The 51,524-nt window shown below is 28.0% G+C and carries 61 protein-coding genes and 8 tRNA genes; 27 read left to right on the top strand and 42 right to left on the bottom strand.

The genetic code is table 11. The annotated features are described in order from the left end of the window. Window positions 1-100: 100 nt before the first annotated feature. Complete coding sequence (locus tag CLV39_RS08075; protein ID WP_121923728.1) at window positions 101-460, bottom strand: hypothetical protein; 360 nt, start codon at window positions 458-460, stop codon at window positions 101-103. A 138-nt stretch (window positions 461-598) separates the two neighbouring features. Here CLV39_RS08075 and CLV39_RS08070 point away from each other — a divergent pair. The 9 genes from CLV39_RS08070 to CLV39_RS08030 all read left to right on the top strand — a co-directional run bounded on the left by CLV39_RS08070 (window position 599) and on the right by CLV39_RS08030 (window position 5,877). Beyond that, window positions 599-672 (top strand) — tRNA-Val (locus CLV39_RS08070). 7 nt (window positions 673-679) lie between these two features. After that, window positions 680-757: transfer RNA gene (locus tag CLV39_RS08065), tRNA-Asp, on the top strand. A 20-nt stretch (window positions 758-777) separates the two neighbouring features. Next, the gene (locus CLV39_RS08060; RefSeq protein ID WP_121923727.1) at window positions 778-1,572 is read left to right on the top strand and encodes an IclR family transcriptional regulator; all 795 of its coding nucleotides are present in this window, start codon (window positions 778-780) and stop codon (window positions 1,570-1,572) included. Continuing rightward, the gene (gene dapE, locus CLV39_RS08055) at window positions 1,554-2,621 is read left to right on the top strand and encodes a succinyl-diaminopimelate desuccinylase (RefSeq protein ID WP_121923726.1); all 1,068 of its coding nucleotides are present in this window, start codon (window positions 1,554-1,556) and stop codon (window positions 2,619-2,621) included. Before CLV39_RS08060 ends, dapE begins: the two co-directional genes overlap by 19 nt. Before the next feature lie 108 nt (window positions 2,622-2,729). Further along, on the top strand, window positions 2,730-3,146 hold the full coding sequence (gcvH, locus tag CLV39_RS08050) for a glycine cleavage system protein GcvH (protein WP_121923725.1): 417 nt from the start codon (window positions 2,730-2,732) through the stop codon (window positions 3,144-3,146). A 1-nt stretch (window position 3,147) separates the two neighbouring features. Next, window positions 3,148-3,678, top strand: coding sequence for a glycine cleavage system protein R (locus tag CLV39_RS08045; protein WP_121923724.1), 531 nt, complete (start codon window positions 3,148-3,150; stop codon window positions 3,676-3,678). Next, window positions 3,675-4,190, top strand: a complete 516-nt coding sequence (gene def, locus CLV39_RS08040) for a peptide deformylase (RefSeq protein WP_121923723.1) — start codon at window positions 3,675-3,677, stop codon at window positions 4,188-4,190. The genes CLV39_RS08045 and def overlap by 4 nt, the downstream gene beginning before the upstream one ends. Further along, on the top strand, window positions 4,191-5,000 hold the full coding sequence (locus CLV39_RS08035; RefSeq protein ID WP_121923722.1) for a TlyA family RNA methyltransferase: 810 nt from the start codon (window positions 4,191-4,193) through the stop codon (window positions 4,998-5,000). After that, entirely contained in the window at window positions 4,987-5,877 is an 891-nt protein-coding gene (locus CLV39_RS08030; RefSeq protein ID WP_121923721.1) for a LysR family transcriptional regulator, read from the top strand. Before CLV39_RS08035 ends, CLV39_RS08030 begins: the two co-directional genes overlap by 14 nt. On the opposite strand, the gene CLV39_RS08025 is transcribed toward CLV39_RS08030, so the two are convergent. The 11 genes from CLV39_RS08025 to CLV39_RS08780 form a co-directional block, all read right to left on the bottom strand. Next, window positions 5,857-6,816 carry a KpsF/GutQ family sugar-phosphate isomerase gene (locus tag CLV39_RS08025; RefSeq protein ID WP_121923720.1) on the bottom strand — a complete coding sequence of 320 codons (960 nt, stop codon included), beginning with the start codon at window positions 6,814-6,816 and terminating at the stop codon, window positions 5,857-5,859. The two genes, CLV39_RS08030 and CLV39_RS08025, sit on opposite strands and share 21 nt — an antisense overlap. Beyond that, a complete protein-coding gene (locus CLV39_RS08020) occupies window positions 6,809-7,675 on the bottom strand; it encodes a PSP1 domain-containing protein (protein ID WP_121923719.1) in 867 nt (288 codons plus the stop codon). Before CLV39_RS08020 ends, CLV39_RS08025 begins: the two co-directional genes overlap by 8 nt. 2 nt (window positions 7,676-7,677) lie before the next feature. Next, the gene (locus CLV39_RS08015) at window positions 7,678-8,619 is read right to left on the bottom strand and encodes a DNA polymerase III subunit (protein ID WP_121923718.1); all 942 of its coding nucleotides are present in this window, start codon (window positions 8,617-8,619) and stop codon (window positions 7,678-7,680) included. After that, window positions 8,612-10,183, bottom strand: coding sequence for a cytochrome c biogenesis protein ResB (gene resB / locus CLV39_RS08010; RefSeq protein WP_245960359.1), 1,572 nt, complete (start codon window positions 10,181-10,183; stop codon window positions 8,612-8,614). The genes CLV39_RS08015 and resB overlap by 8 nt, the downstream gene beginning before the upstream one ends. Next, window positions 10,183-10,470, bottom strand: a complete 288-nt coding sequence (locus CLV39_RS08005) for a septation protein SpoVG family protein (RefSeq protein ID WP_121923717.1) — start codon at window positions 10,468-10,470, stop codon at window positions 10,183-10,185. Before CLV39_RS08005 ends, resB begins: the two co-directional genes overlap by 1 nt. A 29-nt stretch (window positions 10,471-10,499) precedes the next feature. After that, window positions 10,500-11,477 (bottom strand): ATP-dependent 6-phosphofructokinase, encoded by a 978-nt coding sequence (locus tag CLV39_RS08000; RefSeq protein ID WP_121923716.1) that lies wholly within the window; start codon window positions 11,475-11,477, stop codon window positions 10,500-10,502. Next, entirely contained in the window at window positions 11,477-11,770 is a 294-nt protein-coding gene (locus CLV39_RS07995) for a hypothetical protein (RefSeq protein WP_121923715.1), read from the bottom strand. The genes CLV39_RS08000 and CLV39_RS07995 overlap by 1 nt, the downstream gene beginning before the upstream one ends. A gap of 30 nt (window positions 11,771-11,800) precedes the next feature. Then, the gene (locus CLV39_RS07990) at window positions 11,801-12,547 is read right to left on the bottom strand and encodes an MlaE family ABC transporter permease (RefSeq protein ID WP_121923714.1); all 747 of its coding nucleotides are present in this window, start codon (window positions 12,545-12,547) and stop codon (window positions 11,801-11,803) included. Between the two features lies 1 nt (window position 12,548). After that, on the bottom strand, window positions 12,549-14,024 hold the full coding sequence (gene dnaB, locus CLV39_RS07985; protein ID WP_121923713.1) for a replicative DNA helicase: 1,476 nt from the start codon (window positions 14,022-14,024) through the stop codon (window positions 12,549-12,551). Window positions 14,025-14,135: 111 nt separating this feature from the next. Next, complete coding sequence (locus CLV39_RS07980) at window positions 14,136-14,462, bottom strand: IS1 family transposase (RefSeq protein WP_121923712.1); 327 nt, start codon at window positions 14,460-14,462, stop codon at window positions 14,136-14,138. A 5-nt stretch (window positions 14,463-14,467) separates the two neighbouring features. After that, window positions 14,468-14,785 (bottom strand): IS1/IS1595 family N-terminal zinc-binding domain-containing protein, encoded by a 318-nt coding sequence (locus CLV39_RS08780; RefSeq protein ID WP_121923730.1) that lies wholly within the window; start codon window positions 14,783-14,785, stop codon window positions 14,468-14,470. A gap of 117 nt (window positions 14,786-14,902) precedes the next feature. On the opposite strand from CLV39_RS08780, the gene CLV39_RS07970 reads away from it, so the two are divergent. From CLV39_RS07970 to CLV39_RS07945, 6 genes are all read left to right on the top strand, one after another. Beyond that, window positions 14,903-14,978 (top strand) — tRNA-Asn (locus CLV39_RS07970). A gap of 31 nt (window positions 14,979-15,009) precedes the next feature. Then, window positions 15,010-15,540: an inorganic diphosphatase gene (ppa, locus tag CLV39_RS07965; RefSeq protein WP_121923711.1), complete on the top strand. Its 531-nt coding sequence runs from the start codon at window positions 15,010-15,012 to the stop codon at window positions 15,538-15,540. A gap of 41 nt (window positions 15,541-15,581) precedes the next feature. Then, window positions 15,582-15,654 (top strand) — tRNA-Pro (locus tag CLV39_RS07960). An 11-nt stretch (window positions 15,655-15,665) separates the two neighbouring features. Beyond that, a tRNA-Arg gene (locus CLV39_RS07955) sits at window positions 15,666-15,742 on the top strand. Window positions 15,743-15,758: 16 nt separating this feature from the next. Next, a tRNA-Met gene (locus CLV39_RS07950) sits at window positions 15,759-15,835 on the top strand. A gap of 175 nt (window positions 15,836-16,010) precedes the next feature. Continuing rightward, window positions 16,011-17,072, top strand: coding sequence for a tetratricopeptide repeat protein (locus tag CLV39_RS07945; RefSeq protein ID WP_121923710.1), 1,062 nt, complete (start codon window positions 16,011-16,013; stop codon window positions 17,070-17,072). On the opposite strand, the gene CLV39_RS07940 is transcribed toward CLV39_RS07945, so the two are convergent. The 5 genes from CLV39_RS07940 to CLV39_RS07920 all read right to left on the bottom strand — a co-directional run bounded on the left by CLV39_RS07940 (window position 17,069) and on the right by CLV39_RS07920 (window position 21,858). Next, entirely contained in the window at window positions 17,069-17,371 is a 303-nt protein-coding gene (locus CLV39_RS07940; protein ID WP_121923709.1) for an Lrp/AsnC ligand binding domain-containing protein, read from the bottom strand. The two genes, CLV39_RS07945 and CLV39_RS07940, sit on opposite strands and share 4 nt — an antisense overlap. 20 nt (window positions 17,372-17,391) lie before the next feature. After that, on the bottom strand, window positions 17,392-18,732 hold the full coding sequence (gene hslU, locus CLV39_RS07935) for an ATP-dependent protease ATPase subunit HslU (protein ID WP_121923708.1): 1,341 nt from the start codon (window positions 18,730-18,732) through the stop codon (window positions 17,392-17,394). A gap of 39 nt (window positions 18,733-18,771) precedes the next feature. Next, on the bottom strand, window positions 18,772-20,388 hold the full coding sequence (locus CLV39_RS07930) for a CTP synthase (RefSeq protein WP_121923707.1): 1,617 nt from the start codon (window positions 20,386-20,388) through the stop codon (window positions 18,772-18,774). Window positions 20,389-20,500: 112 nt separating this feature from the next. Further along, complete coding sequence (locus CLV39_RS07925) at window positions 20,501-21,649, bottom strand: metallophosphoesterase family protein (RefSeq protein WP_170145627.1); 1,149 nt, start codon at window positions 21,647-21,649, stop codon at window positions 20,501-20,503. Then, window positions 21,646-21,858 (bottom strand): YgaP family membrane protein, encoded by a 213-nt coding sequence (locus tag CLV39_RS07920; protein WP_121923705.1) that lies wholly within the window; start codon window positions 21,856-21,858, stop codon window positions 21,646-21,648. Before CLV39_RS07920 ends, CLV39_RS07925 begins: the two co-directional genes overlap by 4 nt. Window positions 21,859-21,983: 125 nt before the next feature. Here CLV39_RS07920 and CLV39_RS07915 point away from each other — a divergent pair, with 125 nt between their 5' ends. Beyond that, a complete protein-coding gene (locus CLV39_RS07915) occupies window positions 21,984-22,628 on the top strand; it encodes a hypothetical protein (RefSeq protein WP_121923704.1) in 645 nt (214 codons plus the stop codon). Between the two features lie 18 nt (window positions 22,629-22,646). On the opposite strand, the gene dapC is transcribed toward CLV39_RS07915, so the two are convergent. The 13 genes from dapC to accC form a co-directional block, all read right to left on the bottom strand. Further along, on the bottom strand, window positions 22,647-23,828 hold the full coding sequence (gene dapC / locus CLV39_RS07910) for a succinyldiaminopimelate transaminase (protein ID WP_121923703.1): 1,182 nt from the start codon (window positions 23,826-23,828) through the stop codon (window positions 22,647-22,649). A gap of 3 nt (window positions 23,829-23,831) precedes the next feature. Next, a complete protein-coding gene (thiS, locus tag CLV39_RS07905) occupies window positions 23,832-24,035 on the bottom strand; it encodes a sulfur carrier protein ThiS (protein WP_121923702.1) in 204 nt (67 codons plus the stop codon). 10 nt (window positions 24,036-24,045) lie between these two features. After that, entirely contained in the window at window positions 24,046-24,942 is an 897-nt protein-coding gene (gene argB, locus CLV39_RS07900) for an acetylglutamate kinase (protein WP_121923701.1), read from the bottom strand. After that, window positions 24,943-25,272 (bottom strand): hypothetical protein, encoded by a 330-nt coding sequence (locus tag CLV39_RS07895; RefSeq protein WP_121923700.1) that lies wholly within the window; start codon window positions 25,270-25,272, stop codon window positions 24,943-24,945. Further along, on the bottom strand, window positions 25,269-25,691 hold the full coding sequence (locus tag CLV39_RS07890; RefSeq protein WP_121923699.1) for a hypothetical protein: 423 nt from the start codon (window positions 25,689-25,691) through the stop codon (window positions 25,269-25,271). The genes CLV39_RS07895 and CLV39_RS07890 overlap by 4 nt, the downstream gene beginning before the upstream one ends. Next, the gene (ispG, locus tag CLV39_RS07885) at window positions 25,691-26,746 is read right to left on the bottom strand and encodes a flavodoxin-dependent (E)-4-hydroxy-3-methylbut-2-enyl-diphosphate synthase (protein WP_121923698.1); all 1,056 of its coding nucleotides are present in this window, start codon (window positions 26,744-26,746) and stop codon (window positions 25,691-25,693) included. The genes CLV39_RS07890 and ispG overlap by 1 nt, the downstream gene beginning before the upstream one ends. Continuing rightward, window positions 26,747-27,802 carry a lytic transglycosylase domain-containing protein gene (locus CLV39_RS07880; protein ID WP_121923697.1) on the bottom strand — a complete coding sequence of 352 codons (1,056 nt, stop codon included), beginning with the start codon at window positions 27,800-27,802 and terminating at the stop codon, window positions 26,747-26,749. It lies immediately after the preceding gene. A 4-nt stretch (window positions 27,803-27,806) separates the two neighbouring features. After that, a complete protein-coding gene (panD, locus tag CLV39_RS07875; RefSeq protein ID WP_121923696.1) occupies window positions 27,807-28,202 on the bottom strand; it encodes an aspartate 1-decarboxylase in 396 nt (131 codons plus the stop codon). Continuing rightward, the gene (locus CLV39_RS07870; RefSeq protein ID WP_170145626.1) at window positions 28,202-29,164 is read right to left on the bottom strand and encodes a polyprenyl synthetase family protein; all 963 of its coding nucleotides are present in this window, start codon (window positions 29,162-29,164) and stop codon (window positions 28,202-28,204) included. Before CLV39_RS07870 ends, panD begins: the two co-directional genes overlap by 1 nt. A gap of 16 nt (window positions 29,165-29,180) precedes the next feature. Further along, window positions 29,181-29,255 (bottom strand) — tRNA-Arg (locus CLV39_RS07865). Further along, complete coding sequence (locus tag CLV39_RS07860; protein WP_121923694.1) at window positions 29,232-30,092, bottom strand: deoxyribonuclease IV; 861 nt, start codon at window positions 30,090-30,092, stop codon at window positions 29,232-29,234. Before CLV39_RS07860 ends, CLV39_RS07865 begins: the two co-directional genes overlap by 24 nt. Further along, window positions 30,086-30,727 carry an MBL fold metallo-hydrolase gene (locus CLV39_RS07855; protein ID WP_121923693.1) on the bottom strand — a complete coding sequence of 214 codons (642 nt, stop codon included), beginning with the start codon at window positions 30,725-30,727 and terminating at the stop codon, window positions 30,086-30,088. Before CLV39_RS07855 ends, CLV39_RS07860 begins: the two co-directional genes overlap by 7 nt. 5 nt (window positions 30,728-30,732) lie before the next feature. After that, the gene (gene accC, locus CLV39_RS07850; RefSeq protein ID WP_121923692.1) at window positions 30,733-32,082 is read right to left on the bottom strand and encodes an acetyl-CoA carboxylase biotin carboxylase subunit; all 1,350 of its coding nucleotides are present in this window, start codon (window positions 32,080-32,082) and stop codon (window positions 30,733-30,735) included. A 189-nt stretch (window positions 32,083-32,271) separates the two neighbouring features. Here accC and hemE point away from each other — a divergent pair, with 189 nt between their 5' ends. Genes hemE through CLV39_RS07830 form a run of 4 tightly spaced genes read left to right on the top strand, consistent with a single transcriptional unit; the run spans window position 32,272 to window position 35,263 of the window. Beyond that, complete coding sequence (gene hemE / locus CLV39_RS07845) at window positions 32,272-33,315, top strand: uroporphyrinogen decarboxylase (RefSeq protein ID WP_121923691.1); 1,044 nt, start codon at window positions 32,272-32,274, stop codon at window positions 33,313-33,315. Beyond that, a complete protein-coding gene (locus tag CLV39_RS07840; RefSeq protein WP_121923690.1) occupies window positions 33,312-33,944 on the top strand; it encodes an endonuclease III domain-containing protein in 633 nt (210 codons plus the stop codon). Before hemE ends, CLV39_RS07840 begins: the two co-directional genes overlap by 4 nt. Beyond that, window positions 33,916-34,557, top strand: a complete 642-nt coding sequence (locus CLV39_RS07835; RefSeq protein WP_245960358.1) for a lysophospholipid acyltransferase family protein — start codon at window positions 33,916-33,918, stop codon at window positions 34,555-34,557. The genes CLV39_RS07840 and CLV39_RS07835 overlap by 29 nt, the downstream gene beginning before the upstream one ends. Window positions 34,558-34,567: 10 nt before the next feature. Further along, window positions 34,568-35,263, top strand: a complete 696-nt coding sequence (locus CLV39_RS07830; protein WP_121923689.1) for an SDR family NAD(P)-dependent oxidoreductase — start codon at window positions 34,568-34,570, stop codon at window positions 35,261-35,263. Here the strand turns inward: CLV39_RS07830 and CLV39_RS07825 are convergent. From CLV39_RS07825 to CLV39_RS07815, 3 genes are read right to left on the bottom strand one after another with little or no spacing between them, the layout of a single operon-like run. Next, window positions 35,260-36,210, bottom strand: coding sequence for a biotin--[acetyl-CoA-carboxylase] ligase (locus CLV39_RS07825; RefSeq protein WP_121923688.1), 951 nt, complete (start codon window positions 36,208-36,210; stop codon window positions 35,260-35,262). The genes CLV39_RS07830 and CLV39_RS07825 overlap by 4 nt on opposite strands. Continuing rightward, entirely contained in the window at window positions 36,210-38,012 is a 1,803-nt protein-coding gene (gene lepA, locus CLV39_RS07820) for a translation elongation factor 4 (RefSeq protein WP_121923687.1), read from the bottom strand. Before lepA ends, CLV39_RS07825 begins: the two co-directional genes overlap by 1 nt. A gap of 43 nt (window positions 38,013-38,055) precedes the next feature. Continuing rightward, window positions 38,056-38,670, bottom strand: a complete 615-nt coding sequence (locus tag CLV39_RS07815) for an LPP20 family lipoprotein (RefSeq protein WP_121923686.1) — start codon at window positions 38,668-38,670, stop codon at window positions 38,056-38,058. Between the two features lie 56 nt (window positions 38,671-38,726). On the opposite strand from CLV39_RS07815, the gene CLV39_RS07810 reads away from it, so the two are divergent. Genes CLV39_RS07810 through CLV39_RS07800 form a run of 3 tightly spaced genes read left to right on the top strand, consistent with a single transcriptional unit; the run spans window position 38,727 to window position 41,461 of the window. After that, window positions 38,727-39,713: a hypothetical protein gene (locus CLV39_RS07810; RefSeq protein WP_121923685.1), complete on the top strand. Its 987-nt coding sequence runs from the start codon at window positions 38,727-38,729 to the stop codon at window positions 39,711-39,713. Beyond that, window positions 39,710-40,828, top strand: a complete 1,119-nt coding sequence (locus CLV39_RS07805) for a hypothetical protein (RefSeq protein ID WP_121923684.1) — start codon at window positions 39,710-39,712, stop codon at window positions 40,826-40,828. The genes CLV39_RS07810 and CLV39_RS07805 overlap by 4 nt, the downstream gene beginning before the upstream one ends. Window positions 40,829-40,858: 30 nt before the next feature. After that, window positions 40,859-41,461 carry an LPP20 family lipoprotein gene (locus tag CLV39_RS07800; RefSeq protein ID WP_121923683.1) on the top strand — a complete coding sequence of 201 codons (603 nt, stop codon included), beginning with the start codon at window positions 40,859-40,861 and terminating at the stop codon, window positions 41,459-41,461. A 9-nt stretch (window positions 41,462-41,470) separates the two neighbouring features. On the opposite strand, the gene CLV39_RS07795 is transcribed toward CLV39_RS07800, so the two are convergent. Genes CLV39_RS07795 through CLV39_RS07770 form a run of 6 tightly spaced genes read right to left on the bottom strand, consistent with a single transcriptional unit; the run spans window position 41,471 to window position 45,025 of the window. Further along, entirely contained in the window at window positions 41,471-41,950 is a 480-nt protein-coding gene (locus CLV39_RS07795; protein WP_121923682.1) for a TlpA family protein disulfide reductase, read from the bottom strand. Then, entirely contained in the window at window positions 41,947-42,351 is a 405-nt protein-coding gene (locus tag CLV39_RS07790) for a hypothetical protein (RefSeq protein ID WP_121923681.1), read from the bottom strand. The genes CLV39_RS07795 and CLV39_RS07790 overlap by 4 nt, the downstream gene beginning before the upstream one ends. Next, window positions 42,314-42,568: a replication initiation protein gene (locus CLV39_RS07785; RefSeq protein WP_121923680.1), complete on the bottom strand. Its 255-nt coding sequence runs from the start codon at window positions 42,566-42,568 to the stop codon at window positions 42,314-42,316. Before CLV39_RS07785 ends, CLV39_RS07790 begins: the two co-directional genes overlap by 38 nt. 57 nt (window positions 42,569-42,625) lie before the next feature. Beyond that, the gene (gene moaA / locus CLV39_RS07780; RefSeq protein ID WP_121923679.1) at window positions 42,626-43,654 is read right to left on the bottom strand and encodes a GTP 3',8-cyclase MoaA; all 1,029 of its coding nucleotides are present in this window, start codon (window positions 43,652-43,654) and stop codon (window positions 42,626-42,628) included. A 52-nt stretch (window positions 43,655-43,706) separates the two neighbouring features. Beyond that, window positions 43,707-44,471, bottom strand: coding sequence for a restriction endonuclease (locus CLV39_RS07775; protein WP_121923678.1), 765 nt, complete (start codon window positions 44,469-44,471; stop codon window positions 43,707-43,709). Then, entirely contained in the window at window positions 44,471-45,025 is a 555-nt protein-coding gene (locus tag CLV39_RS07770; protein ID WP_121923677.1) for an O-acetyl-ADP-ribose deacetylase, read from the bottom strand. Before CLV39_RS07770 ends, CLV39_RS07775 begins: the two co-directional genes overlap by 1 nt. A gap of 79 nt (window positions 45,026-45,104) precedes the next feature. Here CLV39_RS07770 and CLV39_RS07765 point away from each other — a divergent pair, with 79 nt between their 5' ends. Next, the gene (locus CLV39_RS07765) at window positions 45,105-46,181 is read left to right on the top strand and encodes a bis-aminopropyl spermidine synthase family protein (protein WP_121923676.1); all 1,077 of its coding nucleotides are present in this window, start codon (window positions 45,105-45,107) and stop codon (window positions 46,179-46,181) included. A gap of 35 nt (window positions 46,182-46,216) precedes the next feature. On the opposite strand, the gene tgt is transcribed toward CLV39_RS07765, so the two are convergent. Then, complete coding sequence (gene tgt, locus CLV39_RS07760) at window positions 46,217-47,356, bottom strand: tRNA guanosine(34) transglycosylase Tgt (RefSeq protein ID WP_170145628.1); 1,140 nt, start codon at window positions 47,354-47,356, stop codon at window positions 46,217-46,219. Between the two features lie 107 nt (window positions 47,357-47,463). On the opposite strand from tgt, the gene secD reads away from it, so the two are divergent. Next, window positions 47,464-49,011, top strand: a complete 1,548-nt coding sequence (secD, locus tag CLV39_RS07755) for a protein translocase subunit SecD (protein ID WP_121923674.1) — start codon at window positions 47,464-47,466, stop codon at window positions 49,009-49,011. Window positions 49,012-49,020: 9 nt separating this feature from the next. Next, window positions 49,021-49,944 carry a protein translocase subunit SecF gene (gene secF / locus CLV39_RS07750; protein WP_121923673.1) on the top strand — a complete coding sequence of 308 codons (924 nt, stop codon included), beginning with the start codon at window positions 49,021-49,023 and terminating at the stop codon, window positions 49,942-49,944. On the opposite strand, the gene CLV39_RS07745 is transcribed toward secF, so the two are convergent. Next, window positions 49,941-50,645, bottom strand: a complete 705-nt coding sequence (locus tag CLV39_RS07745) for a zinc ribbon domain-containing protein (RefSeq protein WP_121923672.1) — start codon at window positions 50,643-50,645, stop codon at window positions 49,941-49,943. The genes secF and CLV39_RS07745 overlap by 4 nt on opposite strands. Window positions 50,646-50,662: 17 nt before the next feature. Then, window positions 50,663-50,739: transfer RNA gene (locus tag CLV39_RS07740), tRNA-Ile, on the bottom strand. Window positions 50,740-50,888: 149 nt separating this feature from the next. Between CLV39_RS07740 and CLV39_RS07735 the strand changes: the two genes are divergently transcribed. After that, a partial coding sequence (locus CLV39_RS07735; protein WP_121923671.1) for an IS5/IS1182 family transposase occupies window positions 50,889-51,524 on the top strand: 636 nt, incomplete at its 3' end.

Below are 51,524 nucleotides of genomic sequence, written 5' to 3'. Positions count from 1 at the left end.
TGTTTCTTTTACTCTAATATCTAATTCTACTCCTGATTTTGCTATATCTTCCATTATTTTAATACTATCAAATCCTTTGTCTGCTATAAAGGAATAAACTTTAATTAGGGTATATATCATCAAAACTAAATCCTGTTCCATCTGCTATAAGATAAGAAACTTTTTTCTTTATCTTTTTTATTATGATTATTGCTGTTTTGTGTATTATTTTTTGTAATAAACTTTTTGGCAAAGTCTTTACCCTATAATGATATACAGATAATGATGGTAATTTCTGTATTATATCTTTTGTTTCTTCTAATACTTCTCTATATGAATATCCTTTTAGAATTTGGTATAGAAATAATGATATAATTAAATAGTCTGGATATTCTTTTGGTCTTCCTTTCCCTTTTTTCTCTTTTTTGCTTTTTTCTCTTAGTATTGATTTAGTTATTTTGATTATTTTTTTGAATTTCAATCTAGTTCTTCTTATTTTTATTCCCCCCCCTACTTTTAGTTTTTACCTTATTTTACATCTGACTCTATATTTTTAGAACACTTTTAAAAATAACTTGACAAATAAAAATGAATGTAATAATATATTTATCCTGCTGTTGGGCGGTTAGCTCAGTTGGCCAGAGCACCTCCCTTACAAGGAGGGGGTCAGAGGTTCGAATCCTCTACCGCCCATTAAAATGGAGCCGTAGTTCAGCTGGCCCAGAACGCTGGCCTGTCACGCCAGAGGTCGCGGGTTCGAATCCCGTCGGCTCCGCCATTAATTTATAGGTTAACTTTATGGGAAAAAGAATAAAGAAAGAATATATAGTTCATAATGTAGAAGTTGCTTTTCAAATTTTATTCTTCTTATCTAAGCATTCTAAATCAACTTTTGAAGAAATACAAAAAGGTATAAATATATCAACTTATCAACTTCAAAAAATCATAAACATTCTTTTAAATAGAGGTTATATAGATTTTAACAAAGAAGAAAAAGTATATTCCTTAGGTATCAAAAATTTTGAAGTTGGTTATTCTTATTTATCTAATGTTGAAATTAGAAAATTAGCTAAACCTTATTTACAATACTTAGGTGAAACAATAAAAGAAAATGTATATCTTGCTGTTAGAAGTGGATGGGAAATTGTTTATATAGATGCTTACGAAGTAGATAGACCAGTCATTGTTAAATCAAGGGTCGGTAGACTTTTACCAATGTATGCTTCAGCATCTGGAAAAGTACATCTTGCATATATGGAACAGCATGAGCTGGAAGAATTTTTTAACAATATCAAACTTTTACCATATACTGATAAAACAATAACAGATAAAGAAAAATTACTGGAACATGTAAAGCTTGTTAGACAACAAGGATTTGCAATTGATGATGAAGAATGGGAAAAAGAAGTTAGGTGCTTATCTGTACCTGTTTTTGATTATAAAAAAGAAGTTGCCGCAGCTATAACATTATCTGGACCATCTTTTAGAATAACTAATGATAATTTAATGAATATTAAAAATCTGTTTATAGAAAAATCTAAAGAACTTTCAGAGAGATTAGGATATACAGAAGAATGGGAAGTAATATTATAAATTACCTTATAGACCTTGTAAAAATACCTTCAGTAATAGGCAATGAAAAAGATATTGCCGATTATACTGAAAAATTTTTAGAAAATTATTATCCAGCTGATAATATTATCAGATATAACAATTCTCTAATAGCTTTTGACAATATTGATTCTTCAAAAAAAACTATTGCTTTAATTGGACATCTTGATACAGTACCTGGAATTAATGAATATACAGGTCAGATAAAAGATGGAAGGTTATATGGTCTTGGTGCCAGTGATATGAAAGGTGGCCTTGCTGTAATGATGGGTCTTATAGAAGAGTTTCATAATAAAGAAAAGAAATATAATACAATTTATGTTTTTTATGAAAAAGAAGAAGGTCCTTATGAGGAAAATGGACTTCAACCTCTTTTAGATAATTATGATATTATCCAAAAAGCAGATTTAGCTTTTGCTTTAGAACCTACAGATAACAAAATCCAAGTTGGATGTCTTGGGACTATACATGCTTCTATTATTTTTGAAGGGAAAAGAGCCCATTCAGCTCGCCCTTGGCAAGGTGAAAATGCAATTCATAAAGCTGCAAATTTTCTAAAAAGACTAGCAGATTTTGGATATAAAGAATATAAGATAGACGGTTTAAAGTATATAGAGGTAATGAATGCAACTATGGTTGATTTCTCAGGAGGAAGAAATATTATTCCAGATAAATTTATAATAAATGTTAATTATAGATTTTCTCCTACTAAAACCATAGAAGACGCTAAAAAGGATATTTTAAACATAGTAAATAATGAAGCTAAAGTAGAATTTACTGATTTATCACCTTCCGGTAAGGTTTGTTTAAATAACCCTATACTTTCAGAAATGATTTCTAAAAATAATCTTGAAGTAGAAGCAAAGCAAGCTTGGACAGATGTAGCAAGACTTTCTTTATATAATATAGATGCTGTTAATTTTGGCCCTGGTAATACAGATCAGGCTCATAAAAAAAATGAATATATAGAGCTTAAAAACTTAGAAAAAAATTTCCAAATATTTAAAGATTTTTTAACTGTTAAACAGTAAAGTTAAATAAGTCTTTTAAGTTTTAAAAAAGCTTTATTCTGATTGACTTTTAGTCTGTATTCTTCTAATATTAATTTAGTGATAATATAGAATAGGGAGGAATTTTTTATGGCTTTTGAAGATTATCAGATAAAAGAAGGATTATACTATACAAAGGATCATTTATGGGTAAAAATTGAAGGATCAGATGATGCTACAGTTGGGATTACAGACTATGGACAACATCAACTTGGAGATGTTGTTTATGTAGAACTACCAGAGATAAATAAAGAAGTAGAGGCAGGAGAAAAGGTTGCTTCTGTAGAATCTGTAAAAGCAGCAGTAGATATTTTTTCTCCTTTGACAGGACAGATTATATCTATAAATGAAGATTTAAAAGATGAACCTGATTTAATAAATACTGATCCCTATGGTGATGGTTGGGTTTTTGAAATAAAAATGAGCGACCCATCTGAAGTAGAAGATTTAATGACAGCTACAGATTATAAAGTTTATTTACAAGAAATAGAGGAAGAAGAGGAATAAATTGAAATACTTTTTAATAAATGCTTATGGAAAAGATAAAGTAGGAATTGTTGCTTCTGTATCTAAGATTTTATACGAACTTGGATTTAATCTTGAAGATTCTACTATGTCAAGACTTGGTGGGGAATTTACTATAATGCTTCTTGTGGAAACAGATAAAAACTATACAGAAGAAGATATAAAGAAAGCTTTTGAAAATATAGAAAAAGATTTAGGGCTAAATATATATGTAAAAGAGATATTACCTGAAGATTATAAAAAAGAAAAATCTGAAAATGAAGTTTATAGAATAATAGTTTATGGTGCAGATAAACCTGGAATTGTTTATAAAGTAGCTAAGCTATTAGCAGATAAAGGTATTAATATAATAGATATGACTACTGAAAAAAGTGGTGATCTTTATGTTTTAATAACTGAAGTTGAACTACCAGAAAATCTATCATTTGAAGAGTTTCAGAAGGATATAGAAAATCTAAAAGAAGATATCAATGTAGATGTTTCTTGTGAAAAAATAGAGGTTATAGAACTTTGAAAGGAAAAAAGCTTGAAATATTAAGATATCCAGATGAAAGATTAAAAAAAATTTCTAAACCTGTTGAAGATTTTGGAAAAGATTTTAAAGAGTTTATAGATGATCTACTATATACAATGTATAACTCTCCTTCCAGTGTTGGGATTGCTGCACCTCAAGTCAATAAACATATAAGAACAGTTATTATAGATGCTTCAAATTATAAACATAAAAAAAATAAGTTAAATCATGGGCTTATGATTTTATCAAATCCAAGAATAATAGCCCATGATGGAGAATTAATAATAAGAGAAGGATGTTTAAGCGTTCCAGATTATACAGGAAATGTAAAAAGATATAACTGGATAAAAGTAGAAGCAGAAGATATTAATGGAAATACAATAGAGTTTGACACGGAAGGTTTTGAAGCTGTTGTAATTCAGCATGAAATGGATCATTTAGATGGAAAACTTTTTATAGATAGAATATTATCACCAAAAGATTTATTTAAAAGAAAAGTTTATAAAAAATAATTGAAAGAAAGATTAGATAAATTTTTACAGAAAAATAAATTAACTGAAAGTAGAGAAAAGGCTTTAGAGCTTATAAAAGCTGGTTTTGTAGAAGTAAATGGAAAAATTATAAAAAAACCTTCTTTTAAAGTATCAAATGAAGATAAAATTCTACTAAAAAAGAAATTCCCTTATGTATCACGAGCAGGGTTAAAACTTGAAAGGGCTATTAATTCTTTTAATTTAGATGTAAAAGACAAAGTTTGCTTAGATATTGGGGCATCTACAGGAGGATTTACAGACTGTCTTTTAAAACATGGAGCAAAAAAAGTTTATGCAGTAGACGTTGGTAAAGATCAACTTCATAAAAGTTTAAAAGAAAATCCTATGGTTATATCTTATGAAAAATTAGATGCAAGGAATATTACAGATAAACATATTCCTGAAAAAGTAGATATTTTAGTAAGTGATGTTTCTTTTATTTCTATATTGAAAATCATACCTCACATAAAAAAATTTTTAAAAGAAGATTTTGAAGGTGTTATTTTAATAAAACCACAATTTGAGCTTTCACCAAAAGAAGTTAAAAATGGCATTGTAAAGGATAAAAACTTGCATATTAAAGCTATTGAAAATATAATATCTTCTCTTAATAAAGAAGGTATTGTTGTGAAAGATTTAGAATATTCATATCCATTTGGAACAGATGGTAATATTGAGTTCTTAGCTTTTATAAGCTATCAAAATAATTCCATTAATCAAGAAAAAATTTATGAGATTGTAGAAAAAGCACACAAAAAATATAAAGAGGAAAAAAATGGAAGTACTTGATTATAATAAATTAAAAATTTTCAAAGCAGTAGCAGATTTAAAAAGTTTTTCAAAAGCAGCTGAATTTCTATTTTTAAGTCAACCTACTGTTACTCTTCAGATAAAAAAGATAGAAAATCATTTAAATGTAACTTTATTTGAAAGAACAAAAGAAGGTATTAAATTAACACCTGAAGGAAAGATTCTATATAAGCATGCTACAAAAATATTAGAAGATTACTCGGTATTAGAAGAAGATATTTATTCCTTAGGAAAAAAACTTGATACAAGTCTTATAATAGGAGCAAGTACAACTGTAGGAGAATATTTCCTACCACCTTTAATGGCAAAATTTTTAAAAAATAAAGAAAACTTAAATATAAATCTTTTCATAGGTAACTCAAAAGAAGTAGAAGAAGGTATTTTATCTAAAAGATTTTATATAGCTTTTGTTGAAGATGAGATAATATCTAACAAGCTTAATACTATAGATATTTATGAAGATGAGATTATATTTTTAGCTTCAGAAAAGGCTGATATACCAGCTTATATAGATAAAAAAGATGTTAAATATTATAAATTTGTTTTTAGGGAAAAAGGCTCAGGAACAAGAAATATTGTAGAAAAACATCTAAGAAATAAAAATATTAAGATATATCCAGAAATAGAAATGGGAAGTAGTAAAGCAATTGTAAATTTTGTTGCAAATTCAGATTACATAGGCTTTGCTTCTAAATTGATTGCAAAAGATTATCTAAAAAATAAAGTTTTAAGAAAAATACAGATTGATAATATAAATATTCATAGAAAATTTACATGTATTACACAAAAAAATATAAGACTTCCTTCTGCTGAAAGAGAGTTTTTAAATTTTGTTTTAAATAACTCCACTCTTTAATATATCATGTAAATGGACTATTCCAATTGGTTTATTATTTTCAACTACTGGCATTACTGTAATATTGTATTTTTCCATTTCTTCTAAAACTTCAAGTACATATTTGTCTTTTTCTACCTTTTTCGGATTTTTAGTCATTGCTTCTTCTGTTAGGCTGTTATCAATACTTCCACCTTTTTTAATAAATCTTCTTAAATCTCCATCTGTAATTATTCCTGTTAAATTTTTATTTTTATCTACAATTATAGCTGCTCCAAATCCCTTTTCTGACATTACTACAACAGTTTCTTTTAAAGGAGTTTCCGGATTTACAATAGGAAGTTCATCTTCTTTATGCATTATTTCTTGAACCTTCATAAGTTTTTTGCCAAGGGAACCACCAGGATGAAACTTTGCAAAATCTTCTTTTGTAAACCCTTTTAAGGTTAAAAGAGTTACTGCTATTGCATCTCCTAAAGCAAGGGTTGCTGTTGAAGATGAAGTTGGAGCAAGATTTAAAGGACAAGCTTCTTTCCCTACATTTAAAAAAAGATGAATATCTGCCTCTTTTGCTAATGTAGAAGATTTATTATTTGTAATTGCTATTACTTTATTTCCCCATCTTTTTATAGTTGGTATAATTGCAAGAAGTTCTGGTGTTTCTCCACTATTTGATATAGCAATTACTATATCCTCTTTTGAAATCATTCCTAAATCACCATGAATAGCCTCTGCTGGATGTAGGAAAAAAGATGGAGTTCCTGTAGATGCTAAAGTAGCTGCTATCTTCTTTCCTACAAGTCCAGATTTTCCCATTCCTGTAATTATAACTTTTCCTTTTGTATTTAGAATCAGTTTTATAGCTTTTTCAAAATCTTCATTTATACTTGTAGCTAATGATTTTAAAGCTTTTGTTTCTTCTTTTATAACTTGTAATGCTATATTTTTTATTTTATCCATTTACTTCCTCAAGCATCTCATTTTTTATACTACAACCATTACAACCACCACAAGCAGATTTTTTTCCTATTCCTAATTTATCAAGTTCATCAAAAGAATAACTTTCTTCAATTCCTGTTTCATTTTCAAAATATATCTTTTCTTTTATAAAATCATAATTTTTGACTGTATATTTTTTTCCATTTATCTCAACAATACTTCCAATTTCTGGTAAATCTTTTCTTATTGAATAGTTTTCTTTTTCAAAAGCTAAACAGCACATTAATCTTCCGCAAACTCCAGTAAACTTAGTAGGTGTAGGTGGTAAATTTTGTTCTTCTAACATCTCAACATTTACTGTTTGAAATTTGTCCATAAATAAGCTACAACAACATTCATTCCCACATATCCCTATAGCACCACCTATCTGAACACCATCTCTTACACCTACTTGTCTCATTTCTATTCTTCTTTTTAATCTTTTTGCAAGTTGTTTAACAAGTTCTCTAAAATCAACTCTTCCATCTGACGTGTAATAAAAAATAATTTTATTTTTATCTAAGGGAATATATGCTTTCAATAAATTCATTTTTAAACCAAGTTCTGATGCTAATTCTTTACATATTTCTAAAGCTTTTTCTGCTTCTTCTTCATTTTTATCAAAAGTTATTACATCTTCTGTAGTAGCTTTTCTTAAAAATTTATAATTAGAAGATTCTTCAGATGGTATACTATTTCCAAGTACTAAAACAAGTTCTTGGCCTTTTTCAGTCTCTAATGTGATAAATTCTCCTTTTTTAACATTTAAAGGTACATTATCTACTTCACTAAATTTATGGGTATCCAAAAATCTTATTCTAACTGTTTTTATATTATCCATTATTACGCTCCTGTTTTAAGATTAAAATAAAAAGCCTCAAATGCTAAATTTTTCTTTACACCTTTTTCTACTGCTTTTCTTAATTTATTTAATTCTTTTATAAAGTTATCATAAAAGGAAACAGTTATTTCTCCTTTTAACATAGATTTATGTACAAATATACTTAATAATTCTAATATATTATATATGTTTTCTATTTCTAATTTTTCTATATTTTCTACTAATGTTATTATCCCTTCTGGATGTATCTGTTTTATTTTTACAATTAAGTTGTATAAATCTACTGCATATTTATAAATATATTCATTATTAATTATTGAATTGGCTATGCATAGATTTCCATCTGATATTAAGGCTATTTTTTTAGCTTTTTCTTCTTCCATTCCTTTTAAAACTAATATATCAAAAATCTCTTTCTTAGAAAGAGTTTTAAATCTTACTTTTAAAGTTCTTGATATTATTGTAGGTAAAAGGTTATTTTGATTTTCAGCTATTAATATTATCATTGTATTATCAGGCGGTTCTTCAAGAGTTTTCAATAAAGCATTCATTGCCTGTATGTTCATTTTGTCAGCATCATCTATTATTACTACTTTACCTTTTTCAGATTTTAGTTTAAAAAATTCTGAAATCTGTCTAACCTGGTCTATTTTTATCTCTTTTGAATTTTCTGGGATAATTATTTTTAAATCAGGATGGGATGGTAAGTCTTTATTCTCGTAAATATTTTGAATTGTATTATTTACAAGCTTACAGCTTTTACATTCATTACAGCCAAAACCATAACCTTTTTCACATAAAAAAGTTCTTGCAGTTTGTAAAGCTATTAGTTTTTTCCCTATACATTTTTTCCCTTCAAATAAAAGGGAATAAGACTTATAACCTTTATCTAAAATTCTTCTTATTAATCTTTTCTCTTCTTCATGTCCTATTACTTTAACCATTTCTCTTTATCTGATTTACTAAATCTTCAAATTTATCTTTAACAGTAGCTTTAAAACTTTCAAGGAATTTTTGAGAATAAACTACAACATAAACCTTAGTACTATTATTATCTACACTTTCAAGTTTAACCCATATTCTTCTATGAACTGTATAAAATGCTAATATTATCCCTAAAACAACTATAGCTGTTCCAAGCCATATAAGATTTACACCAGGCATTTTTGTTATCTGAAGTCCTGAAAAATATCTTGGTTTAAACTCTTCTATCATTAAAAGATATTTATATCCATTTTTATATCCAAACTGATTAAATGCGGGAATTGCAATATCTGGATTAGCTAATATTGGTAAATTAAATTTTTTTCCATTTCTTTCTACTTGAACAACTATTACAGGGTCATAAATATCTTGATTTATAAGCATTGGATTTTTATAGTTTAATGTTTGATTTATTACTTTTAGTTTTTCTCCATTTACTTCTATATAAGGTTTTCCATAAAAATATTCAATTCTTTTAGCTGATGAAAATAATACAACTGATTTTGCTTCTAAATCTTTCATAATTTTTTGAAGTTTTTCTTTTTCTTTATCTGTTTTTGCATTTTGAAGAGCTTTATCTGTTTCATTTATAGCTTTCATAAGATTAAGCATTTTTTCATAATCTATTACTATTATCTTTGCATACTTAATATCTCCTGTTTTTCCATAAGATGCTTGGAATATTCTGTATCCTCCATAATCTGTAGGATTATTAACTTGAGTAATAGCTTCCTTTTTTAATTTACCATCTTGGAATATCTGAATTTTACTATTAAAAGATTTTATTGAATTTTTAAATTTTTTACTATCATAATAATCAAGCCAAAACTCTTTTACTTTTATAGTAAATGGTAGCTGTACTACTTCATTTCCTGCTTGTAAAGAACCTGGTCTAAATTTGAAAAAAAAGTCTGCAGACTCACCTTCAGGAATTTCTATCTGTCCTCTTATCCCATATTGAGCTCCCATAAATGCCCCAACAAGGAAAACAATAATTCCTATATGGGTAATAAGCATTCCTAATCTTGAAAATCTTCCTTTTTCTGCAAATAAGTAAATCTCTCTTTTATTTCCTTCTTTTTTATCTTCTACTTTTTCTATTTTTTTGAAACCTAAACTATGTATTAATTGAACAACATAATTAAAAGCAACCTCTATTGAAGCTGGTATTAGAAACTCAAATTTATTTCTTGATTTTAAATCTTTTTCATTTAATTTTTTATGTACTTTCCCATAAGCTTGCATAAATATTTTTGGAAATCTATCTATAGTAGCAACAATAACTGAAACTGCAACTAAGAAGATTAAAAGCTGATAATACCAGGAATGAAAAACATTATTAAGCCATGTTTTCCATATTATTTTTGCCCAAAACTCTCCAAAATGCTTAACATAATTAATATATGTATCACCTTGTTTTATATATGTAGAACCAAGAACTGTTAATATTGCAAGAGTAATAAGATAAAAAACCCCTGCTTTTAAACCTGTAAGAAATAAAAAAAGTTTTTTTATTTTATCCACTAAATTCCTCCTGCTTGGAAACTCATAATTTCTTTATATTTATCAATGATAGCTCTTCTAATCTTTTCATTAAAATCATTTGATAAAGGCTGAATTATATCTATATATTTATTAGATGATGTGGCCTTCTTAGGAAATGATATAAAAAGACCACCATGTTTATTTTCTATAATTTTTATACCTTTAATTAAAAGAATATCATCTATTACTATATCTGCAATAGCTCTAACTCTTCCACCAAGTCCAGTTGTATCAAATGGATATATTTTAACTTCTGTTATTTCCATCTTTTTAATTTATTCCTTTTATGCTATTTTCAAGTAGATAATATGTTTGCTACCTCAAACTGTTTTAAATCTGGTTTTTTTATTTTTCCAAAGCTTACATTAAGTGGCTTTGCTAAAATTTCACCTTTTTCTAAAGCTACCATAAAATTTATATTTCCTTTTATATAATGTTCCACTGCAAAAACTCCAAATCTTGATGCAATTAATCTATCGTAAGCTGAAGGAGAACCTCCTCTTTGAATATAACCTAAGACTGAGTATCTTACTTCTCCAAAATTCCCATGTTTAGAAAGTTCTCTTTCAACTAACGGAGCTAATTCTTGAGCTTTTGCTACTCCTTCTGCAAGTATTATTACAAAAAAGTTTTTACCTCTTTTTTTACCTTCTATTATAGTATCTACTATAACATGTAAAGGAAATGGATATTCTGGAATTAAAATAACATCAGCACCAGTTGCAATTCCTGTTTCAAGGGCTATAAAACCACTTTTTCTTCCCATAACTTCAACTATAAAAATTCTTTCATGGGACATTGTTGTATCTTTTATTTTTTCTATTGCTTCAACATTAGTGTTAATACAAGTGTCAAATCCAATTGTATAATCTGTTCCATAAGTATCATTATCTATTGTTTTTGGAATTCCAATTACTGGAAAGTTAAACTCTTTTACTAAAAGATTTGCTGCTTGAAAACTACCATTTCCACCAATAACAAATAATGCATCTATATTATGCTTTTTTAAATTTTCTATAGCTATTTTTCTATACTCATATTGATAAAATCTATTTTCTCTTGCTGTTAATAAAAAAGTTCCACCTTTATCTAAAAAACCAGAGACAACCCTTGCATCTAAAGGGATAAATTCATTTTCTATTAAGCCTTTTAATCCTCTTTTAAAACCTATTACTTGAATATTGTAATAATTTGCAGTTCTAACAACTGCACGGATAGCAGCGTTAAGACCGGGGGCATCACCCCCGCTTGTAATAATAGCTATCTTTTTCATTATTTTTTAAGCATATAGCAGTAATCGCTATGTTCAGCCATTGTAGGAAGGATAGAACCATCTTTTTTGCTAACATACACTTTTCTAACAACATTACCTATTTTTTCATAGCCTTCTAATATAGCTTCTCCAACATAATATTTTTTGGTTTCACATACGATAACTTTTGAAACATGATTTGAACCTGCTAAATAATCTTTTATTTTTTTCTCAGCTTGTGCTTTTGTTATATCAGCAAAGCTAAAACTTGAAAGAAGAACTGAAACTCCTAATGCTGTTAAAACTTTTTTCATAGCTAAAACCTCCTACGGAATTTGTAATTATCAGTATATCAAAGCAGTTAGGAAATAGTCTACTATTAAAATAAGTACGGAAGAAACTACAACTGCAGTAGTTGTAGATTTTCCAACCCCTTCAGCACCACCTTTTGTAATATATCCAAAATAACAAGAGACTACGGTTAATAGAATACCAAAAACTATAGATTTATATAAACCGCCAAGTATATCGTAAAACTCTGTTAAATCCTTCATTTTAGTAACAAAAAGATAAGGATTTATATGATAAAGCTCTGTAGCTACAAAATATCCTCCTGCTATTCCTGATACTATAGAAAGTATAGTTAATGCTGGTACAACTAAAATAGATGCTATTATCCGAGGTGCTATAAGATACCTAATAGGATTGACAGCTAAAACTTCAAGAGCATCTATTTGTTCAGTAATTCGCATTGTTCCAATATTTGCTGCCATGGCAGAACCAGATCTTGCAGTTATAAGAAGAGAAACAAGAACAGGAGAAAGCTCCCTTGATAAAGAAAGAGAAACTAAAGCTCCTATTAAAAACTCTGCATTAAACTTATGGAAAGTTGGATAAGTTTCAACAACTAAAACCCCACCAGTGAAAAATCCAGTAAGTGCTATAAGTATTGCTGCATCTGCACCAATTTCAGCCATCTGTTTGATAATGTGTCTAAATTTTGGAGGTTTTATAAAAATAAATTTTAATGTTTCTAAAAATAAAAGGGTGGCATTTCCTGTATGCTCTACAAATTTCAATAGAATTTTCATTTTACATATCCACTATTTCATCTTCTTCTAAATTAAATGGTATTTCTTCTTCATTTAAATATTCTAAAGGATTTTCTTTTTGATTAGAAATCTTTGATTTATCTTGGTTAATATTTTTATTTTCAGATTCTTCTATATTTTGATAATAATCTTTTGCAAGATTTTCAAACCTTGTAATATCTTTTATAAATGCAAGTTTTATTGTTCCTGTTGGTCCATTTCTTTGTTTTGCAATTATAATTTCTGCAATTCCTTCTTCTTCTGGAGTTGGGTTCTTTTTGTAATATTCTGGTCTATGGATAAACATAACTAAATCGGCATCTTGTTCTATACTTCCACTTTCTCTTAAATCTGCAAGCTGAGGTCTTTTATCACTTCTAAGTTCTGTTTGTCTTGAAAGCTGGGCAAGAGCTATTACCGGAATATTTAAATCTTTTGCAAGTCCTTTAAGACCTCTTGATATTTCTGCTACTTCTTGTTGTCTACTTTCAACTCTACGGGAAGACCTCATAAGCTGAAGATAATCTATTACAATAAGCTGTATATCTTTTTCCCTTTTTAATTTTCTTGCTTTAGCTCTTAAATCTAAAATAGATAAAGATGCAGTATCATCTATATATATAGGAGCATTTACCATTTTTAAAGCTTTATCTGTTAATTTTTCTAATTCATCTTTTGTTAAAAATCCAGATCTTACTTTTCTTAAAGGTATTCTTGTTTCTTGACATAAAAGTCTCATTGCTATCTGCTGTCTTGACATTTCTAATGAGAAAAATGCAGAAGGTTTTTGTTCAATAACTGAAACGTTATAAAGGATTGAAAGAGCAAATGCTGTTTTTCCCATAGCTGGTCTTGCAGCTATTATGATTAAATCTCCGTTATGGAATCCTGTTGTAAGCCTATCAAGTTCATAAAATCCTGAAGCAAGACCTGTAACTAAGGTTTCTTTTTTAGAAAGTTCATTAATTATATTTAATGTTTCTTTTAGAAGATCTCCTAAGGAATAATACTCAGCTACAGATTTTTCTTCTGAAAGTTTAAATATTCTGTTTTCTGTTTCTTCTATAAGCTCATTTATATCTCTTACTGTTTTAGATTTTATTAAAATATCTTTGGCAATATCTATTAATCCTCTTGCAATAGATTTTTCTTTAAGATTTTGTGCAAGTATTTCTAAAGCACTTTGTGGAGCTGCATCTTGTAATAATAATGTAATATAGTTTTCACCACCAATACTTTCTAACTTTCCTAATTTTTCAAGATGATTTTTAAGAACTATTGGATCTAAAATTTTACCTTCTTCTACTAAATCTAAAATAGCTTCGTAAACAATCTTATTTCTTAGATTGTAAAAATCTTCTGGTTTTAATATATTTATAACTGTATCTACATTACTTGGATCATATAATAAAGCTCCTAATACTGCCCTCTCTGTTTGGTCATCATGAGGTATAGGATAATCTAATAATTTATCCAAATTTTTCTCCACAGGCTTTTTTAGAATTTTAATTATATAATTTTTTCAGAGTTTTTTAAGGATATTATGTTATGACATATTCGTATGCAATTATAAAAATTTGGTATTTAGTTAAAGAGTATATAATAAATTCCATCTAATAAAAACTAAGGCTAATGCCCTATATAAAGCTCTAATAGATTTTGCATAAGCTTTTGTCTTTCTTTGTAGCATAGCTAATTTACTTCTTAAAAACGAATTTAATCCTTCATTCCAATTAGTACAGTTATATTTGCCTTTCTTTCTATTCCTCAAATTTTCATAAACCTTATATCCATCTGTATGATATTCTTTAGCTGTAGGAATTTGATTTAATAATTTCCAAAATGTCTCTTCATCTCTTTTCCCTATTTCAAAATATTTATAGTCTTTGTCAAAAACTACAATCCATATCCACATTTTATCTAATCCTGCTTTGTTAAATTTTTTTTAATTAATATATTTTTTCTTGCTTCAAGCTTCTTAATTGCAAGTTCTCCTGCTGCTCTTATCCAACTTCTAACGGTTTCATAAGGTACTTCTAAAGACCTAGATATTGCTGCTATAGATACTCCATCTGTATATAGTTTAATAGCCATGTCTTTTAATTTTTTTGGATAATGCCTTCTTTCTGGATTTTCTACAAATATTCTTTTACAACTTTTACATAAATATCTTTGTTTTCCTTGATTTGATTTTCCATTTTTTACTACTTTTTCTGAATTACAGTAAACACATCTCATTTTCTTAACCTTTTTTATTTTTATTATACATCAACTCTAAAACTGAATACCCTTTTTTAATCATTGTTGACAGATTTCATATTTGATGATATATTATTAATCCCTTGTAGTTGATGTTCCGGAGTAGCTCAGCAGGCAGAGCAGGCGGCTGTTAACCGCCGGGTCGGGGGTTCGAATCCCTCCTCCGGAGCCATTTCAAAAAAATTCCTAGGAGTGTAAATAAAATGGATTTATCAAAAATTCCTGCTGGAAAAAATCCTCCTGATGATATTTATGTAGTAGTAGAAATTCCCCAAGGAAGTTCTATTAAATATGAAGTAGATAAAGAAAGTGGAGCAGTATTTGTAGATAGATTTTTATTTACTGCAATGTATTATCCTTTTAATTATGGATTTATTCCAAATACTTTAGCAGAAGACGGAGATCCAACTGATGTTTTAGTTATTTCTTCGCAACCAGTAACTCCTGGAAGTGTTATTAGATCAAGACCTATAGGAATGTTAGAAATGGAAGATGAAGAAGGAATAGATACAAAAATAATTGCTGTTCCTGTATCTAAACTTGACCCTTCTTTTGATAATATAAATGAAGTTTCAGATTTACCAGAAGCTATTTTGAATAAAATAAAACATTTCTTTGAACATTATAAAGAACTTGAAAAAGGAAAATGGGTAAAAGTTAGAGACTTCAAATCTTCAAAAATTGCTAAAGAAGATATCAAAAAAGCTATAGAAAATTTAAAAAATAATTCTTGACATATTTAAAAGAATAAGATATATTATTCTCCTCTTTTGTTCGGAGTGTAGCTCAGGTGGCAGAGCACGTGCCTTGGGAGCACGGGGTCGCAGGTTCAAGTCCTGCCACTCCGACTTAATTTTTTGGGCCCGTAGCTCAGCTGGATAGAGCAACGGACTTCTAATCCGTAGGTCGCAGGTTCGAATCCTGCCGGGCCCACCATTGAGTTGAAAAGTATCGCGGGGTGGAGCAGGCTGGTAGCTCGCCGGGCTCATAACCCGGAGGTCGAGGGTTCAAATCCCTCCCCCGCAACCAAAAAAATTTCCAAAAATCAAATTAACTTAAATCACTCTAAAATTTTCATCTTTTACTTAGGATATTAGCCAATCATAAGTAGGATAAATAATAATTCTTACGATAAATGTTTAATTTTTATAAATTTATATCGTATAATTTATTCTTGAAATATAAAGATAAATGAGAGAATAATGTGGGAGATTTAAATCAAGTTATAAAAAAGAAAGACAAAGACGGTAGAGATATTCATCCTTTAACTCATATAAAGAAAGGAAAAAATAAACTTCAAATAGTATTAGTAATTTTATCTGTAATAACAGTTGTAAATATTTTATTTATTATTTATATAAATTTTTTCAAATTTGAAGAAAAGTCTTTAATTACTATTAATAATCCTAAAAAAGCAGCCACTGCAGAATTAAATCCAAAACAAAATAATCAAAAGCAAAAAGAAGTTAAAAATTTAAATTATCCTATGAATAATATTTCCATATCAGATAAAGATTTTAAAAATATTGCATCTTTACAAATTCCTGAGGTTAATTTTAGAGAAGAAAATAATCAAAAACCACAAGAAACAATAAAAAGTAATTTAGACAATAAAAAGACTAAACAAATTTCTACTGTAGAGAATAGTAAAGAAACACAAAAAGAGGAAAGTAATTCTAAAGAAGAAAAAAAACAACTTAATACAAAAAAGGATTTTGCTTACTATTATTCATTAGCAAAAAAGTTTGAAAAAATAAGGGATTTAAAAAGTGCTATCTTTTATTATAGAAAAGCTTATAAATTAAATCCTGATCCAGATATCTTATATAAAATTGCTTATTTAAACTATAGAGTTGGAGCGTACAGGGGAGCTATTAAATATTCAAAAATAATACTAAAAGAATTTCCTAAATATATTGATGCTTATCTTCTAATAGCTAATTCTTATTTAAAAGAAGATAAAACAGATTTAGCAAAGTTAACTTTAGAGGAAGCATATTATAAATTTCCAGAAAATAAAAAAATAATTTTTAAACTTGCTAATATTTGTGAAAAAACAGGTAATCCTTATGCAGCTATTGAACTTTATGAAGGTTTAGCTAAGGAAAATGATATAAAGGCTATTATTAAAATAGCAAATCTTTATGAAAAAATAGGAGAAAATAAAAAGGCTTTAGAATATTATAAAAAAGCCTTTTCCATAGATAATGGAACTTATAAAGATTATTTAACTGATAAAATAAACAAACTTAAAAACATAAATTAAATTTCAACAACCATACAAGTAGTAGCTTTTTTTACTCCTTTTATAGGATTTATATCTCTAATTACTACTCTTCCAATCTCATTTTGATTTTCTCCTTCTACAAAAACTATAATGTCATAAATTCCAGTTACTATATCTGCAGATCTTACATTTTCTATTTTCGCCAGTTGTTCTAATATCTCTGGTATTAAAGCAGGATCAGCTTCTATTAGTACATAAGCTCTTGATTTTTCTTTTACGTCTATATCCTTTAAGAGTTCTGAGAAAGGAATTGGCGCTTCATTTAATTTTTCTTCCATTTTTTAACCTCTCTTTTTATTTATAAAATATATTTAGTTAAATCTTCATTTTGGATAATGTTTTCTAATTTAGATTGTACAAATTTTTTATCTATTATTATAGTCTGTCCTTTTAAATCTGGAGCCTCAAAAGAGTAATCTTCCATTATATTTTCTAAAATTGTATGTAATCTTCTTGCACCTATGTTTTCAGTTTTTTCATTAACTTCTTCTGCTATTCTTGCTATCTCTTCAATTGCATCATCTGTAAATTCTAAATAAACATCTTCTGTTTCCATTAATGCTTTATACTGTTTTATTAAAGCATTTTCAGGTTCTGTAAGAATTTTTATAAAATCTTCTTTTGTTAATGCTTTAAGCTCTACTCTTATTGGGAATCTACCTTGTAGTTCTGGGATTAAATCTGAAGGTTTTGCTAAATGAAAAGCTCCTGCAGCAATAAATAGTATGTGATCTGTTTTAACAGGTCCATACTTTGTAGAAACAGTAGTTCCTTCTACTATTGGAAGTAAATCTCTTTGAACACCTTCTCTTGAAACATCAGGTCCTGAAGACGAAGATTTTCCAGCTACTTTATCTATCTCATCTATAAAAACTATTCCAAAATTTTCTGCTCTTTTTACTGCTTCTGAAGCTACTTCATCCATATCTATAAGTTTTTCTGCTTCCTGTTGTTTTATATATTTAAAGGCATCTTTTACATTCATTTTTCTTCTTTTTTTCTTAGCTGGTGCAATAGATGAGAATAAATCCTTTAACTGACTTTCTATATCTTCCATACCTGGAGCTATAACTCCACCAACAACTGTTGGTTTTTCTTCAACTTCAATCTCTATTATTTTGTCGTCAAGCTGACCTTTTCTTAACATTTCTCTAAATTTTTCTCTTGCAGGAGATTCTTCTTCTCTTTCTTCAAAACTTCCAAATCTTCTTATTTTTCTTGGAACTAAATAATCTAAAATTTTTTCTTCTGCTAATTTTTCTGCTTTTTCTTTAACTTCTTCTATTTTTTCAGCTTTCACCATTTTAAAAGCAGTCTCAACAAGTTCTCTAATAATTGCTTCTACATCTCTTCCTACATAACCAACTTCTGTAAACTTTGTTGCTTCTACTTTAATAAAAGGAGCATTTACTAAAGATGCTAATCTTCTTGCTATTTCTGTTTTACCAACACCTGTTGGTCCTATCATTAATATATTCTTAGGTATAACTTCATCTCTTAATTTTTCTGGAAGTTTTTGCCTTCTCCATCTATTTCTTAAAGCTATAGCTACTGCTTTTTTTGCTTTATGTTGTCCAACTATATATTTATCAAGCTGATTAACTATCTCTTTTGGAGTTAACTCTTTTATATTATCCAAAAACATACCTCCTTTGTAATTAACAATAATTTTAATGCTTTAATTTATTTTTTCCAGTCTATTTTTATAACTTGCTTCTACAAAAGCAACAAATAAAGGATGAGGAGCAAAAGGCTTACTTTTAAATTCTGGGTGAAATTGGCAACCTATAAACCATTTATGCTCCGGAAGTTCTATAATTTCTGGTAATTTCTTAGCAGTATATTCTCCTGATACAACTAACCCTTTTTCTTCTAAAATTGGTCTAAATTCTGGGTTAAATTCATATCTATGTCTATGTCTTTCATAAATATCTTTCTTTCCATAAATCTCAAAAGCTTTAGTACCTTCTTTTAAAGTACATTTGTAAGCACCAAGTCTCATTGTTCCACCTTTATTATTAATATTTCTCTGTTCTGGCATTAAATCTATTACAGGATATGGTGTTTCAGGATCAAACTCTGTAGAATTGGCTCCTTTTAAACCTACAACATTTCTTGCAAATTCTATGACAGCTACTTGCATACCAAGACATATACCAAAATATGGAATATTATTTTCCCTTGCATATTTAGCAGCTAATATTTTTCCTTCTATTCCTCTTTCTCCAAATCCACCGGGAATAAGTATCCCATCTATATCTTTTAGACTTTCATATATATTCTCTTCAGTTAAATCATCAGCTTTTACCCAATTTAAATTCACTTTAACTTTATTTGCTATACTTGCATGGATTAAAGCTTCATCTATACTTTTATATGCATCTTTTAATTCTATATATTTTCCAATTATAGCTATATTAACTTCTTTATCTGTTTTTTCTAAGTTATTCCATGTATTTACTATTTTTTTCCAATGGGTCAAGTCTGGTTCTTTATACTCAAGTTTTAAATTTTTGGATATAACTTGATCTAATTTCTCTTTTTTTAACAATAAAGGTATTTCATAAATTGTATTTAAATCTGGTGCTGATAAAACTGCATCTTCATCAACATTTGTAAATAAAGCCAATTTTCTTTTTATAGCTTTAGGTAAAGGTTTTTCAGCTCTACATATTAAAATATCTGGTTGGATTCCTATTGCTCTTAATTCTTTTACTGAATGCTGGGATGGTTTTGTTTTAAGTTCTCCAGCAGCTTTTATATAAGGAACATAAGTAAGATGAATAAATAAAGAATTTTCTTTCCCCAGTTCTAATGACATCTGACGAATAGCTTCTAAGAAAGGTAAGCTCTCAATATCACCTACTGTACCACCTATTTCAACTAATATAATATCTGCACCATCTGCTGCCTTTTCTATAGCTCTTTTTATTTCATTTGTAAAATGGGGAATTATCTGGACTGTAGCTCCAAGATATGCTCCTCTTCTTTCTTTTTCAAGAATTGTATTATAAAGTTTTCCAGAAGTTGCATTATTATATTTAGTTAAAACTACATGGGTAAATCTTTCATAATGCCCAAGATCAAGATCAGTTTCAGCTCCATCTTCAGTTACATAAACTTCACCATGCTGATAAGGATTCATAGTTCCTGGATCTATATTTAAATATGGATCTAATTTTAAAAAAGTTATTTTATAACCCATAGACTCTAATATTGCACCTATTCCTGCTGAAGTAACGCCTTTTCCAAGCGAAGAAAGAACACCACCTGTAATAAATATGAATTTCTGCAATAAACTTACCTCGTAAATCTGTAATTTAGTATTTAAAACAAAAAAATATTTTAACTTGATTTTATAGAAAATAAAACTTTAATCAGCAGTATTTATAACAAAATAAAGATGCTTAAATGTCTAAAAGGTTAGGATTTTCTTTTAGATATTTTTTAACCTCATCAGTTGTATCAAAGGTTTTAAGAGTTGCTATTACATCTATTACATGATTATAAAGATTTTCATCATCTAAAAACTCTTTTAATTTATATTCAATAGGCTCTTCTTTATTATCAGATAAAGATTCTACTAAACTTTCTGTTTCAAAAATATTTGTTAAAGATATATTAAAATGTAAAACTTTTTCATTAAAATTTTTAGCTTCTATTAAGGTATAAATATCCTTATAGCTTATATTTTTTACATTTCCTTTAAGAATAACTACAGGTTTTTTATCTGATATTTCATAACTTTCTTCTAATTTTTCTTTTAAATCCTTTTCTAATTTTTCTAAATTATCTTCTACATTTATTCTGATAAAAGGTCTTTTTCTTTTTAATTCAAGGAACTTATAATCAAACTCTTTATCCTGATAATTAATTAGATGTATACCTTTTGGATAGTTTTCCTCTTTTTCATTATATGCAGTAAATTCTGTAGAACCTGCATATAGAACAGTTGTATTTCCCATTAAAAATGGTTTTTGTGGAATATGATAATGGCCTATTCCTATATAATCAAAACCTTCGGGAACTTCTTTGTTTAGATTTAAGCTATTTGGAAAAAATGGTTCAAATTCTGCGTGAAGCATTAAAAGGTGAAGAGCATTTTTATCAGGGGATTTCTCTAATATTTTTTCTAAAAAATCCTTAATTCCTTTATGTTCTCTTATTGCTACTTTTGAAAGATATTTTAATCCGGAAATAACTATTCCTTCATAATATAAACTTCCATTTTCAACTAAATTTAAACCAAAATTTTCTAAAATCTTTAAAGGAGAAATATCTCTTACTTGATTTCCTCTATCATGGTTTCCAGATATTGCAAATATTGGAATATTAGCTTCTTTTAATCTTTTTAATTGATCAATTGCATTTAATAACACTTCATTAGAGGGACGAGAAGTATGGAAAAAGTCCCCTGAATGAAGTATAAAATCTACCTTTTCGTCTATAGCTATATCAATAGCTTCCTTAAAAACATCAAAAAAATCTTCTCCTCTTTCTTTTAGACCATATTGGTTATAGCCTAAATGAGTATCACTTATTTGTAAAAATTTCACTGACAACAAGAATCCTCATTAACTTTTTTACCAAAAAGTTTACCAAAAACTGCATCTGAAGGACAAAATCCAGTAATTCCAGAAAATATAAGCATAAATATCATAAACCAGATGATATACTCTCCCCAACTAAAACCTGAATGCATTAAAACAAGTGCTATTGTAAGAAGTATACCCATAAATATTCTTTGTGCTCTCATAGGTGTCATTTCTTATCTCTCCTTTTTGTTATTGAAGTTTAGTAATATAAATTAAATTATATTTGGATTTTATAAAGTCAATAGATGTTAAAATAATATCTAACATAATTATATACTAACTAAAGGAGGAAGTTATGAGAAAGATAGGATGGGATATATCTCATCAGGAATTTATTATTTCAGATCATTATTATTTTTCAAAGCTTCAAAGATATATAAATGAAGCTGGTATGCAAGTTGATGAAGTTGATGAGTTTGAAAAACTTGCAAACTATGACACTATCATTTTTAATTATCCAGAAATTCCTTTTAAAAAAGAAGAAGTAGATTTTATAGAGGAACTTGTAAAAAAAGGAAAAACTGTAGGAATTTTTGCTTATTATAAAAATGAGGATCATATAGCAGATACTTGCAATACTTTGTCAGAAAGATTTGGAATTAAGTTTAATGGAGATATTATTATAGATAATATTAACAATTATGATAATGATAATCTTTTAATCACAACAACAGATATATCAAATATGAATAATTCTATTAACAAAGTTATGCTTGCTTGTACCGACAGCTTATTAACTACTGATCCTAAAGTAAGAATTTTAGTTCATGGAGAAGATACTTGTGAATCTAAATTAGAATTTGAACCTATATTATTTGCTGAATATGTAGATGAAAATGGCGGTAAATTTATTGCAGGTGGAACATGTGTATTTTGGGATAATTATTCAATAGATTTATATAACAATAAAGAATTTAGTTTAGACTTACTTTCAAGATAAATAAGATAAAAAGGAGCTTTATGCTCCTTTTATTTCATAATGAACTTTTTCCCATACATTAATAGCTTCTTTACATTCTTCTACAGTTGGTACTAAAGCTATTCTGAAAAATTCACTTTTACAACTACCATTTTTTATTTCTATACCTGCACAAAAATTTTCTCCAATAGATACTACTATGCCATTTTCAAGAAGCTTTTTTACATACTCTTTGGCAGGAATTCCTGTAGGGGATTTTACCCAAAAATAAAATGTTGCCTGTGGATATAGATATTCAAGGCCTATTCTATCAAAAAATTCTATAAATAAATCTCTTTTTTGCTTAAAAATCTTAATTCTTTCTTTAACATGATTATCATCTTCCCAAGCAACTTTTGCTCCTTCTTGTATAAATTCTGGTGTTGCTACTCCAAAAGATGTTCTAAATTTTTTATATGTTTGAATTATATCTTCATCTCCTGCTACAAACCCTGAACGATAACCTGTCATACCACTTCTTTTTGATAAAGAATGAAAAGCAACAACATTTTTTGTGCCTATTTCAAGAATAGATGGTGGCTTTTTCTCAAAATATAAATCTATATAACATTCATCACTGCAAAGGATAATATTATATTGATTACATATATCATAGATATCCTGTAAATATTCTTTGTTTACTACTGCTCCTGTTGGATTATGCGGATAGTTTATCCAAACTATTTTTGTTTTCTTTAAAATTTCTTCAGGTATTTTATCAAGTCTAAGTAAAAATTTATCTTCTTCTTTTAATTGGATAGGATATACATCAGCATTTGCAAATAATGCTCCTCTTTCATATACAGGATAAGCAGGTGTCCCAAATATTACTGTCTTTTTTTCTTCTGAAGGGTCTATAAAAACAAGTGGAAAATGAAATATTGCTTCTTTTGAGCCATTTGATGGAATAATATTTTTGTCAGGACTAAGTCTAACGCCAAATCTTCTTTTTATATAATCAGAGATTGCAACTCTTAAATCTCTTTTTCCTGCTACAGTTGGATATTGACTTACTTCAGGAATTGCTTTTTGAACTGCTTCTCTTATAAAGAAAGGTGTTGGTTCTTTTGGATCACCTGTCCCAAAATCATATATTTTTATTCTTTTTTCTTTTAAAGACTGTTTTATTCTATTTAGCTCATCCATTGGATAAGGTCTTAAAGATTTTAGGATATTATTCAATTATTAACCTCCACCAACAAAAGTTACTATTTCTACATTATCTCCATCTTTTATCTTAAATGTATCATACTCACTTTTTGGTATAACATCCATTCCTACTGCTACTGCAAAATTAGGTGCCTTTATTCCAAGTTCTTTTACAAGTTCTGTAATAGTCATTTCATCTTTATTAAATTCTTTATACTCACCATTTAGTTTTATTTTCATTTTTCTCACCTCATTGATAGATTTCTGTTCCTACACCTTCATTTGTAAAAATTTCAAGTAAAACTGAATGTAAAATTCTTCCATCTAATATATGTGCTTTTTTTACTCCTTCATTAAGAGCTTTTATACAAGCTTTTACTTTTGGTATCATTCCTCCTGTAATTGTTCCATCTTCTATAAGTTTTTGAATATCTTCTTTTTTGATTGATGATATTGTATTTTTATTTTTATCTTTTATTCCTTCTATATCTGTTAAAAATATAGCTTTTTCTGCTTTTAAGGCTCCTGCAACTGCAGCAGCTACAAAATCTGCATTTATATTATATGCATTTCCTTCTGAATCAAATCCTATTGGTGCTATAACTGGTATATATAAATTCATAATATTTTTTAGAATCTCTGTATCTATATATTCAACTTCTCCAACATGTCCTAAATCTAAAAGCTCTGTTGGTATAAACTCTCCAATCTCTTTAAAGTACTGTCCTATATCAAGTTTTCTTGCTCTTATAAGTCCTCCATCTTTTCCAGTTAGACCTATAGCTCTTGTATGGCTACCTGCATATTTATTTATAAGCATCACAATATTTTTATTTACAAGGCCACCTAAAACCATCTCTACAACATCCATAGTTTCTTTTGGTGTAACTCTAAGTCCTCCTATAAACTTACTTTCAAGTCCCATCTTTTTTAGATACTCACCTATTTGAGGACCTCCACCATGTACAATTACAGGGTTTATTCCAATATATTTGAGCATTAATATATCTTGTGCAAAAGCAGTCTTTAAATCTGCCTTTGCCATAGCATTTCCACCATACTTAATTACAAATGTTTTTCCTCTAAATTTTGTAATAAAAGGAAGTGCTTCCATTAATATAGATGCTTTTTCCATAGCTTTTTCCATTTATTCTTGCTCCTGTATAAACTCTTTTAAAAACTCATATACTTCTTTATTTATCTGCATATCTACCCAGTAAATACCATCTTCATGCTCTATATGTAGATATTTTCCTGTTTTTCCTTGTTTAAGTTTTATTTCTGTAAGTCCTTTTGAAAAATACCATTCTAAATCTTCTGTTGGTGATTTCATAAAAAGAGTAAAACCACCTTTTCTTTTTGCTATTTTATATATTTCAACAGGTGCTTTATTAATTACATCTTCTTCTATCCATTCATCTGATAATACATCTACTGCAATACCTTTTAATTTAACATCTTTGTATTCCCAACTCATTCTTTCTCCTCAAGCCATTTTATTATTGAACCATTACCTTTTTTTGTATTCTTTTCTTCAAAACCTTCAAGCTGTATAAATTTTCTAACTAAATCTTTTTTTCTTTTTGCTTCATATTTTCTTGTAAATCTAACATTATAAAAATCTATTATAATATCTGCAATTTCTTTTTTAAAAAGAAGAAAATCATAAATATCATTGATAAATGATAATGCTTTTCTATGAGAAATAATTAATTTTGAAGAATATTTTCCTTTTTTTAAACTCCCTCCATATATGTTTTTTAAATTTTCTAAAAGAGTTATGTTCTGTGAATTTATAATAATTACAGGAAATATAGAGTTTTTTGTTCTTATGTCTTTCCTAAATGTTATATGTCCAGATGATTCAAATATACCCGCTATATATTTTTTATCCATTAATCTATATTTTTTATCTCTTTTACAAGTTCTTCAACCATTTCTTCTTCAGAAACTCTTTTTATTGGCTGACCTTTTTTGAATAATATAGCAGATTTATTTCCACAAGCTAAACCAATATCTGCCTCTTTTGCTTCACCTATTGCATTAACTACACATCCCATAATTGCAACTTTTAAAGGTTTATTTAGATACTTTAATTTTTCTTCTACTTTTGAAACAATTTCAGGAAGATTTACTTCTATTCTTCCACAGGTTGGGCAAGATATAATCTCAATACCTTTTCTTCTTAATCCTAAGGATTGAAGTATTGAATAAGCAGTTTCAACCTCTTCTTCTGGATCTGCAGTAAGAGAAACTCTAACAGTATCTCCTATTCCCATATAAAGAAGAATTCCAATACCAACAGAAGATTTTATAGAGCCTTTTTTACCCGGACCTGCTTCTGTAATTCCTATATGAAGAGGAATATCAGTTTTTTCTGCAAAAATCTGATTTGCTTTAATATTTTGGAGGACATCAGAGCCTTTTATTGAAACTTTAAAATTATAAAAACCTACACTTTCAAAAAATTCAGACCAGTACAAAGCACTTTCTGCCAAGGCTTCTCCTGAAGGGTATCCATATTTTTCAAGTAGTCTTTCTTCTAAAGAACCTGAGTTTACTCCAAGTCTAACTGCTATATTTTTCTTTTTACATTCTTGAAGAATTTCTTTTATTTTACCTTTATCATTAATATTTCCCGGATTTAGCCTAATTCCATGGATACCACTTTCTAATGCTAAAAATGCTATTCTTGGTGAAAAATGGATATCTGCTATTACAGGTATTGGTGAATTTTTTACAATTTCTGGTAATGCCTTTGCATCTTCTTCTATTGGTGCCGCAACTCTTATAATTTCACATCCTGCTTTATAAAGTCTATTTATCTGATTTAATGTAGATTCTATATCTCTTGTTTTAGTATCTGTCATAGATTGAACTATAATAGGTGCATTATCTCCTATTTTTACATTTCCAACATAAACTGGTCTTGTTTTTCTTCTTTCTATCATTTAATCCTCTATAGGTATTTTTAATACTTGCCCAACTTTAATAATATTAGAATGTAGTTTATTTACCCTTTTTATTTTTTCAATACTTATATCATATTTTTTAGCAATTCTATATAATGTATCTTTTGGTTTTACTATATAAATTTTGTATTTTAAAGAAACTTTTTTAATTTTTGGTTTTTTAGATGCTATTTTTTTCTTAATAGGAATATTAACATAAACACCTTTATATGCTACTTTTCTTTTTAAATGAGCATTAAAAAGCTTTACAAGATTATAATCAAGATGATAAAAATAAGCTAACTTTTTTAAACTAAATGTAGTTTTTGCAGGTTTTCTAACTATATAAACAGGTTTTCTTTTTATATAAAAACCATATTTTCTTGGATTTTTAGCAATTAATAATGCAGCAAAGAATTTAGGAACATAATCTCTTGTTTGTTTAGGAAGTTTATACTTTATATTCCAAAAACCTTTTTTATAACCTTTTTTTCTTTGGATACATCCTTCTCCGCAGTTATAAGCTGCTAAAACTAAATCCCATCTTCCAAATAATGAGTATAAATATTTAAGATATTTAGCAGCAGCAATACTTGATTTATAAGGATCTTTTCTTTCATCAATTACATGATTTATTTTTAATCCAAATCTTTTGGCTGTCATAGGTAAAAACTGCCATAAACCTGCTGCACCAGACGAAGAAACTGCATAAGGATTATATTTACTTTCTATTAAAGGAAGATATGCAAGGTCAGTAGGTATGTTGTATTTTATAAATATCTTTTTTACTGTTGGAAGATAAATTTGAGCATTATTTAATCCTTCTTGGATAAATCCTCTATCTTCATGTGTGAAATAATATAAAAACTTTCTAATATCTCTTTTATTTGGAATTTTTATATGTAATTTTTTAGCTTCACTATCTAAGTAGTATTGATCTTCATCTGAGATTTCATAATTATAAGAATAATTTATCTTTTTTGTTCCACAAGAAGATATAAAAAAAGCTGAGGAAAAAAGAAAAATTATAAATAATCCCCAGCTTTTTTTTTGCATAGGACTATTCCTTTTCTATAAATTGATGCTCAAATACAGAAACTTTTTTATGTTCTTTTACTTGATTGTTTTCATTCATATAAACAAGGTTTATTTCAAAATCTTTAAGCTCTTCATCTTTAATATTTACATAAGATGCAATAATTATAATATCTCCTTTATGTCCAAGTCTTGCTGCTGCACCATTAAGTATACACTCACCACTGTATCTTTTTCCCGGAATTACATAAGTTGAAAATCTTTGGCCATTATTTACATTATAAACCTCTATTTTTTCATAAGGTAAAAGATTTGCTCTTTCCATTAAATCTTCATCTAAGGTTAATGAGCCTTCATAATTAAGGTCTGCACCTGTAATTGTAATTCTATGAATTTTAGATTTTAAAATAGTTCTTTCCATTAAACTTCCCTCTCTACAATATATTCGGCTAATTTTCTAAGTTCTTGATTATAAATATTATTAGGAAAAAAGTCTAAATTTTCTATGGCTTTTCTCACATAATCCTTTGCTACTTGAAATGCTTTTTTATGTCCTTCTTTTTCTAAAACTATATTTTTTGCTTTTTCTATATCTTTGTCTGAAGGATTTATATCTTTTACAAGCTTCCTAAAATACTGCTTTTCTTCTTCTGAAAGTAAATCTCTAACAGTTATTAAAGGATAAGTGATTTTTCCTTCTCGCAAGTCATTACATACAGGTTTTCCAAGTTTTTCCTCCGTAGATATATAATCTAAAATATCATCTACTATCTGAAAAGCTCTTCCTATATTTATTCCATATTGATATGCTTGGTTTAAAAGGTTTTCATCTGCTTTTGAGTAATTAGCTCCAACATAAGCACAAGCAGCAAATAAAACTGCAGTTTTACCATCTATTATTTTAAAATACTCTTCTTCAGTTAAATCAAAATCTGCTATCTTTTTTAACTCTAAAAGTTGTCCTTCTGCCATTTTCTTTACTGCATCTGAAACAACTTTAATCATTTCTATATTTCCATATTTTGAAAAAAGATATAAAGAGTTTGCATACATATAATCTCCTGTTAATACAACTGTATCATTTCCAAAAACTGTATTGGCAGAAGGTTTACCTCTTCTTGTGTCTGCTTTATCTACTACATCATCATGAAGTAAAGAAGCAGTATGTAAATACTCCATAGAAATTGCAAGTGGAACTAAATCATCTAAATCCTCTTCTTCTAAAAGTTTTGCAAAAGATAAAACTAATAATGGTCTTATATTCTTTCCACCACTTTCAAGAATATATCTACCTATTTTCAAAATAAATTCTATATGTGAATCTAAATACTTTGTTAAATTTTCCTTTACCAAACCTAAAAGCTCATTTTTTAATATTTCCATCTTTCTCCTTCTCATATGCGCCCGGCTGGATTTGAACCAGCGACTATCGGCCCCGGAAACCGATGCTCTATCCAGACTGAGCTACGGGCGCTTTTATTAAGCTTTTTAATATTTTTATGTTAATAATATCCATATTATCTTCCTTTGGTGTTTCAAGAATAAAAGGTAGTTTTGAAAAATAAGAGTCATTTAAAAATAGTTCAAATCCTTTTAATCCAATACTTCCTTTTCCAATATGCTCATGTCTATCTTTGTGGGAATTAAATGGTGTTTTTGAATCATTACAATGAATAACTTTTACTTTTTCTAATCCTATTAATGAATCTACTTCTTTTTTATACTCATTAAAGCCTTTTTTTTCATTAATTTTATAACCTGCTGAATAAATATGGCACGTATCTATGCAAACACCTATATTTTCTGTTTTAAATGGTTCAATTAACCTTTTTATTTCTTCAGTAGTTTTTCCTATTTCTCCTTTTTGTCCTGCAAGGGTTTCTACTAAAAAGGTTGTGTTTTTTAGATTTACTTTTTTAAATATATCCTCCATAGCATTTAGTATATGATTAATAGCTTTTTCTTCCGATTGGCCTTTTGCTTTTCCTGCATGGATTACATAATATTGTACATTTAATTCTTCACAAAGCATTAACTCTTCAATTACACCAGTTATAGATTTTTTTCTAAGATTTTCATCTTCAGATGCAAGATTAAAAAGATATGAAGCATGTACAACTAAAGGATTTATTTTTGTTTCCTTCCTTTTTTTATTAAAAAGTTCTTTTTCTTTATCTGTTCTTTCTTTCCATGCCCAAGCTCTTGGAGAGCGAACAAAAAACTGGATAGTTTCTGCTCCTATCTCTTTTCCCCTATCAAAAACAAGGTCTAAAGATTTAGATGAAGATACATGAGCTCCAATTTTTACCATAAGGATACTCTGTGTTTACCTGTAATGTATGGATTATTCTCTTTTTCATAGCCTATTGTTGTATTTGAGTAGTGTCCACAAACTACTGTTGTATCGTCTGGAAGTTTCATAAGTTTTTGAAGACTTTCCATTAGCTGTTTTGCATCTCCTCCTGGTAAATCTGTCCTTCCAACACTTCCTTTAAACAATGTATCTCCTGCAATAAGAATTTTTTCATTTGGCTCATAAAAAGATACTCCTCCAGGGGTATGTCCTGGTGTTTCTATTACTTGAAATTCATAATTTCCTACCTTAATAGAATCTCCTTCTTTTAAATCAAAATCTGGCTTAGGGCAAGGTACAGCTTTTATATATTGCATAAAGCCGGGGAATAACTCATCTTTTGTTAAAAATATATCTTTATTATTTAGATAAAATGGTACATCAAATTCTTTTTTTATAAAACCAACTTGTCCTACATGGTCTATATGTCCATGGGTATTAACTATCGCTTTTAGCTTTAAACCTTCAAGCTCTTTTTTTAATTTTTCACCTTCTGCACCCGGATCTATAATAATTGCTTCTTTTGTCTTTTCATCTGCTACTATTATTGTATTTTCATCTATTGGTCCTACTGGTATTACTTTTAATATCATTTTTTCTATCCTTTTAAATATTTTTCATCTACTAATGTGGTTGTATAACTACCATCTAAAAATCTTTCATCTTCTAAAATTTTCAAGTGAAAATCTCTTGTTGTTTTTATTCCTTCTATAATAAACTCTTTTAAGGCTCTTTTCCCTCTATTTATAGCTTCTTGTCTTGTTTTTCCATAAACAATTATCTTCCCAATTAAAGAATCATAATAAGGTGGAATTTCATATCCTTGATAAATATGAGTATCTACTCTTACTCCAAATCCTCCCGGAAGATATAACTTTTCAATTTTACCAATATTTGGCTGGAAAGTTTCCGGATCTTCTGCATTTATCCTAAACTCTATTGCATGGTATTTTTGTTTTATATCTTCTTGCTTTATATTCAATTCTTGTCCATCTGCAATTTTTAACTGCCAAGAAACTATATCTATTCCAGTAGTTATTTCAGAAACTGGATGCTCTACCTGTATTCTTCCATTCATTTCTATAAAATAAAAATTCATATCTTTATCAACAATAAACTCTACTGTTCCTGCTCCTACAAATCCTACTTCTTTAGCAAATCTTACTGCCGCTTCTCCCATCTTTTTTCTAACTTCATCTGTAATAAAAGGAGAAGGACTTTCCTCTAAAACCTTTTGATGTCTTCTTTGAATAGAGCATTCCCTATCTCCAATATAGATAACATTTCCATATTTATCTGCAAGTATTTGAATCTCTATATGCTTTGGAGATTGGATTAATTTTTCTATATAAACTGTTGAATCTCCAAAATTTGCTTCTGCTTCTCTTTGAGCTACAGGTAAAAGTCTTGTAAGTTCTTGCTCATTATGAACAACTCTCATACCTCTACCACCACCACCAGCAGCAGCTTTAAGTAAAACAGGGTATCCTATTTTTTTAGCAATGCTTAAAGCTTCTTCTAAGGTTTCAACTGGTGGACTTCCAGGAATTATTGGAACATTAGCCCTTTTTGCCGCCTCTCTAGCTTTTGCTTTATCTCCAACTAAACTCAAAGTTTCAGAAGAAGGGCCAATGAAGGTTATATTACTTTTTTCACATATTCCTGCAAAATTTGGATTTTCAGCTAAAAATCCATATCCAGGGTAAACTGCATCAGCTCCTGTAATTTCTATTGCAGATAAAATAGATGGAATATTTAGATAACTTTTATTTGCAGGAGCATCTCCTATACATATTGCAATATCTGCTAAATCTTTATGGATAGAGTTTTTATCTCCTGTTGAATATACTGCTATAGATTCTCCTCCAAGTTCTCTTATACTTCTTACTGCTCTTACTGCAATTTCTCCTCTGTTTGCTATTAGTATTCTTTTAATATTTTTCAGCAAAATAACCTCTTTTAGTTTGATATTTTTAGTATAAAAAATTATATTATTATTGAGCGTATTTTATCAATGAAAAGAAGATTTATTGTAGCTGTAAACTTAATGCTTAAGGTTTATAAGCCATTTGAGGAAAAATATGGTAAGGAGTTTGTGTTTAAAATAGTTGGATTAATTAAATAAAAGGAGAGTTTTATGGAAAAACCGAAAAATGACTTGCTTTTAAGAGCTATAAAAAAAGAACCGATAGAAAGAACTCCTATTTGGCTAATGAGACAAGCAGGAAGATATATGCCTGAATATAGAAAATTAAGAGAAAAAGCAGGTAAATTTAAAAATTTTTATAAAAATGTAGAACTTGCAGTTGAAGCTTCAATACTACCTTATAAATTTTTAGGAGTAGATGCAACTATTATATTTTCTGATATATTAACACCTCTTGAGCCAATGGGATTTAATTTTGATTTTAAGCAAGGAGAAGGTCCTGTTTTTGAAAAGCCAATAGAAAAACCTGAAGATATAAATAGATTAAAGCCTTTAGATGTAAATGAAGTTAGTTATGTTGGAGAGATTATAAAAGGAGTTAATGAAAGTTTAAATAGGGCTATTCCAACTATAGGATTTTGTGGAGCTCCTTTTACTCTTGCTGCTTATATGATAGAAGGAAGAACTTCAAGAGATTTTAAAAAAGCAAAAACTTTTATGTATAACTATCCAGAAGAATTTAAAACATTACTTGATAAACTTGCAGATAGCCTTGTAGACTATCTTTATTTTCAGATTGAAAGTGGAGCTGATGCTGTTCAGATATTTGATAGCTGGGCAGGTTATCTATCACCTGATGATTATAAAGAGTTTGCTTTACCACCAATAAAAAAAGTTATAAAAAAACTAAAAGAAAAAACAAATACTCCTATTATTCATTTTACAAAAGGTGTAGCTGGTTTCTTAGATTATATGATAACCTCTGGAGCTGATGTTTATAGTGTAGATTGGATGATAGATATAAAAAAAGTAAAAGAAAAAGTATTTCCAAAATCTGCTGTACAAGGTAATTTAGATCCAATAGTTTTATATGCAGAGAAAGAGGTTATTAAAAGAAAAGCTATAGAAATTTTAGAAAAATGGGGGAAAGATTCAGGACATATATTTAATTTAGGACATGGATTAATGCCTGATATGGACAAGGAAAAAGTAAAGTATCTTGTAAAAATTGTGCAGGAGGGAAGCAGAAGATAGAGGTTAAGCAGTTATATGAAACATTACTAAAAAATTATGGCTACCAAAATTGGTGGCCTTTAACTGGTAAGTTTGAACCATTTGAAGAGATTTGCATAGGAGCAATATTAACCCAAAACACAAATTGGAATAATGTAGAAAAGGCTTTAAATAATTTAATTTTAAATAATATAACCTCTTTTGAAAAAATAGAAAAAATATCAGAAGAAAATCTTTCAAAATTAATCAAACCTTCAGGATTTTATAATCAAAAAGCTAAAACATTAAAAAGATTTGTAAAAAAGGTTTTATCTATCAAAAAAGAAAACATTGACAGAGATTTTCTTCTTTCTATTAAAGGAATAGGAAAAGAAACAGCAGATACTATTTTATTATATGGTCTTAATAAACCTATTTTTATTGTAGATGCTTATACGAAAAGACTTTTTTATAGAGTTGGATTAATAAAGAATGAAAAAATAGATTATGATTTTTTAAGACATTTTATTGAAAAAAACATAAAAAAAGACACAAACATATATAAAGAATTCCATGCATTGATTGTAAAACATTGTAAAGATATGTGTAGAAAAAATCCAAACTGTGAAAATTGCTTTTTAAATGAAAAATGTAGCTATTTTAAACTATAATAGATTTATGGAAAAAAAACCTTATTCAGAATTAGGCTATAAAATATGGTTTAAGCTAAAACCTTTTGTAAAACTATTATTTAGGTTAAAAGTTGAAGGAGCTGAAAATTTTCCAAAAGAAGGTGGCTTTATAATAGCTGCAAATCATAGAAGCTATCTTGATCCTCCAATTATAAATACTATTTCTCCTTTTCCTGTAATATTTATGGCAAAAGAAGATTTATTTAAAGTACCAATATTAGGAAGTATTATTACAAAAGCAGGAGCTATTCCAGTAGAAAGGGGAAGAAAAGGAGTAAAATCTTTAATAAAAGCAATAGATTTTCTGAAAAAAGGATATGTAATTGGAATTTTTCCAGAAGGAACAAGAGCGGCTCCTGGAAAGTTTTTAAAGCCACAGCCGGGAATAGGCCTTTTAATTGAAAAAACAAAAGCACCAGTAGTTCCTGTAAGAATAGAGGGAGCTGATAAGGTTTTATCAAGGGATAGTAAATTTCCTAAATTTTTAGTTTATCCTATAAAAGTAAAAGTAGGTAAGCCTATAAAGTTTGAAGATAATCTTTCTCATGAAGAAATGGCTAAAATAATAATGGAAAAAATAAAGGCTTTATAAAGGATAAATTATGAAAAATTTATTTATTACAGGCATAGGCTCAGGACTTGGTAAAGCTTTTGTAGAAGTTGCTTTAGAAAGAGGTTATAAAGTTTTTGCTTTAAGTAGACATTTACCAATAGAATTTAAAGGTAGAATAAAATTTAAATATTGTGATCTTAAAGCTCTTGAAACAGTTTATAACTGTACAAAAGAATTATTAAAAGATATAGAAAATATTGATCTTGTGATTTTAAATGCTGGAATTCTTGGAGATATTAAAGAGATAAATAAAACTAATCTTTATGAAATTCAAGATATTATGGACATAAATGTTTGGGCTAATAAGATAATACTTGATTGCTTAATTAATGAAAATAAAGAAGTTAATCAGATAATAGGTATTTCTTCAGGTGCAGCTGTTAATGGTAATAAAGGTTGGGGAGGATATTCAATCTCTAAAGCATCTTTAAATATGCTTTTAAAACTTTATTCAAGAGAGATGGAAAATACTCATATTATAGCTTTAGCTCCTGGGCTTGTTTTAACTCCAATGCTTGAATATATACTTAAAAATGTAGATGAAGAAAAATTTCCTTCAGTAAAAAGATTAAAATCTTCTTATAAGCAAACTCCAAGAGAAGCCGCAGAAAAAATATTTAATCTTTTAGCTACGATTAAAGAAAATTTTAAAAGTGGTGAGTTTATAGATATTAGAAAAATTTAAGTTTTCCTTAAAGATAAATCTCCTGAATAAAAACTTTCTAAATTATTTCCTATTTGAAGGATTATTCCTCCTTGGTTATCTAATCCTTTTAAAATTCCTTTTATCTCTTTATTTCCATCTAATATTTTTACTTCTTCATCTTTCCAAAGTAGATTTTCTTCTACTTTTTCTATAGGATTTAATTTATTTTCCAAAAATTGGAAATAATTTTTTTCTATGTTTTGTAATAGTCTTATAAAAAATCTTTTTCTATCTATATTTTGTCCTTTTTCTAAAAATAAAGAAGTTGCAATATCTTTTATCTCGTTTAAATCTTCTATATTATGATTTACATTTATACCTATTCCAACTACTAATTTTTTTATTTCTGAGCCTTCTATATCAGTTTCCATTAAAATTCCTGAAACTTTTCTATTGCTTAGATAAATATCATTTGGCCACTTTATTTTAGGAGTTAAATTCTCTTGCTTTATAGTTTCATATACTGAATATGGAAAAATTAAAGAAAATCTTAAAAGCTGATTTATATTAATTTCTGGTTTTAAAACAGTAGAAAAATATAATCCTTTTCCTTTAGTAGATATCCATTTTCTTCCTTTTCTACCTTTTCCTTTTGTTTGAGTTTCAGCAACTATAACTGTTCCTTCATTTAGATTATTTTCTTTTGCATAAATATTTGTTGAATCTATTTCTTCAAAGAATATATATTCTTTTCCTATTAATCTTGTTTTTATAAATGGTTTTATTTCAGTTTCTAAAAGATATGGAGAGGTTAAAATAAGTTTATATCCTTCTTTTAAATGGGAAAATTTATATCCTAATTTTTCTAATTTTTTTATTCTTTTCCAAATGGCAGTTCTTGAAATTCCAAAAAAAGAGGAAAGGGTTTCTCCTGAAATAGTTTTTTCCTTTGTTAACTGAATTATCTTTTTATCAATATTATCCATTAGTCTGCTTTTAATATACTTAAAAATGCTTCTTGAGGAAGTTCTACCTTTCCAAATTGTTTCATTCTTTTTTTACCTTCTTTCTGCTTTTCAAGAAGTTTTTTCTTTCTTGTTACATCACCACCATAACATTTTGCAAGAACATCTCTTCTTAAAGGTGCTATTTTGGCAGATGCTATTACTTTTGAACCAATTGTTGCTTGAATTCTAACTTCAAAAAGTTGTTTTGGTATAACTTCTTTCATTTTATCTACTATATTTCTACCTACTCTATAAGCTTTATCTTTATGAACTATAAAAGAAAGAGCATCTACAGGTTCTCCATTTATTTTTATATCAATCTTTACCAAATCTCCTTCTTTATATCCAATAAAATCATAATCAAATGATGCATATCCTCTTGTAGCAGTTTTTAGTTTATCATGAAAATCAAATAAAACTTCTGCCATAGGTATTTCATATCTTAAATGGGCTGTATTTTTATCTAAATAATCAAAGCCTTTTTGAATACCTCTTTTTTCTTGAACAAGTTGCATAATAGCTCCAATATATTCAGAAGGAGATATTATATCTGCCTCTATATAAGGCTCTAATATAGCTTGTATTTTAGATATGTCTGGAAGTTGAGAAGGATTTCTTACTTCTATTTCTTCTCCTGTTTTTAGTTTTACTTTATAAATAACATTTGGAGCAGTAGTTATAAGCTCTATATCATATTCTCTTTCAAGTCTTTCTTGTACTATTTCCATATGAAGAAGTCCTAAAAATCCACATCTAAATCCAAGTCCTAAAGCTGGTGAGCTTTCAACTTCATAAGTTAATGCAGCATCATTTATTGAGTATTTTTCAAGGGCATCTCTCATATCTTCAAAAGTTGTTGAGCCTGTAGGATAAAGTCCTGCATATACCATAGGTTTTGCTGGTCTAAATCCGGGAATTGGCTCAGGTGTTGGATTTTTAGCATCTGTAATTGTATCTCCAACTCTAATATCTTTCACATCTTTTATAGATGCAGCAACATATCCAACATCGCCTGCTTTTAAAGAATCTAATGCAGTCATTTTTGGCATTTGTGCTCCTACTTCTGTAACTTCAAACTCTTTGCCTGTTGACATTAATCTTATCTTTGTGCCTTTTTTAATTTCTCCATCAAAAACCCTTATAAATGCAACTGCTCCTCTATATGGATCATAATAAGAATCAAAAATTAAAGCTTTTAATGGTTTACTTTCATCTCCTTTTGGATGGGGAATTTTTTTAACAATTGCTTCCAGAATTTCTTCTATACCAATCCCTGCTTTACCAGATGCTAATATTGCTTCTTCTGGATCTAAACCTAAAACATCTTCTATCTGTCTTTTAATTCTATCTACATCTGCAGAAGGTAAATCTATTTTATTAATTACAGGTATTATCTCTAAATCTAAATTTAAAGCCTGCCAAAATGTAGCCAAAGTTTGAGCTTCTATTCCTTGAGTTGCATCTATTAAAAGTAATGCTCCTTCACAAGCAGTAAGAGAACGTGAAACTTCATATCCAAAATCAACATGCCCCGGTGTATCTATAAGATGTAATATATAGTTTTCACCATCTTTAGCTTTATAGTTTAATCTTATAGCTTGAAGTTTTATTGTAATTCCTCTTTCTTTTTCTATTTCTAAAGTATCAAGAAGTTGGTCTTCTTTTTCTCTTTCGGTAATTGCATTACAAAATTCCATTAATCTATCTGCAAGAGTTGATTTTCCATGATCAACATGGGCTATTATAGAAAAATTTCTTATCTTTTTTAATCTTTCAGACATAAATCCTCCAAATAGGATTTGAATTTAAGTAATATATTTTAACTTATTTCTCAAGGACTACCCATACATATAAATCTCCTGTTTTTGGATCTATCCATTCATCTTTAACAACAGTATTTCTTAAATAAGCAGAGGATTCTTGTCTTGATAATGATTCTAGTTTTGATTTATATTCTTCATAATCTTTTCTACTTATTCTTAATTTTTCAGTATAAACCTCTGCATTTACTAAAAGTTTTAACTGCTTTGAAAGATTTGCTTGTGCAATCATTATAGCTAATCTTTTTTGCTCTGGATAACCTATATTTTTTGTTTTCCTTGCAATTCCAACTGCACCAATATATCCTCCATAATTAGGATTATAAAACCAAATCGGATAACCATTTTTAAGTGGATATTTAGTATGGATATCCCTTTTAGTTATAATCATCTTTCTCTTTACTAGCTTTTTATTAACTTTTAGCATAGTTGCTTCATCTTTTGTTTCAGGAAGTGTTAACTCTTCAGGGCTTTTTTCTGATTCTCTTTCAAGTTCTTGAAAATTAGCATTAGCTTTTTCCAGTAAATACTCTTTGTTTATCTTTTTTTCTGTTTTCTCTGTTTTTTCACTACACGCTACTATAGAAAAAGAAATAATAATTAAGATAAGTATTCTCATTTTATAACTCCATTTTAAATTTATATAATAAAATATATCAAAGAAGGAGGGTACCTATGAAAATATATTATTTTTTATTTTTGGCTATATTAATTTTTCTTAGTTCCTGTACACCAAAAGTTAATCTAAAGGAATATACAAAAACTAAGCAGGATTTAATCATAGCAAATCAAGAAATTCCTAAATATATAATAGAAAAAAGAAAGCCAAAGATTGCTGTTTTACCGCTAAGCTCTTCTAACTACATAGTTAAAAAATGCGGGTTAGCTAAAACAGCTCAAGAATACACAATCTCGGCATTAGAAAAATTAGGAAGTGTTGAAGTACTTGAAAGAAGCGAGTTAGATAAGATAATGCAAGAGTTACAATTTCAAGAATCTATGGGAAAAGATATAAATTTAGAAAAATTATCAAAAATTGGAGGAAACATAGATTTTGCTTTAGTTGGAGCTGTTACTACTGCACGTGTGGATACACAGTTTAGAGAATCTAAAAGATGGTATGACAAAAAAGGAAAAATACATTATATTCCTCCTTCTTGTACAAAATATGGAAAAGTAATAATCTCTTATAGATTAATAAAATTCCCATCAACTAAAGTAATCAAATCTTTTATTTTAGCAGGTCAAGCATTTAGTTCTACGCAAATTAGATATGCATATCAATGTAGGATTACAGATCCTTGTGGACTTTTATCTGAGGCTACATATAAAGCAATATCTGGTTCTTTACATTCTTTTAAAGAATATTTTCCTTCTTATGGATATATTTATAAATTAATGACACATAAAAAAGATCCTTCTAAAAGAGTTGCTTTTATAACCTTAGGTAAAAATGACGGTTTAAAACCAGGAGATAAACTTGAGATTATAGAATATCAACAAGAAAAAAACCCTATTACTGGTCAAATAATAACCGAAGAAAAAATTATAGCAGAATGTGTAGTGGCAGAAAATGAGTTATATCCAGAAAGAGCTGTATGTATAATAGAAGGTGATAATGCAAGTAAAGTTAAAATAAAGGATATTGTGAAAACAAAATGAAGAGAAGTTTTTATATTTTAAATTTATTAATAATTTTGTTAATAAGTAATAGTATTTATGCTAAGCATATAAAATGTAAATGGCAAGAGGGTATTGGTGAGGCATCTATTATTAAAGATTATTCATCAGCGAAAATGGAAGCTTGTGCAAGAGCAAAATGGGATGCATTAGAAAAGGCATTAGGAACCCAAATTAATGTAAAAAGTGTAATAGAAAATTTTAAATTATTAGATGAAGTAATTACAAAAGATGTAAAAGGGTTTATAACAGATGTAAAAATAATAAAAGAAGAAAACTTAGGTGATGCAGTTAGAGTTACTATTAAAGGTTGTGTTTATCCACAAAAAGCAGAAAAGGCTTTAAGTCTTATCAGCAGAAATACTATGTTTAATGTGATTTTTATTGTTCAAGATAGAAATAATATTGAATTAGATGATATGAACCCTGTAAATGTGGAGCTTATTAATACATTAACTCAGCAAGGATTTGAAGTTTATGATTTTGCATCGGATCCTGACATAAATCCTTATGAAATAGAAAATATAATTTCTCAAAGAAGATTTATATCTTTAAGAAGACTTTTAACAAGAAGTTTAGCTAAAATCACTATTATAGGAAAAATAAGATTTATATATAGAACAAAAGCAGGACAAAATATTGGCTATGAATTATATTCTCCTTTTAATATTATTTTGGCTCAAGCTCAATACTATCTTCTTATGAAAGATAAAGGTAGAATACGAATTTTATCTTCTGGAAATGTTTCTGCTAAAGGAATAAGTTCTATAGATGAATATGCTAAAAATAAGGCTTTAGAATCTTTAGCTCCAAAACTTGCAGATGATATTTTAAATAAAATCCAAAGATATATGATATCTAAAAGAAAATTTATTATTGTGTATGTTAAAGATATAAAATCAGTTTCTAAAAATTTTGAAATTAAATCCAATTTACAAAAACTTCCTTGGGTAAAATCTGTAGAAGACTTAGGGATAGGTAAATTTAGAGTTGAATATCTTGAAAATCCTATATATTTAGCAAATGCATTAGAAAGTATTTATGGATATAAGATTTTGACTTTTTCCCCTACCAGAATTATTATTAATCTTAATTAATAATAATTAAAAAAGGGAGGATATTTAAAGATGAAAAAAGTTTTGTCGCTATTTTTAGTAATATTTGTTAGTTTCTTTTTTGGTTCTTGTGCAAAGAAGAAAATAGAGAAACCTAAACAACAGCCAGCAAAAATTCAAAATCAAAAATGGAAAAATGAATTTCAAAATGCTCCTGTTTGGGTATTAAATCCTCCAAATGGAAAACAGTTGGCTGCAGTAGGTTCAGCAAAAATTGGGAAAGCAGGTATCCAGTTTGCCAGAACAGAAGCCCTTGCAAATGCAAGAGATGAACTTGCGAGAATGTTATCTGTTAAAGTAAAAAATATGGTCAAAAATTTCTCTCAGCAAATAGGTGTTGGTGAAGATCAAACAGTAGATAAAGTTACTGCTATAGTCTCTAAACAAGTTACTGCACAACTTTTACAAGGTTCAATGCAAAAGGATATGTGGATATCTCCAAGTGGGGAACTTTATGTTTTAGTTGTTTTAGATCCTCAAGCAGTAAAAGAAGCAGTAAAACAGGCTACCTTAGCGAGCTTTAAAAATGAAAGAGCTTTATGGCAACAGTTTCAAGCTAAAAAAGCTTATGAGGAATTAGATAAAGAGATAGAAAAAGAGTTTGGAAGTCAGTAAAAATAAGGGCTAAATAGCCCCTTTGTATTTTCTCAAAGCTTCTTTTAAGAATTTTTCAAAATTTTCCTCGGTTACTGCACCAAATATATAAACTAGTTTCTTTCCTTTAGGAGTTATTATATAAGTAGTTGGCGTTCCAGGTACTGGAAATTTTATAAAATTGATTTTGTTATTTGCATATTTAGGAAATTCTTTATCTGATAAATCATTTTTATTAGTATCTATAACTAAACCTACTAAATAAAATTTATCCTTAAATTCAGGTTTTCTTAAAACTTTTTTTATAACAGGAATTTCTTTCATACAAGCGGAACAACTATATGCCATAAAATTTAATATTATAAGTTTATCCTTAGGTAATTCTATAGGATTACCATTTATATCTACAACTATAGCATTCTTCGGGATTTTTTTTAAACTTGACTGTTTTTCTTTTTCATTGCAAGAAAAAAACAAAGCAAATACTAAAGTTAAAATTATTGCTCTCATACTTTTTCCTGAACTCTTAATACTTTCCCAAAAAGCTCTAATGTACTTAAAACTTCCTTAGGAATTTTAGTAGTCCTTTCCCCTTTAGCATCTTTTAAGATTATAAGCTCATCTTTTTCTTCTAAATATTTAAATAATCCCCACTTTCCAGACTCTTTAAAAAATACAATATCATCTGTTTCAAGTGTTAAAGGAGGTATTTTACCTATTAATACCCATATATCTCTGATTTTCATCCAAAAAGTATTTTCTTTAAAATCTTTTACCCTTTCTACAAGTAATAATGGTGTTTCAATATCCTTAATCTTTTCTATTTTATTTTCATCAACTAATTCATAAGCTTTTAAAAATACTGTATGTATATTACTTTCTTGGAGCTTTTCTTGTTGGAATGATTGCATTTCTTGCTTGCTCTTTTAATATATTTATAGATTGGGCATTCATAAAGAAAGCATGTTCTAAATTAATTAAAGCGGCTTCTAAATCTTTATCTTTTGTTTCAAATCTCATTTTTCTAAGTTCTTTATGTAATTCATCTAATTGTGTTCCAAGTTCAAAAGCAAATGTAAAAACTCTTGCTACAAAATCTTCTAAATGTAATTTTTCTTCTTTAGTCATTTTATACCTCGTTATTTTAATTTAATTATTTATTATATCAAACATAGTTTTTAATAATTAACCACCTATACTAGTCATTATTCTCTGGCATTCTCCAAATGCATAATTATTAAACTGAATATTTTCATTTGAAATTTCTTTTGCTACTACTACTTTTCTTACAAAGTCTTCAATTTCTTCTTCTGTTCCTTCTTTTAATATATCCTTAGCTGGAATTTCATCATCTGTTCTTAAGCATAACTTTACATTTCCTTCTACTGTAAGTCTTAATTTAGAACATCCATCGCAAAATGGATTAGAAATAGGTGTAATAAATCCAACTTTTGTTTTTATTGAAGGTATCTCATAAACTCTTGCTGCTCCACTTCCCATTGAAAATGAAGGTAGCATTTTCCCATATTTTTCTTCTATTTTTTGTTTTACTTTTTCAAGGGGCTGTACCATATCTTCTTTCCAATCTATCTGGCCTTGGCCTATAGGCATCATTTCAATAAATCTAACTTCCACATTATACTCTCTTCCAAACTCTACAAAATCAATAGCTTCATCTTCATTTAATCCTTTAATTACAACTGCATTTACTTTTATAGGCTCTATTCCAACTTTTTTTGCTTCTATTATTCCATCTATTACATCTTGTAAATTACCTTTTGTAATATCATAAAAAAGCTTAGGTTTTAAACTATCTATTGATATATTTAATCTTTTTAGTCCTGCTTCTTTTAAAGCTTTTGCCTGTTTTTTTAAAGTAATAGCATTTGTAGTCATAGCAATATCATCTATACCTTCAATCTCATTTAACATTGAGATAAATTTTTCTATATCTTTTCTTAAAAGAGGTTCTCCCCCTGTTATTCTTACAGTTTTAAGTCCAAACTTTGTTAAAACTTTTACAAACTTTACCATATCTTCATAATCTAGAACTTCTTCTCTTGGTATAAATTCTTGATTTTCTGGCCTGCAATAAAAACATTTAAGATTACATCTATCTGTGATTGATATTCTTAAATATGTTATTTTAGTTTCTTTTTGGGGCTCTATATCTGGTATGATTTTTATTTTATTACCTGAAATTATATTAATCATAATTATACCCTCTTATATAATTAGATTTGAAATTGATGATATAACTTTTTTGTCAATTTGACAAGTTTGACATATTGGATTGAAATTCTTGAATTTTTCTATTGGCTTCTTCTATCCATTCATCTCTTCTGATTACTTCATCATATGTTTCTTTATATAAAAGTTCATAATTATGAAGTTTAGTTTTTGCTTCTTCATAATCAATAAATATTGTTAAAGAAGGAAACTCTTTTATAATCTCTTTTTCTGTAAAAAGTTTTATATCTGTATGATTTAATAAATCCCTATTTATATCTACATTAGAAATTATCCATACTGTATCACATCTATATTTTTCTTTTCCTTTCAGAAGTTCATTAACAGTTTTTTCTGAAAAATTTTTTAACTTTTTAGAATCTAAAAAATATATACAAATTTTTTTATTATCTTTTTTAGCTATAAAATCTATGAAATGATCTTTAAAAATTGGTGGTTCTTCAACTTTATAATCTAATATTTCAAGAATACCTGTCATTATAGATTCAAGCTCTTTTCCTTTTAATCTTCTTAAATCTTTAATATCCTCATCTGTCCATTTATAATCATTAGTAGAGTTTTTTATTTTTTGTATCTGTTTTTTTATTTCTTCTATATTTTGTTTAAAATTATCTGCTCTATGTTGATAATATTTTTTCTCTTTTTTGCATTTTTCAATAAAAGATTCAAGCATAGGAATATAATTTTTTTTATACTTTTTCTTTTCTTCTACATATCTAAAAACTATATAAATTCCTACAAATGTAAGTATTAAAGAGGCTATTAAAAGATCTATATTCATTATTTGATTATCTCTTTTAGATTTTTTTCAAAAATTCTATAATCATTTTCAGAAAAAAGAATAAATCTAATTTCTTTTAAGAAGTTTTCTTTTTTAATAAACTCAATTGTCGCTTTTAAAGCTGTTTTAGATGCTTCTTCTTTAGGACATCTATAAACTCCTGCACTTATAAATGGAAAAGCTATGGTTTGTAAGCCTTTTTCTTTTGCAAGTTTTAAAGAGTTATAATAGCTATTAAATAAAAGTTTTTCTTTTTCTTTATCCCATTTTCCATTACATATTGGTCCAACTGTATGAATTACATAATTTGAAGGTAAATTACCTGCAGTAGTAATCACCGCTTCTCCTGTTGGAAGCCCTTCTGGATATATAGTTTGTCTTATTTTTTTACATTCTTCTAATATAGAAGGTCCACCTTTTAAATGGATAGCACCATCTACACCACCTCCACCCATAAGGGTAGAATTTGCTGCATTAACAATAGCATCTACTTTTTCTTCTGTAATATCACCTTTTTTTAGTATTATTTGTGTATTTCCTATATTTACTTGCATATTTAAATTATAGCAAAAAAAAATATATATAAAATATGCTAAAATATTATATTTAATTTAATACTTAGGAGGTAAACCATTGGCAGAAATTTTAGAAAATGTTGCTAAAAGAGCTACAGAAAAAACAAATATTAAACTTATTGGTAGAAATGTAGAAAGAGTACTTGCAGCTCTTCAAGTAACTACTGATTTTTGGAAAGTAGTTGACTATTCTGATTTACCAGTTCCAGCTGCATCAGAAATAATAAAAGAACTTTTAAATGAAGGAATAGTAAAAATAGAAAATGATGAAATTTTTTTAACAGATAAAGGTATTAATCTTGTAAAAGAATTAAATATTCCTCCTTATGTAGATTATACATGTCAAGCATGTGAAGGTAGAGGAATACCTTTTTATGCAAATAAAGATTGGTATAGAACATTTGTAGAGCTTGCAAAAGATAGACCAAAAGCTATTCAAGAGTACGATCAAGGTTCTGTTACTCCCGAAACAACAATTTCAAGAGTTTTATTCTTAGATTCACGAGAAGATTTAAGAAATAAAGAGATTCTTGTAATGGGTGCAGAGGATGATTTAACAGGTTTAGCTGTTGCTTTAACTGGTCTTGCTAAAAGAGTTTTAATTCTTGATATAGATGAAAGATCTATTGAGTTTGATAACAAAATTTTCAAAGAGCTTGGAATAACAAATGCAGAAGCAATAAGATTTGATCTTAGAAATCCTTTCCCTGAAGAATGGATAGGAGCATTTGATGTATTTATTACAGATCCTCCAGAAACTGTAAAAGCATTTAAAGCATTTATAGCTAGAGGTATTGCTGCATTAAGAAGTGAAGGTTCTGCAGGTTATTTTGGTTTAACTCTTAGAGATAGTTCTTTAAATAGATGGCAACAATTCCAAAAAGCTTTAATAACTGATTATGGAATGGTTATTACTGATATTGTTCAAGATTTTAATGCATATATGAACTGGGAATATCATGAAGAAACAAGAGCTCAAAAAGTTGCTCCTGTAAATAAAGGACCTCAAGATATATGGTACCGTTCTGCTTGGTATAGAATTGAGGCTATGCCAGGATTCAAAGGTGAAAATGAACAAATAAAAGACGAAGTATTTAGAGAATTATATTTAGATGAAGAAGGTTCAACTACTTAATTATAAAATAGGAGGTGAGTATTCACCTCCTAAAATTAATTTCCTGATTTAAATTTTTGCAAAAATTCTTCTTTAAAACTTTTAAATCTATTTTCTTTTATAGCTTTCCTAATATCTTCCATTAATTTATTATAAAATCTTAAATTATGTATTGTTCCAAGTATCATAGCAGTTATTTCTTGGGCATTATAAAGATGTCTTATATAGCCTCTTGAAAAGTTATTACATGTATAACAATCACATTCTTTATCTATTGGTTCATCAGAAAGTTTATGTTTTGCAGATTTCATATTTATTTTTCCATAATGAGTAAATAAGGTACCATTTCTTGCATTTCTTGTTGGCATTACACAATCAAACATATCTATTCCTCTATCAACACTTTCTATTATATTTTCAGGTGTGCCAACTCCCATTAAATATCTAGGTTTATCTTCTGGAATTATATCTACAACAACTTCAGTCATAGCATACATATATTCAGCAGGTTCACCAACTGATAAACCTCCAATTGAGTATCCATCCATATCAAGTTCTATAGTTTTTAAAGCACTTTCTTTTCTTAAATCTTCAAAAACTGAACCTTGTATTATTCCAAAAAGGGCTTGCCAATTTCCTTCATTTGCTTTTTTGGATCTTTTAAGCCATCTTATTGTTTTTTCTACTGCATCTTTAGCTCTTTCTTTCTCTACAGGATAAGGAGGACAAACATCAAGGGGCATCATAATATCACTACCAATTATTTTCTGTATCTCAATTACAAATTCAGGAGTAAAAAAATGCCAACTTCCATCTAAATGGGATTTAAATTTAACTCCTTCTTCAGTTAATACTACTTCTGGTTTATGTCCTTTTTCCCTATCTTTACCATAAGCAAGAGAAAATACTTGAAAACCACCACTATCTGTTAATATTGGAAGTTTCCAGTTGGCAAAGTTATGAAGTCCCTTAAAATGCTTTAATACTTCTATTCCTGGTCTTAAATATAAATGATAAGTATTTCCAAGTATAATTTGCGGTTTTGTTTCAAGAAGTTGTTTTTGTGTAATTGCTTTAACTGTACCTTGCGTTCCAACAGGCATAAAAACAGGAGTTTCTATTATTCCATACTTAGTATATATTTTCCCAAGTCTCGCATTTCCATCTTTTTTAATTAGTTCAAATTTAAACAGGATATATACCTCAATTTGTTTTTTAGAAAGGAAAATAATATTATAAAATTTTGGTTCAAAGCAATAGTTAATGTATAATAGAATTCAAATATTAAATGTAGGGGCAAAACTTGAAATTTAAAGAGAATATCAAATTTAAACTATCATTAATATTCATTTTAACAGTTGTTGCTTTATATTTTATCTTTAGCAAACCTGTAAAACTTGGCCTTGATCTTCAAGGTGGTATGAGTATCACTCTTCAAGTTGATGTAAATAAAGTGATTGAACTTAAATATCAAAATTTAGCAAAAGATATAGAAAATATTCTTACAAAAAATGGAATAAAAGTTCTTGAGGCAAAGGCTGAAGGAACAAAAGGTGTTGTTATAACTTTACTTGATCCCACCAAATTAGAAAAAGCTTTAAATATATTAAGAGAAGAAAATCCTGTTATTGATGTTAATACACAAAATGGAGCTTTATTTGTAAAATTTAAAGAGTGGGAAATAAAAAAGATAAAAGATCAAACTGTTAAGCAAGCTATAGAAACTTTAAGAAATAGAATTGATGAGTTTGGAACATTAAACCCTAATATTGCAAGAAAAGGTGAAGATAGAATTCTTGTAGAATTACCAGGTGTTGTCGATCCTGAAAGAGCAAAAGCTATAATCGGTAGAACAGCTCAACTGGAAATAAAAGAGGTTGTTGATACTGCTTTTTCAAAAGAAGAATTATTGAAAAAATATCCAAATGGTATTCCTGAAGGAACAGAGATTTTAGAAGGTGTAGAACAAAAAATACAAGGAAAAAAAATAAAAGAGTGGTATTTAGTAAAAAAAGAACCTATTATCACTGGAGATATGCTAAAAGATGCAAGAGCTACTATTGATAATAGAGGGAAACCAGCAGTAAATTTTGAACTTACTTCAGAAGGTGCTGATAAATTTGGAGAAGCAACTGCAAAAATGATAGGTAAAAGACTTGCAATAGTATTAGATAATAAAGTTATGTCTGCACCTGTTGTTAGATCAAGAATTTCTGCATCTGGTCAGATAACTGGAGATTTTACCTCTGAAGAAGCAGCAGACTTAGCTATAGTTTTAAGAGCTGGAGCATTACCAGCACCTGTTTATATATTAGAAGAAAGTGTAATAGGTCCAACCTTAGGAAAAGAATCTATAGAAAAAACAGTTAAAGCAGGTATCGCTGCCCTTATTCTTGTTGGTATATTTATGATATGGAGATATGCAATCTCAGGATTTATATCAATAATTGCTTTATTTTTTAATGGTCTTTTCCTATGGGCTGCTATGGTAGCACTTGATGTAACATTAACACTTCCTGGTATTGCAGGTATTATTTTAAACATTGGTATGGCTGTTGACGCAAATGTAATAATCTTTGAAAGAATTAAAGAAGAACTTAGAAAAGGAATGACTTTAAGAGTTGCAATAGAAGAAGGATTTAAAAGGGCTTGGGATGCTATATTTGATGCGCAAGTAACTACTTTAATTGCAGCATTTGTTTTATTCCAATTTGGAACAGGTCCTTTGAAAGGATTTGCAGCAACTTTATCAATAGGTACAATTATTTCTATATTTACTGCTTTATACCTTACAAAAGTATTTATTGATTTAATTCTTGGTGGTAAAAAACAATTAAAATACGCATTTTAAGGAGTGAAAATGAGGCATTTTTTATCTACCCCTCCAAATATAGATTTCTTAAAAATAAAAAAAATAGGTTATATAACTTCAGCTACTTTTGTAATATTAAGTTTATTATTAATCTTCATAAAAGGTTTTAATCTAGGACTTGATTTTACAGGTGGTACTTCTATACAAGTAAAATTTAAACAGCAGATCACTGCAGGAGAAATTAGAAAAGCTTTAAAAACAGTAAACATTACTGATATTCAGATTCAATCTGTTGGAAAGGAAGGTAATGAGTATGAAATAAGAGTACCTATAAAGGTTGGAAGTTCTACAGTAGTATATAAGAAGGTAAAAAAAGCTTTTGATGAATTTTTTAAAAATAAATATGAAATAAGAAAAGTTGAATATATAGGTTCTGTTGTTGGTGAAGAACTTAGAAAAGCCAGTATATATTCAATAATTGCAGTAATGATTGCTATACTACTTTATGTTGGTTATAGGTTTGAACCTGTTTTTGCAATTGCTGCAGTAATACCTTTATTCCATGATGCTATTATAACTCTTGGATTTTTCTCTTTATTTGGTATAGAACTAAATCTTTCTGTAATTGCCGCTATTTTGACAGTACTTGGTTATTCATTAAACGATACAATCATAATTTTTGATAGAATGAGAGAAAATCTAAAATTAAGAGGTAAAAAGAATTTAATTCTTCTTGCAAATCAAAGTATTAATGAGAATTTAGCAAGAACATTAATTACTTCAGGAACAACTTTATTCTCAGTTTTAGCTCTTTATTTATTTGGCGGTGAATCTTTAAAAGGCTTCTCTCTTGCTTTATTAATAGGGATTATATTTGGTACTTACTCTTCAATATATGTAGCAGTGCCACTTGTTATTGATTTAGAAAAATATATAAGAAATAAAACTTTAAAAGAAGTTAAAGCAAATTAAGATTCATTGTAATATAAAAACCTGCCACAATTAGGGCAGGTAGAAACTTTTTTTCCTTTTATTATTTCACTATATAATTTAGGTGGAATTACCATATAACAACCACTACATGATTGATCTTGAATAAAAGCAACAACAGGAAGGCCTTTTTTCTTTATCATTTTATATTTTGATAAAAGATTTGAAGGTATTTTACTTTCTATTTTCTTTTTTTCTTCTTCAAGATGTTTAAGCTCTTTTTCTAAATCTTTTAAGATTTTTTCCTTTTCTTGTATTTCTTTTTCAATTATAGAAGCTTCAATCTCTATTTCTTTTTCAAGTTTTTGCTGTTCTTTTTGTAGATTTTCAATCTCTTCCATAATCTCTAAAATCTCATCTTCAGTGTGCATTATAATTTCTTCAGCTCTCGCTTTTTCTCTCAGTAATGCTTTATATTCTTCGTTAGTTCTTACATTTTCAAGATTGTTTTGAATTTTTAAAATTTTATCTTCTAATGATTGAATATCAAGTTCTTTTTCTTTTTTTGTTGTTTGGAGTTTCTTTATTTTTGTTTTTATTTCATCTAATTTGAAAATTAGATTTTCTTTCTTTTCTTTTAATTCTTGAATTTCTGATGGAATAGATTTAAGTTTTGATTTTATTTCTTGGATTTTTTTGTCTATATCTTGTAAAAGTATTAAATCTTCAATGTTCTCTTGCATATTTTCCTCAAAATTAATGGTGGGCCCGGGAGGACTCGAACCTCCGACCTGACGGTTATGAGCCGTCTGCTCTAACCAACTGAGCTACGGGCCCTTACATATTCAATTAAATTTAGGAATAATAATATATACTGAATTAATCAAAAAGTCAATAAAAATGGAAAGTGTTCTAAAAATATAGAGTCAGATGTAAAATAAGGTAAAAACTAAAAGTAGGGGGGAATAAAAATAAGAAGAACTAGATTGAAATTCAAAAAAATAATCAAAATAACTAAATCAATACTAAGAGAAAAAAGCAAAAAAGAGAAAAAAGGGAAAGGAAGACCAAAAGAATATCCAGACTATTTAATTATATCATTATTTCTATACCAAATTCTAAAAGGATATTCATATAGAGAAGTATTAGAAGAAACAAAAGATATAATACAGAAATTACCATCATTATCTGTATATCATTATAGGGTAAAGGCTTTGCCAAAAAGTTTATTACAAAAATTAATACACAAAACAGCAATAATCATAATAAAAAAGATAAAGAAAAAAGTTTCTTATCTTATAGCAGATGGAACAGGATTTAGTTTTGATGATATATACCCTCTTAAATACTTAAGAGGATTAGAAATAAGGAAAGTACAAAATCATATAAGAATAGTACCTATAAGTATAGTTACAGAAGATAAAAAAAGAATAGTTTTATGTGCAGAAGAAGGGGAAGCATATGCAAGTGAAATAAAGCTTTTAGAAAGGGCTTTAAAAAATATAGATATATCTAAAATTAAAGTTCATTCCTTTATAGCAGACAAAGGATTTGATAGTATTAAAATAATGGAAGATATAGCAAAATCAGGAGTAGAATTAGATATTAGAGTAAAAGAAACA

The sequence above is a fragment of the Hydrogenothermus marinus genome (genome assembly GCF_003688665.1).
In the GTDB taxonomy this organism is placed as follows: Bacteria; Aquificota; Aquificia; order Aquificales; family Hydrogenothermaceae; genus Hydrogenothermus; species Hydrogenothermus marinus.
The sequence above is the reverse complement of the archived record's forward strand: the minus strand, read 5'-3'. Positions and strand labels throughout refer to the sequence as shown.

Coding starts and splice junctions, on each gene's coding strand:
- CLV39_RS08060 (WP_121923727.1), top strand. CDS start 778: ATGGGAAAAAGAATAAAGAAAGAATATATAGTTCATAATGTAGAAGTT.
- dapE (WP_121923726.1), top strand. CDS start 1,554: ATGGGAAGTAATATTATAAATTACCTTATAGACCTTGTAAAAATACCT.
- gcvH (WP_121923725.1), top strand. CDS start 2,730: ATGGCTTTTGAAGATTATCAGATAAAAGAAGGATTATACTATACAAAG.
- CLV39_RS08030 (WP_121923721.1), top strand. CDS start 4,987: ATGGAAGTACTTGATTATAATAAATTAAAAATTTTCAAAGCAGTAGCA.
- CLV39_RS08025 (WP_121923720.1), bottom strand. CDS start 6,816: ATGGATAAAATAAAAAATATAGCATTACAAGTTATAAAAGAAGAAACA.
- CLV39_RS08020 (WP_121923719.1), bottom strand. CDS start 7,675: ATGGATAATATAAAAACAGTTAGAATAAGATTTTTGGATACCCATAAA.
- CLV39_RS08015 (WP_121923718.1), bottom strand. CDS start 8,619: ATGGTTAAAGTAATAGGACATGAAGAAGAGAAAAGATTAATAAGAAGA.
- CLV39_RS08005 (WP_121923717.1), bottom strand. CDS start 10,470: ATGGAAATAACAGAAGTTAAAATATATCCATTTGATACAACTGGACTT.
- CLV39_RS08000 (WP_121923716.1), bottom strand. CDS start 11,477: ATGAAAAAGATAGCTATTATTACAAGCGGGGGTGATGCCCCCGGTCTT.
- CLV39_RS07995 (WP_121923715.1), bottom strand. CDS start 11,770: ATGAAAAAAGTTTTAACAGCATTAGGAGTTTCAGTTCTTCTTTCAAGT.
- CLV39_RS07990 (WP_121923714.1), bottom strand. CDS start 12,547: ATGAAAATTCTATTGAAATTTGTAGAGCATACAGGAAATGCCACCCTT.
- CLV39_RS07980 (WP_121923712.1), bottom strand. CDS start 14,462: ATGTGGATATGGATTGTAGTTTTTGACAAAGACTATAAATATTTTGAA.
- CLV39_RS08780 (WP_121923730.1), bottom strand. CDS start 14,785: ATGAGATGTGTTTACTGTAATTCAGAAAAAGTAGTAAAAAATGGAAAA.
- ppa (WP_121923711.1), top strand. CDS start 15,010: ATGGATTTATCAAAAATTCCTGCTGGAAAAAATCCTCCTGATGATATT.
- CLV39_RS07940 (WP_121923709.1), bottom strand. CDS start 17,371: ATGGAAGAAAAATTAAATGAAGCGCCAATTCCTTTCTCAGAACTCTTA.
- CLV39_RS07920 (WP_121923705.1), bottom strand. CDS start 21,858: ATGACACCTATGAGAGCACAAAGAATATTTATGGGTATACTTCTTACA.
- CLV39_RS07915 (WP_121923704.1), top strand. CDS start 21,984: ATGAGAAAGATAGGATGGGATATATCTCATCAGGAATTTATTATTTCA.
- thiS (WP_121923702.1), bottom strand. CDS start 24,035: ATGAAAATAAAACTAAATGGTGAGTATAAAGAATTTAATAAAGATGAA.
- argB (WP_121923701.1), bottom strand. CDS start 24,942: ATGGAAAAAGCTATGGAAAAAGCATCTATATTAATGGAAGCACTTCCT.
- CLV39_RS07895 (WP_121923700.1), bottom strand. CDS start 25,272: ATGAGTTGGGAATACAAAGATGTTAAATTAAAAGGTATTGCAGTAGAT.
- CLV39_RS07890 (WP_121923699.1), bottom strand. CDS start 25,691: ATGGATAAAAAATATATAGCGGGTATATTTGAATCATCTGGACATATA.
- ispG (WP_121923698.1), bottom strand. CDS start 26,746: ATGATAGAAAGAAGAAAAACAAGACCAGTTTATGTTGGAAATGTAAAA.
- CLV39_RS07880 (WP_121923697.1), bottom strand. CDS start 27,802: ATGCAAAAAAAAAGCTGGGGATTATTTATAATTTTTCTTTTTTCCTCA.
- panD (WP_121923696.1), bottom strand. CDS start 28,202: ATGGAAAGAACTATTTTAAAATCTAAAATTCATAGAATTACAATTACA.
- CLV39_RS07870 (WP_170145626.1), bottom strand. CDS start 29,164: ATGGAAATATTAAAAAATGAGCTTTTAGGTTTGGTAAAGGAAAATTTA.
- CLV39_RS07860 (WP_121923694.1), bottom strand. CDS start 30,092: ATGGTAAAAATTGGAGCTCATGTATCTTCATCTAAATCTTTAGACCTT.
- CLV39_RS07855 (WP_121923693.1), bottom strand. CDS start 30,727: ATGATATTAAAAGTAATACCAGTAGGACCAATAGATGAAAATACAATA.
- hemE (WP_121923691.1), top strand. CDS start 32,272: ATGGAAAAACCGAAAAATGACTTGCTTTTAAGAGCTATAAAAAAAGAA.
- CLV39_RS07835 (WP_245960358.1), top strand. CDS start 33,916: ATGAAAAATGTAGCTATTTTAAACTATAATAGATTTATGGAAAAAAAA.
- CLV39_RS07830 (WP_121923689.1), top strand. CDS start 34,568: ATGAAAAATTTATTTATTACAGGCATAGGCTCAGGACTTGGTAAAGCT.
- CLV39_RS07825 (WP_121923688.1), bottom strand. CDS start 36,210: ATGGATAATATTGATAAAAAGATAATTCAGTTAACAAAGGAAAAAACT.
- lepA (WP_121923687.1), bottom strand. CDS start 38,012: ATGTCTGAAAGATTAAAAAAGATAAGAAATTTTTCTATAATAGCCCAT.
- CLV39_RS07815 (WP_121923686.1), bottom strand. CDS start 38,670: ATGAGAATACTTATCTTAATTATTATTTCTTTTTCTATAGTAGCGTGT.
- CLV39_RS07810 (WP_121923685.1), top strand. CDS start 38,727: ATGAAAATATATTATTTTTTATTTTTGGCTATATTAATTTTTCTTAGT.
- CLV39_RS07805 (WP_121923684.1), top strand. CDS start 39,710: ATGAAGAGAAGTTTTTATATTTTAAATTTATTAATAATTTTGTTAATA.
- CLV39_RS07800 (WP_121923683.1), top strand. CDS start 40,859: ATGAAAAAAGTTTTGTCGCTATTTTTAGTAATATTTGTTAGTTTCTTT.
- CLV39_RS07795 (WP_121923682.1), bottom strand. CDS start 41,950: ATGAGAGCAATAATTTTAACTTTAGTATTTGCTTTGTTTTTTTCTTGC.
- CLV39_RS07790 (WP_121923681.1), bottom strand. CDS start 42,351: ATGCAATCATTCCAACAAGAAAAGCTCCAAGAAAGTAATATACATACA.
- CLV39_RS07785 (WP_121923680.1), bottom strand. CDS start 42,568: ATGACTAAAGAAGAAAAATTACATTTAGAAGATTTTGTAGCAAGAGTT.
- moaA (WP_121923679.1), bottom strand. CDS start 43,654: ATGATTAATATAATTTCAGGTAATAAAATAAAAATCATACCAGATATA.
- CLV39_RS07775 (WP_121923678.1), bottom strand. CDS start 44,471: ATGAATATAGATCTTTTAATAGCCTCTTTAATACTTACATTTGTAGGA.
- CLV39_RS07770 (WP_121923677.1), bottom strand. CDS start 45,025: ATGCAAGTAAATATAGGAAATACACAAATAATACTAAAAAAAGGTGAT.
- secF (WP_121923673.1), top strand. CDS start 49,021: ATGAGGCATTTTTTATCTACCCCTCCAAATATAGATTTCTTAAAAATA.
- CLV39_RS07745 (WP_121923672.1), bottom strand. CDS start 50,645: ATGCAAGAGAACATTGAAGATTTAATACTTTTACAAGATATAGACAAA.